Source organism: ANME-2 cluster archaeon (assembly GCA_019429385.1).
Taxonomy (GTDB): domain Archaea; phylum Halobacteriota; class Methanosarcinia; order Methanosarcinales; family Methanocomedenaceae; genus Methanocomedens_B.
Window position 1 is genome coordinate 1 of sequence record JAHYIS010000004.1, and the last position, 57,671, is coordinate 57,671.

At 44.7% G+C, this 57,671-nt stretch carries 59 protein-coding genes, 1 tRNA gene and 2 pseudogenes (1 of these 62 running past the window's edge); 32 read left to right on the forward strand and 30 right to left on the reverse strand.

All coding sequences use genetic code 11. The features are described 5' to 3' along the window. Positions 1-297: ISNCY family transposase (locus K0A89_02355; GenBank protein MBW6517330.1), on the reverse strand; the 297-nt coding region annotated here is incomplete at its 3' end. Between the two features lie 165 nt (positions 298-462). Here K0A89_02355 and K0A89_02360 point away from each other — a divergent pair. Then, a complete protein-coding gene (locus K0A89_02360) occupies positions 463-627 on the forward strand; it encodes a DUF2080 family transposase-associated protein (protein MBW6517331.1) in 165 nt (54 codons plus the stop codon). Continuing rightward, positions 617-2,140: pseudogene (locus K0A89_02365) on the forward strand (IS66 family transposase). The gene K0A89_02360 and the pseudogene K0A89_02365 overlap by 11 nt, the downstream one beginning before the upstream one ends. A gap of 153 nt (positions 2,141-2,293) precedes the next feature. Here the strand turns inward: K0A89_02365 and K0A89_02370 are convergent. From K0A89_02370 to lysA, 4 genes are all read right to left on the reverse strand, one after another. After that, on the reverse strand, positions 2,294-3,433 hold the full coding sequence (locus tag K0A89_02370) for a class II fructose-bisphosphate aldolase (GenBank protein MBW6517332.1): 1,140 nt from the start codon (positions 3,431-3,433) through the stop codon (positions 2,294-2,296). Further along, on the reverse strand, positions 3,430-4,656 hold the full coding sequence (locus K0A89_02375) for an NAD(P)/FAD-dependent oxidoreductase (GenBank protein MBW6517333.1): 1,227 nt from the start codon (positions 4,654-4,656) through the stop codon (positions 3,430-3,432). Before K0A89_02375 ends, K0A89_02370 begins: the two co-directional genes overlap by 4 nt. After that, positions 4,653-4,826 carry a 4Fe-4S binding protein gene (locus tag K0A89_02380; GenBank protein ID MBW6517334.1) on the reverse strand — a complete coding sequence of 58 codons (174 nt, stop codon included), beginning with the start codon at positions 4,824-4,826 and terminating at the stop codon, positions 4,653-4,655. Before K0A89_02380 ends, K0A89_02375 begins: the two co-directional genes overlap by 4 nt. A 137-nt stretch (positions 4,827-4,963) precedes the next feature. Beyond that, positions 4,964-6,244 carry a diaminopimelate decarboxylase gene (lysA, locus tag K0A89_02385; GenBank protein ID MBW6517335.1) on the reverse strand — a complete coding sequence of 427 codons (1,281 nt, stop codon included), beginning with the start codon at positions 6,242-6,244 and terminating at the stop codon, positions 4,964-4,966. A gap of 226 nt (positions 6,245-6,470) precedes the next feature. Between lysA and K0A89_02390 the strand changes: the two genes are divergently transcribed. After that, a complete protein-coding gene (locus tag K0A89_02390) occupies positions 6,471-7,538 on the forward strand; it encodes a branched-chain amino acid aminotransferase (protein ID MBW6517336.1) in 1,068 nt (355 codons plus the stop codon). Between the two features lie 12 nt (positions 7,539-7,550). Here K0A89_02390 and K0A89_02395 read toward each other — a convergent pair whose 3' ends face one another. Further along, the gene (locus K0A89_02395; protein ID MBW6517337.1) at positions 7,551-8,165 is read right to left on the reverse strand and encodes a phosphoribosyltransferase; all 615 of its coding nucleotides are present in this window, start codon (positions 8,163-8,165) and stop codon (positions 7,551-7,553) included. A gap of 228 nt (positions 8,166-8,393) precedes the next feature. Here K0A89_02395 and K0A89_02400 point away from each other — a divergent pair, with 228 nt between their 5' ends. Then, positions 8,394-8,843, forward strand: a complete 450-nt coding sequence (locus tag K0A89_02400) for an HNH endonuclease (protein ID MBW6517338.1) — start codon at positions 8,394-8,396, stop codon at positions 8,841-8,843. Between the two features lie 11 nt (positions 8,844-8,854). Here the strand turns inward: K0A89_02400 and K0A89_02405 are convergent, their stop codons facing one another. Beyond that, positions 8,855-9,166 carry a hypothetical protein gene (locus tag K0A89_02405; GenBank protein MBW6517339.1) on the reverse strand — a complete coding sequence of 104 codons (312 nt, stop codon included), beginning with the start codon at positions 9,164-9,166 and terminating at the stop codon, positions 8,855-8,857. Between the two features lie 93 nt (positions 9,167-9,259). Between K0A89_02405 and K0A89_02410 the strand changes: the two genes are divergently transcribed. The 3 genes from K0A89_02410 to K0A89_02420 all read left to right on the forward strand — a co-directional run bounded on the left by K0A89_02410 (position 9,260) and on the right by K0A89_02420 (position 11,285). Further along, a complete protein-coding gene (locus K0A89_02410; GenBank protein MBW6517340.1) occupies positions 9,260-10,411 on the forward strand; it encodes a site-2 protease family protein in 1,152 nt (383 codons plus the stop codon). A gap of 19 nt (positions 10,412-10,430) precedes the next feature. After that, positions 10,431-10,844 (forward strand): HIT family protein, encoded by a 414-nt coding sequence (locus tag K0A89_02415; GenBank protein MBW6517341.1) that lies wholly within the window; start codon positions 10,431-10,433, stop codon positions 10,842-10,844. Between the two features lie 219 nt (positions 10,845-11,063). Beyond that, the gene (locus K0A89_02420) at positions 11,064-11,285 is read left to right on the forward strand and encodes a sulfurtransferase TusA family protein (GenBank protein ID MBW6517342.1); all 222 of its coding nucleotides are present in this window, start codon (positions 11,064-11,066) and stop codon (positions 11,283-11,285) included. Here the strand turns inward: K0A89_02420 and tgt are convergent. From tgt to K0A89_02435, 3 genes are all read right to left on the reverse strand, one after another. Then, complete coding sequence (gene tgt / locus K0A89_02425) at positions 11,282-12,397, reverse strand: tRNA guanosine(34) transglycosylase Tgt (protein ID MBW6517343.1); 1,116 nt, start codon at positions 12,395-12,397, stop codon at positions 11,282-11,284. The genes K0A89_02420 and tgt overlap by 4 nt on opposite strands. A gap of 2 nt (positions 12,398-12,399) precedes the next feature. After that, positions 12,400-13,512, reverse strand: a complete 1,113-nt coding sequence (queA, locus tag K0A89_02430; protein MBW6517344.1) for a tRNA preQ1(34) S-adenosylmethionine ribosyltransferase-isomerase QueA — start codon at positions 13,510-13,512, stop codon at positions 12,400-12,402. A 140-nt stretch (positions 13,513-13,652) separates the two neighbouring features. Continuing rightward, on the reverse strand, positions 13,653-14,231 hold the full coding sequence (locus K0A89_02435; GenBank protein MBW6517345.1) for a hypothetical protein: 579 nt from the start codon (positions 14,229-14,231) through the stop codon (positions 13,653-13,655). A 210-nt stretch (positions 14,232-14,441) separates the two neighbouring features. Between K0A89_02435 and K0A89_02440 the strand changes: the two genes are divergently transcribed. From K0A89_02440 to K0A89_02450, 3 genes are all read left to right on the forward strand, one after another. Continuing rightward, positions 14,442-15,311 (forward strand): hypothetical protein, encoded by an 870-nt coding sequence (locus K0A89_02440; protein ID MBW6517346.1) that lies wholly within the window; start codon positions 14,442-14,444, stop codon positions 15,309-15,311. A gap of 64 nt (positions 15,312-15,375) precedes the next feature. Beyond that, positions 15,376-16,317 (forward strand): 2-hydroxyacyl-CoA dehydratase family protein, encoded by a 942-nt coding sequence (locus K0A89_02445; GenBank protein ID MBW6517347.1) that lies wholly within the window; start codon positions 15,376-15,378, stop codon positions 16,315-16,317. After that, on the forward strand, positions 16,314-17,027 hold the full coding sequence (locus K0A89_02450; GenBank protein MBW6517348.1) for a hypothetical protein: 714 nt from the start codon (positions 16,314-16,316) through the stop codon (positions 17,025-17,027). The genes K0A89_02445 and K0A89_02450 overlap by 4 nt, the downstream gene beginning before the upstream one ends. A gap of 83 nt (positions 17,028-17,110) precedes the next feature. Here the strand turns inward: K0A89_02450 and K0A89_02455 are convergent. The 3 genes and pseudogenes from K0A89_02455 to K0A89_02465 all read right to left on the reverse strand — a co-directional run bounded on the left by K0A89_02455 (position 17,111) and on the right by K0A89_02465 (position 18,291). Beyond that, positions 17,111-17,365: pseudogene (locus K0A89_02455) on the reverse strand (hypothetical protein). A gap of 65 nt (positions 17,366-17,430) precedes the next feature. After that, positions 17,431-17,829, reverse strand: a complete 399-nt coding sequence (locus K0A89_02460; protein MBW6517349.1) for a pyridoxamine 5'-phosphate oxidase family protein — start codon at positions 17,827-17,829, stop codon at positions 17,431-17,433. A 102-nt stretch (positions 17,830-17,931) separates the two neighbouring features. After that, positions 17,932-18,291, reverse strand: a complete 360-nt coding sequence (locus K0A89_02465) for a hypothetical protein (GenBank protein ID MBW6517350.1) — start codon at positions 18,289-18,291, stop codon at positions 17,932-17,934. Positions 18,292-18,573: 282 nt separating this feature from the next. On the opposite strand from K0A89_02465, the gene K0A89_02470 reads away from it, so the two are divergent. Together K0A89_02470 and K0A89_02475 are read left to right on the forward strand one after the other, a co-directional pair. Beyond that, complete coding sequence (locus K0A89_02470) at positions 18,574-20,025, forward strand: TrkH family potassium uptake protein (protein MBW6517351.1); 1,452 nt, start codon at positions 18,574-18,576, stop codon at positions 20,023-20,025. 63 nt (positions 20,026-20,088) lie between these two features. Next, positions 20,089-20,997, forward strand: a complete 909-nt coding sequence (locus K0A89_02475; protein MBW6517352.1) for a DUF475 domain-containing protein — start codon at positions 20,089-20,091, stop codon at positions 20,995-20,997. 94 nt (positions 20,998-21,091) lie between these two features. Here K0A89_02475 and K0A89_02480 read toward each other — a convergent pair whose 3' ends face one another. Continuing rightward, positions 21,092-21,445: a hypothetical protein gene (locus K0A89_02480; GenBank protein MBW6517353.1), complete on the reverse strand. Its 354-nt coding sequence runs from the start codon at positions 21,443-21,445 to the stop codon at positions 21,092-21,094. A gap of 339 nt (positions 21,446-21,784) precedes the next feature. Here K0A89_02480 and K0A89_02485 point away from each other — a divergent pair, with 339 nt between their 5' ends. After that, positions 21,785-22,354 (forward strand): TATA-box-binding protein, encoded by a 570-nt coding sequence (locus tag K0A89_02485; protein MBW6517354.1) that lies wholly within the window; start codon positions 21,785-21,787, stop codon positions 22,352-22,354. A 141-nt stretch (positions 22,355-22,495) separates the two neighbouring features. On the opposite strand, the gene K0A89_02490 is transcribed toward K0A89_02485, so the two are convergent. After that, positions 22,496-22,891, reverse strand: a complete 396-nt coding sequence (locus K0A89_02490) for a BlaI/MecI/CopY family transcriptional regulator (protein ID MBW6517355.1) — start codon at positions 22,889-22,891, stop codon at positions 22,496-22,498. A gap of 212 nt (positions 22,892-23,103) precedes the next feature. Here K0A89_02490 and K0A89_02495 point away from each other — a divergent pair, with 212 nt between their 5' ends. The 7 genes from K0A89_02495 to K0A89_02525 all read left to right on the forward strand — a co-directional run bounded on the left by K0A89_02495 (position 23,104) and on the right by K0A89_02525 (position 30,377). Then, the gene (locus K0A89_02495; GenBank protein MBW6517356.1) at positions 23,104-23,592 is read left to right on the forward strand and encodes a DUF255 domain-containing protein; all 489 of its coding nucleotides are present in this window, start codon (positions 23,104-23,106) and stop codon (positions 23,590-23,592) included. Between the two features lies 1 nt (position 23,593). Beyond that, a complete protein-coding gene (locus tag K0A89_02500) occupies positions 23,594-24,853 on the forward strand; it encodes a PCYCGC domain-containing protein (protein ID MBW6517357.1) in 1,260 nt (419 codons plus the stop codon). An 11-nt stretch (positions 24,854-24,864) separates the two neighbouring features. Beyond that, positions 24,865-25,587, forward strand: a complete 723-nt coding sequence (locus K0A89_02505; GenBank protein ID MBW6517358.1) for a cytochrome c biogenesis CcdA family protein — start codon at positions 24,865-24,867, stop codon at positions 25,585-25,587. 16 nt (positions 25,588-25,603) lie between these two features. Continuing rightward, positions 25,604-27,073, forward strand: a complete 1,470-nt coding sequence (locus tag K0A89_02510) for a 4Fe-4S binding protein (GenBank protein ID MBW6517359.1) — start codon at positions 25,604-25,606, stop codon at positions 27,071-27,073. A gap of 87 nt (positions 27,074-27,160) precedes the next feature. Next, on the forward strand, positions 27,161-27,637 hold the full coding sequence (locus K0A89_02515; protein MBW6517360.1) for a thioredoxin family protein: 477 nt from the start codon (positions 27,161-27,163) through the stop codon (positions 27,635-27,637). Then, a complete protein-coding gene (gene ccsA, locus K0A89_02520; protein ID MBW6517361.1) occupies positions 27,638-29,980 on the forward strand; it encodes a cytochrome c biogenesis protein CcsA in 2,343 nt (780 codons plus the stop codon). Positions 29,981-30,167: 187 nt separating this feature from the next. Continuing rightward, on the forward strand, positions 30,168-30,377 hold the full coding sequence (locus K0A89_02525; protein MBW6517362.1) for a hypothetical protein: 210 nt from the start codon (positions 30,168-30,170) through the stop codon (positions 30,375-30,377). Between the two features lie 39 nt (positions 30,378-30,416). On the opposite strand, the gene K0A89_02530 is transcribed toward K0A89_02525, so the two are convergent. After that, a complete protein-coding gene (locus K0A89_02530) occupies positions 30,417-30,824 on the reverse strand; it encodes a hypothetical protein (GenBank protein MBW6517363.1) in 408 nt (135 codons plus the stop codon). Between the two features lie 363 nt (positions 30,825-31,187). Here K0A89_02530 and K0A89_02535 point away from each other — a divergent pair, with 363 nt between their 5' ends. Continuing rightward, positions 31,188-31,787 carry an AsnC family transcriptional regulator gene (locus K0A89_02535; GenBank protein MBW6517364.1) on the forward strand — a complete coding sequence of 200 codons (600 nt, stop codon included), beginning with the start codon at positions 31,188-31,190 and terminating at the stop codon, positions 31,785-31,787. A 49-nt stretch (positions 31,788-31,836) separates the two neighbouring features. Here the strand turns inward: K0A89_02535 and K0A89_02540 are convergent, their stop codons facing one another. From K0A89_02540 to K0A89_02555, 4 genes are all read right to left on the reverse strand, one after another. Next, positions 31,837-32,223, reverse strand: coding sequence for a cytochrome c maturation protein CcmE (locus K0A89_02540; GenBank protein MBW6517365.1), 387 nt, complete (start codon positions 32,221-32,223; stop codon positions 31,837-31,839). Between the two features lie 342 nt (positions 32,224-32,565). Continuing rightward, entirely contained in the window at positions 32,566-33,786 is a 1,221-nt protein-coding gene (locus tag K0A89_02545) for a radical SAM protein (protein ID MBW6517366.1), read from the reverse strand. Then, positions 33,773-34,000: a hypothetical protein gene (locus K0A89_02550; protein ID MBW6517367.1), complete on the reverse strand. Its 228-nt coding sequence runs from the start codon at positions 33,998-34,000 to the stop codon at positions 33,773-33,775. The genes K0A89_02545 and K0A89_02550 overlap by 14 nt, the downstream gene beginning before the upstream one ends. A 72-nt stretch (positions 34,001-34,072) precedes the next feature. Next, positions 34,073-34,306 carry a hypothetical protein gene (locus tag K0A89_02555; GenBank protein MBW6517368.1) on the reverse strand — a complete coding sequence of 78 codons (234 nt, stop codon included), beginning with the start codon at positions 34,304-34,306 and terminating at the stop codon, positions 34,073-34,075. A gap of 87 nt (positions 34,307-34,393) precedes the next feature. Between K0A89_02555 and K0A89_02560 the strand changes: the two genes are divergently transcribed. Beyond that, a complete protein-coding gene (locus K0A89_02560; GenBank protein ID MBW6517369.1) occupies positions 34,394-35,005 on the forward strand; it encodes a methyltransferase domain-containing protein in 612 nt (203 codons plus the stop codon). 139 nt (positions 35,006-35,144) lie between these two features. Here K0A89_02560 and pyrF read toward each other — a convergent pair whose 3' ends face one another. From pyrF to K0A89_02575, 3 genes are read right to left on the reverse strand one after another with little or no spacing between them, the layout of a single operon-like run. Then, on the reverse strand, positions 35,145-35,795 hold the full coding sequence (gene pyrF, locus K0A89_02565) for an orotidine-5'-phosphate decarboxylase (GenBank protein ID MBW6517370.1): 651 nt from the start codon (positions 35,793-35,795) through the stop codon (positions 35,145-35,147). Then, positions 35,792-36,778 (reverse strand): deoxyhypusine synthase, encoded by a 987-nt coding sequence (locus K0A89_02570; GenBank protein MBW6517371.1) that lies wholly within the window; start codon positions 36,776-36,778, stop codon positions 35,792-35,794. The genes pyrF and K0A89_02570 overlap by 4 nt, the downstream gene beginning before the upstream one ends. A gap of 38 nt (positions 36,779-36,816) precedes the next feature. Then, positions 36,817-37,749: a phosphoribosyltransferase gene (locus tag K0A89_02575; protein MBW6517372.1), complete on the reverse strand. Its 933-nt coding sequence runs from the start codon at positions 37,747-37,749 to the stop codon at positions 36,817-36,819. A 501-nt stretch (positions 37,750-38,250) separates the two neighbouring features. Here K0A89_02575 and leuS point away from each other — a divergent pair. The 5 genes from leuS to K0A89_02600 all read left to right on the forward strand — a co-directional run bounded on the left by leuS (position 38,251) and on the right by K0A89_02600 (position 43,911). Beyond that, complete coding sequence (leuS, locus tag K0A89_02580) at positions 38,251-41,031, forward strand: leucine--tRNA ligase (protein ID MBW6517373.1); 2,781 nt, start codon at positions 38,251-38,253, stop codon at positions 41,029-41,031. A 65-nt stretch (positions 41,032-41,096) separates the two neighbouring features. Next, the gene (locus K0A89_02585) at positions 41,097-41,561 is read left to right on the forward strand and encodes an SRPBCC family protein (protein MBW6517374.1); all 465 of its coding nucleotides are present in this window, start codon (positions 41,097-41,099) and stop codon (positions 41,559-41,561) included. A 28-nt stretch (positions 41,562-41,589) separates the two neighbouring features. Continuing rightward, positions 41,590-42,042, forward strand: a complete 453-nt coding sequence (locus tag K0A89_02590) for an N-acetyltransferase (GenBank protein MBW6517375.1) — start codon at positions 41,590-41,592, stop codon at positions 42,040-42,042. 81 nt (positions 42,043-42,123) lie between these two features. Continuing rightward, a complete protein-coding gene (locus K0A89_02595; GenBank protein ID MBW6517376.1) occupies positions 42,124-42,903 on the forward strand; it encodes an NAD+ synthase in 780 nt (259 codons plus the stop codon). A gap of 39 nt (positions 42,904-42,942) precedes the next feature. Next, positions 42,943-43,911 carry an LPXTG cell wall anchor domain-containing protein gene (locus K0A89_02600; GenBank protein ID MBW6517377.1) on the forward strand — a complete coding sequence of 323 codons (969 nt, stop codon included), beginning with the start codon at positions 42,943-42,945 and terminating at the stop codon, positions 43,909-43,911. Positions 43,912-44,414: 503 nt separating this feature from the next. Here the strand turns inward: K0A89_02600 and K0A89_02605 are convergent. Beyond that, positions 44,415-45,458 (reverse strand): hypothetical protein, encoded by a 1,044-nt coding sequence (locus K0A89_02605; protein ID MBW6517378.1) that lies wholly within the window; start codon positions 45,456-45,458, stop codon positions 44,415-44,417. 102 nt (positions 45,459-45,560) lie between these two features. On the opposite strand from K0A89_02605, the gene K0A89_02610 reads away from it, so the two are divergent. Beyond that, a complete protein-coding gene (locus K0A89_02610) occupies positions 45,561-45,824 on the forward strand; it encodes a hypothetical protein (protein MBW6517379.1) in 264 nt (87 codons plus the stop codon). Between the two features lie 56 nt (positions 45,825-45,880). Here K0A89_02610 and K0A89_02615 read toward each other — a convergent pair whose 3' ends face one another. Both K0A89_02615 and K0A89_02620 read right to left on the reverse strand, forming a co-directional pair. After that, entirely contained in the window at positions 45,881-46,822 is a 942-nt protein-coding gene (locus K0A89_02615) for a hypothetical protein (GenBank protein ID MBW6517380.1), read from the reverse strand. Between the two features lie 58 nt (positions 46,823-46,880). Then, positions 46,881-48,062 carry a radical SAM protein gene (locus tag K0A89_02620; protein ID MBW6517381.1) on the reverse strand — a complete coding sequence of 394 codons (1,182 nt, stop codon included), beginning with the start codon at positions 48,060-48,062 and terminating at the stop codon, positions 46,881-46,883. A 278-nt stretch (positions 48,063-48,340) separates the two neighbouring features. On the opposite strand from K0A89_02620, the gene K0A89_02625 reads away from it, so the two are divergent. Further along, on the forward strand, positions 48,341-49,699 hold the full coding sequence (locus K0A89_02625; protein MBW6517382.1) for a glutamate-5-semialdehyde dehydrogenase: 1,359 nt from the start codon (positions 48,341-48,343) through the stop codon (positions 49,697-49,699). 1 nt (position 49,700) lies between these two features. Next, entirely contained in the window at positions 49,701-50,831 is a 1,131-nt protein-coding gene (proB, locus tag K0A89_02630; GenBank protein ID MBW6517383.1) for a glutamate 5-kinase, read from the forward strand. 204 nt (positions 50,832-51,035) lie between these two features. Here the strand turns inward: proB and K0A89_02635 are convergent. After that, positions 51,036-51,109 (reverse strand) — tRNA-Ile (locus K0A89_02635). Between the two features lie 512 nt (positions 51,110-51,621). Here K0A89_02635 and K0A89_02640 point away from each other — a divergent pair. After that, positions 51,622-52,983 carry a glycosyltransferase family 39 protein gene (locus K0A89_02640; GenBank protein ID MBW6517384.1) on the forward strand — a complete coding sequence of 454 codons (1,362 nt, stop codon included), beginning with the start codon at positions 51,622-51,624 and terminating at the stop codon, positions 52,981-52,983. 152 nt (positions 52,984-53,135) lie between these two features. On the opposite strand, the gene K0A89_02645 is transcribed toward K0A89_02640, so the two are convergent. The 3 genes from K0A89_02645 to K0A89_02655 all read right to left on the reverse strand — a co-directional run bounded on the left by K0A89_02645 (position 53,136) and on the right by K0A89_02655 (position 57,535). Continuing rightward, entirely contained in the window at positions 53,136-53,711 is a 576-nt protein-coding gene (locus tag K0A89_02645; GenBank protein MBW6517385.1) for a hypothetical protein, read from the reverse strand. Between the two features lie 169 nt (positions 53,712-53,880). Beyond that, positions 53,881-55,212 (reverse strand): Trk system potassium transporter TrkA, encoded by a 1,332-nt coding sequence (gene trkA, locus K0A89_02650; GenBank protein ID MBW6517386.1) that lies wholly within the window; start codon positions 55,210-55,212, stop codon positions 53,881-53,883. Between the two features lie 133 nt (positions 55,213-55,345). After that, positions 55,346-57,535 carry an ATP-dependent DNA helicase gene (locus K0A89_02655; protein MBW6517387.1) on the reverse strand — a complete coding sequence of 730 codons (2,190 nt, stop codon included), beginning with the start codon at positions 57,533-57,535 and terminating at the stop codon, positions 55,346-55,348. Between the two features lie 93 nt (positions 57,536-57,628). Here K0A89_02655 and K0A89_02660 point away from each other — a divergent pair, with 93 nt between their 5' ends. Next, positions 57,629-57,671, forward strand: partial view of an LL-diaminopimelate aminotransferase gene (locus K0A89_02660; protein MBW6517388.1) — the 5' end (the start) only. Its footprint extends 1,115 nt past the window's final position; only the first 43 of its 1,158 coding nucleotides appear in the window; its start codon is at positions 57,629-57,631; its stop codon lies off the right edge, out of view.

A 57,671-nucleotide genomic window follows, 5' to 3' on the forward strand; every position in this document is an offset into this window, starting at 1 on the left:
AATTGTTTGTTTTGGCCCTTCGAACATCTTTGCTCTATTCATTGAAGCCAGCTTAATTTGGTTGAGAATCCCTCCATCGGTCCTGAATTGTTTTTTCCGATGTGTTTTAAGGCTCGTTGAATAATAATTCTCTATAGCGTTATTTGTAGCCGGAGCACCCTCAAGATAATAAAATACGGTAAGATTTATCCAGTGCTTGTTAATCATTCTCAATCGTTTTTGAATTGCACCATCAACAGAATTGTTCTGCTTCTTCAGCTCATTGAAATTAACTTCTGCTTTTTCAAGACTATTCATTTCAAGATTTTCTGTAACAACTCATGTTTTAGAAGGAACCCAACCACTTTGAGTTTCACGATCCCAAAAATACAGGTTTAACTTTTATAATTTACCTTTATTGTCAATTCAGATAAAATACTGACCGATACTTGTTTATACTTTAAGATATCTATTAGATATCTAATGAAAAAAGTTTCTCTAACACCTGCAACAGAACTAAAAGTTAACAACATCCAAGGTTTCTACATCAGAAAAGTCAAACCATTTGGAACAAGCGCAAAAGTCGATTGCCCGAAAGAACACTTAGGAAAAACCGTTTATCTAGTAATCCTGAACAATGACGAGTGAAAATAACACCGAAAACTTGGATAAATACATCCGTGATTTAGAAAGAAAAAATGCTAACTTAGAGAAAGAGCTCGAAAAGGAGCAGAATGAGAAGATAATCATCATTCAGGAAAAGAAGAAACTCGAAAAAGAAAACAAAGAACTCAAAAAACAACTTACGCAATTACTGTCATCCTTATCGGCTCTTGCAACATCAGACAAAACCGCTGAAGCTGGTGGCGTTCCTTCTTCAAAAACGTTTTACAGACGAAATCGACAGGAAGGAATGAAAAAGGCAACAGGTGGTCAACCAGGACATACTGGCCATGGATGAAAAAAACCAACCCCAAACTTACCCCCTGTGTATGTCACATTGGACGAATGTCCAGATTGCGGTATGCCTCTGTACGAACCCTTTAAGGGTGCAGAACAAAAGCGCACTGTGACGGATATCCCACTTCCCGAACATATTGTTTATGAAGTTATTTTTCTGAGATACTGGTGCAACAATTGTAATAAATTGGTTCGCGGAGAAGTGCCATGGTTACCACCAAATCAACACTTCGGGCCTGCCGTAGCTTCTTGGATTGTTTATCAGCGAATGTTAGGACTGAGTATAGGCAATATACAATCCAGTTTGTACGAGACATATGAAATCACTATGAGTGAAGCCACTATTCTTAAGCTGGAGAAATGGGTGGCAGATACACTCAAGGAAGACTATGAAAAACTTCATGAGGAAATTGTAGAAGCAGCTGCCGTAAATGCCGATGAAACAGGATTCAGAATTGACGGTAAGAACAGTTGGTTATGGGTTTTTACCTCTACGATGGCTTCTTACTATAAAGTTGCTCCAACTCGTGGTCATACTGTGCCGGAAGAAACTCTGGAAGGATTCAATGGTGTTTTGGGCAGAGATGCATGGAAACCATATGATGTAGTAAAATGTGCGGGACATCAGCTTGACCTTCTTCACGTGAATAGGTGGTTGGAGAGAGCTGAGATCAAACACAGGATAGAACCCCGTACTCTCTTAACATCTAAACCTGCTAAATTAACGAAACCGGGAAGACCTCCTGAAAAGTTTCTTGAATTCGTTGACGGAATTCGATCAATTCTGAAAAGAGCAATTGAGTACACAGAGAACGATCCACCTCCATCTTTGGAAGAACGTAAAAATGCTTGCAAAGAATTCCAGAATGAGATGAAGGTATTACTTGACAGGGAATGGACTGATAAGGATACCATACGAATATCAAAGGAGCTTCGAAAGCGACATGATATGCTATTTACGTTCATGGAGTTCGAGGATGTGGCGTGGCACAATAATGACGCAGAGCGTGCAATACGTCAAGGTGTACTTCACCGTAAAATTAGTGGTGGTAGGAGAACTTGGAAAGGTGCTGAAGTCTTTGAAGTGATTTTAAGTGTTTATGAAACATCAAAGAAAAGAGGAGAGAGATTTATGGGATTGGTCAAGAAAAGGTTTGAGCAGTCTTTAGAAAGCGAAATTCAAAATCTTACTGCTTCCTAAAGGTGAGTAGTTACATTAGAATGAGCTAATCCCTATTTCAGCGGAGTTAAGGTTTAAAATAATCGCAGTTTCTGGTAACGAAACAGCAAGTACAGAGTTTAATTATTTGATGTACGTCCAATCTTCGGATTCTATCAATCCCACAACAAACCTCTATTTCATCGCATTCCTGACGATCTGAGCCGAGCCACCGGCATTGAATGCTTTTAAGAACACCAGCGTTTCAGCATAAGCCATGGCATCAATAGCCATTTTCGTCTCTTTGCCAACAGAATAGATCCTGTCATAGAACTGTTTGATGGCAAACTTGCTGAACTTGCCAAACACTTCATTGTCAGCCTTCCCTTTTGCCTTCTCCCTGTAGGTATCAATTGTCCAGTTCCAGATATCGTTATACAGTTCAGGTTCGTACACCTTGAACAAATCCCACACCATATCCTGGTAGAACGTTGCCACATTGCCCTTGATAATATCCCCACGCGGGAAATGATTGTGTATCAGGTCCCTGGGTGTACCCGTAATACCGTGCTGGGCAATCCTCACATCCAGGTTATTGTCCCTCAATGCTCTTGCAACAGACACGGTCTGGGGAATGTCGATGGATACCTGCTCAATAATATTGCCCAGGGCATCATAGGTATTTCCGTGTGCGCTGCCGTTGGCAATAGCAAGAACATGTGGCCTTATACCGTTCTCGTTCAATGCCCTGATGAATGTAACTGCTTCCTCAGGTCTGGTAAGCACCCTGCCCGATTCGTCCTCCCGTCCTATCTCTCCAACCTCTACTTCAAGGCCGTACTCCCTGCCTGCCATCCTTTCTTCGATGTGCTTTGCCACTTCAGTTGTGGCATTGATATTACCTGCCAGTTCCTCTCGCAGGTCTCCACCATGGAAATTGAACAGGTGGGATGCATCAATAGCAAATGAAGTAAAACCCGCATCTATCTGTGCACTCACCAGTTCCTTGGTGCCCTCAATGTCCTCAGGTGTTCCTTTCTTTATCCCAATATGGTCTGCATGTAACGCCCAAATGTCAAATCCCACATCTTGTGCAGCTTCTTTGGCCATTCGTGCAAAATCGGAAGGTTTCTGACCTGAATACCCGCCGTCCAGGTCACTTTCAGACCTGGCAAGCTCAACAATAAGCGCTGCATCCATATCCTTAGCTGCCTGGAAGATCCCCCTGTTCACCAGTGCGATCCTGAGATTGGCTGCCAGGATAATCGTATCCTTATCTTTCAGGCAGCCAAATAAAAGTGAACCCGCTTTTGGCCCAAAATCAACCTTGCTCATGAATATACCTCCCTTTTGACCTCATTCTCAATATCCTTGATACCTATGAATATACTCCTCAAATCCCATAATAGTTTCTTATTGGCCTTGAACAAAGCCCACACCAGTCCGATAAGAGTAGTACTACCCAGGTCAACTCCTTCAAGGGAATGTGCCAACGTGTTCAGTTCATAGTCTGTCATTCTGGTGAACCGTTCCTTGACCACCAGGCTCATATCCAGGTCACGCCCCAGTTCAGCTCGCCATGCCTTCTCATACTCCTGCAAAGATTCAGCAGACACATCTGAGCGCCTGATAGCATTAGCCGCCACTTTCCCAGCTATATCCCCGGCCCACATAGCATTAAATATCCCGCCACCTGTCACCGGGTCTGATTGGCGGGCAGCATCTCCAACGAGCATAAGGCCGTTGGCAACTGTCCTATCAATTGTACCGCTTACGGGTACGCCTCCTACTACCAGCTCAATCTTCCTGCAATCAGGAAAACGTTTAACAATGAACTCATCAAGCAGTTCCAATGCCTTTCCTTTACCTGACATATGACCGGTTATGCCAATTCCAACATTAGCCATATTGTTCCCTTTCGGGAATACCCAGATATAACCCACGGGAGCAATTTTATTCCCCAGGAAGAACTCGCAAAAATCCGGGTCAATAGTAAAGTCTGTAATAAGATACTGGGCACAGGTACACATATCCTTTGGCTTTAACGTAGTATCAATTCCGGCCCAGCGTCCCACTCTGGACTCAACACCATCTGCCCCTATCACGATATCTGCTTTTATCGTATACTTCTTACCCATATGTTCAGCTTTTATGCCTTTAACAAAACCACCTTCCATCAATAATCCAGTGGCTCTGGTCTTGACCATCACTTCGGCCCCTGCCAGTGCAGCCTCCCTTGCCAGTGCCCGGTCGAACACTTTACGTTCCAGCACATATCCTACTTCAGCACCGGATAGTTCCTCACTCATCTCGACAAGAGTGCCATCTGGTGAGTATATCTTTGAACCCTTGACCTCAGCAGATATCCAGGCAGGGTCAGGTTCGATATATTCCTTGAGGTATTCCTTATTCACACCCTCAGCGCACCGCACAGGGTCCCCTATCTGCTGTCGCTTTTCGATAAGCAGTACATCAAGTCCTTTAAGGGCTGCAGTCCTTGCAGTTTGTGAACCACCAGGACCTGCTCCCACCACAATAACATCATATCGGTCCTTCATTTGGATACCTCCAGTGCGCCCACTGGACATATTTTAACACATATCCTGCAATTATTGCAGGAATTATCGACTTCTATCCAGGTTTCCATCAATTCAAGGGCACCAGTAGGGCATACACTGACACATGCACCACAATATCCGCATTTAAATCTATCTACTATTACTGCCAAATATTTTCTCTCCAATACATGTGAATTTATTATAAACCCTGAAATGTGCGAACCACTATTGCTTTTTACACATTTAAATTTGTCGTAATCTTACCCCTTCAGGAAAAAGACCACAAAACAAACCACCTGCCCTACTCTTAAAGGAATCGAGCAGGAACAAGCTGGTTAACCAACAGGTCGTCATAGGTCTCAGCCTTCCTTATTACATCCACCTGACCATCATTGACCAGCACCTCGGCACATCTGGGTCGTCCATTATATTGACTGCTCATGCTGAACCCGTAGGCACCTGCATCAAGAAGAGCTATGATATCATTCTTCTCAACCTGAGGCAATTCCCTGTTATGGGCAAGAATATCTCCTGTCTCGCATATGGGGCCAACAACAGTGTAAAGACTTGAAACCGGGACATCCACCTTATTTGCGACCACTACATGATGATAACTATCGTACATAGCAGGTCTTATCAGCAGGTTGAATCCGGCGTCTACACCCACGAACTTCTTCGCGGCATGCTTCATGGTATTGACAGAGGTCAATAATATCGTCGTATCCCCCACAATATACCTTCCTGGTTCGATTATTAGTTTCAGGTTAACACCAATAGCCTTTGAACGCTTCTCAAAGATGGGGAGCACAACATCTGCCAGGTCCTGTGGTGTGGGTGCTGGTTCGCCCTTCTTGTAGGGTATTCCCAGCCCCGAACCAATATCCAGGAACTCCAGCTCCACGCCAAGCCTTTTCACCTGTTCGACCAGGTCCATCATACGGTTTATTGCCTCGCCAAAAGGTGACGTATCCAGTATCTGGCTGCCTATATGGCAGTGCATGCCTGTGGGATTCACACCTTCCAGTTCAATTGCTTCCTTGTATGCAGCCACAACTTCCTGATGTGGTATCCCGAACTTGGACGTTTTAAGTCCAGTACTTATCTTAGGATGGGTGTCAGGAGATACATCCGGATTGACCCTGAAGGCAATATTCATAATCCTTTTCTGCGATTTTGCTATCCGGCTTAAGGTATTCAGTTCGTCGAGGGAATCCACTGAGACCCTGACCCCGGTCTTCACAGCCATTTCCAGTTCCCTGTCAGTCTTTGAGTTACCATTGAAGAGTATCTTCTCCCTCGGGATACCTGCAAGGAGTGCCATGTAAAGCTCGCCATCACCAAACACGTCGGCTCCAGCACCTTCCTGTGCCAGGATGCGCATGATAGTGAAGTTTCCATTGGCTTTGGCGGCATAGTACATGTCTGCACCAGGAAATGCCTTACGGTACCTTCGGAAGTTGTCTCTGACACGCTGTTCGTTTGTCACATACAACGGCGTGCCGTACTCTTCAACAAGGTCCACAGTGTCAACCCCTCCTATGGTAAGGTGACCGTCACGCTTTTCCAGATGGTTCTTTATGGTAAACATGTAATTCCCTCAATAATCGTGCACATTTTACTTGTCGGCTCTATTGATATAATATAATAAAAGGCTTTTCTGCTAATATGATTCTCATGTCAGTTCAATTGGCAATTGCACCTTATTTGCCAAACTGGCACTCCTCGTTTTGCCACACAATCCCATCCATTATCTTTATTACTGGTAATCGGTAATAGGGTATCGGTAACTTTCAACATTATTAGGGGCTGAAATCATGTCAGACATCAAGATCACAAGGACCAAAAACAGCCATATATCTGAAGTTAACTTTGATACGCTTGGCTTTGGTGATGTTTTTACAGACCATATGTTCAGTATGGATTACGAGAATGGTAAATGGGTAAATCCCAGAATAGAACCGTATGGTAAGATAGAATTCGAACCTGCTATGTGCACCCTGCACTATGCCCAGGCGGTATTTGAAGGCCTCAAGGCTTTCCATGCCAAAGACGGTAGCATCAACATATTCCGCCCTGAGAAAAACCTGGAACGTATGAACCGTTCGAACGTGAGGATGTGCATCCCTGAGATTGATGTGGATATGTTCATGGAGGCCATGACCGAACTGATTAAACTGGACAGGGACTGGATACCCACCTCAAAAGGATACTCCCTGTATATCCGACCTTTTGTCTTTGGCACTGAATGTTTCCTCGGTGTCCATCCATCCAGTACCTACCGCTTCATGATAATCCTCTCTCCGGTTGGTGCATACTACAAGGAAGGTTTCAATCCAGTCAGTCTGCTGGTTCCCGATGAATATGTCAGGGCGGTAAAGGGTGGTGTAGGTGAGGCAAAAACTTCTGGCAACTATGCAGCCAGTCTGCTTCCTGCAAAGATAGCCCAGGAAAAGGGATTTACCCAGGTGCTGTGGCTGGATGGTGAGCATCACAGGTACATTGATGAAGTGGGCACTATGAACATCTTCTTTGTAATAGATGATGTGGTGATTACTCCGCCCCTGGAAGGGTCTATCCTGCCCGGTATTACCAGGGACACTGCACTTAGGCTAACGAAATCGTGGGGCATGACCGTACAGGAAAAGCGCATCTCGATAGACGAGGTCATAGAAGCTTCAAAACAGGGTCATCTCCGGGAGGTATTCGGTACTGGTACGGCAGCTGTCATATCCCCTGTGGGGGAAATACAGTATAAGGACATCACTATCAATATCAATGATGGTAAGATAGGTCCTATTGCAAACCGGTTGTTCGATGAGATTACGCGTATCCAGTACGGGGAGTTACCTGACAACAATGGCTGGATATATAAAATTCCTTAAGAGAGGGCAGTATTAATCTGCCTTCCTGTAGACTATTCTTCCTTTCCTGTTCGTACTCTCGATCATTCCATGCATTTCCATATCTACGAAGATACGTCCCAGTTTGCCGAGCCCTATTGAAAGCTTGAAATCATGGAACAGGCGTTGTTGTATCTCCTGTGGTGTCTTCCATTCTTCACCTGTTATCCTGCCAATGAACCCTGACAGGTCTTCGAACATGGCCCAGGGATAGATGACCCAGCGCCATTTCACTATCCTGTGTGCATAGTAGTCAGGCACATAGGATGAGCAGGTCTTGTGCTGCAGTACGGCCGTCCGAACTTCAGACGGCTGGCAGTCCATGATGTAATGAAGTGCTTCCAGCAGCGTATCACCAGTATCGGTGACATCGTCCACCAGCAGTACCCGCATATTGGATATGTCAGTGGAAAGTCCGAACCGTATATGGGCCATGTCATCAATGGTAGCTGCTACGCCCCAGTGCTCCATCTTTATCGAGGTCAGATCGCGGAATAACAGGTAATCACATACCACCCGCGCAGGTACATATCCTCCTCTGCCGATGGCTACAATAATCTCTGGTTTAAATTTGGAAATATGTACCATGCGCGCGAGGTCACGAGACATCCGTTCCACCTCACCCCAGGATATCAAATGGCAGCGGAATTGGTTTTTTTTTGTATAATCTAACCCTGTAGAGTTCCCCATAATGAAGAAATATTGATAGTATTTAATTAACCTTTCCTAAATTGGCATAATTGAGGAAAACATTTTTATGTTACTACTTATAGTATGACATTATGTCATCGGGTTAAACCGAACCTAGCGAGGATATTCTCGTTAGCTCAACCTGTTATGTCTCGAATAAAAGATATCGACCTGAAAAAAAATATGAAATACCACTCGAGGATACAACATCTCACGAAGTTGTTCCTGAGCAAGAAAGCAGAACTTGCCACCCGTTACCAGGGGTATCAGGAACTGCTGGGGTTCATTGACCAATGCCAGTACTGGGGTATCACTGACCGCGGAGAGGAGAAAGCTCTGGATAAATGGATTGATGTGCTCGAGCGCTGGCCCTTTGATGGTGGAGCACCCACTGGCCCGCTGCCGCACGTGCAAAGGCAGAGGACCATGACACGGGATGGATTTGTCTGTACCATGTGCGGACGCCCTTCTGATGAAGTGCACCATAAAACATCGAGGTCAAAGGGAGGCAGGAACCAAGCTGTAAATCTTACTTCATTGTGTATGAAATGTCACGACAAAGTGCATGGAGTAAGGTCTGGTTCAGATAGAAATTGATATTAATGTTATCATTTTTCAGACTCTGCATACTCAATATACTTGGTGTCCCCAATAAAACCTGCATGCTCAACATACCTGGTGTCCCCAGTAAAGCCTGCATACTCAACATACCTGGTGTCCCCAGTAAAGCCTGCATACTCAACATACCTGGTGTCACCAGTAAAGCCTGCATACTCAACATACCTGGTGTCCCCAGTAAAGCCGGTATACTCAACATACCTGGTGTCCCCAGTAAAGCCGGTATACTCAACATACCTGGTGTCCCCAGTAAAGCCGGTATACTCAACCTGCCTGGTGTCCCCTGAAAACTCTTTGGTCACTAAATGATCATAACAGTTGATCATGGATGCGAATCATAAATTATTATATATAGTTTAAGTAAGATTATTGTCTTACAATAACCGGGTGCAATTATGAAATGGTCTTTACAGATTGGAAAAGTTATCGGGATTCCGATACGGCTGCATGTAACCTTTCTTTTTATACTTATATTATTCATCTATTATTTTGCTATAATTGATTTCCAGATAGGCACATTGGTACTGGGATTCAACGGCATGAACATATCATTGATGGAAAAACTGATTTTCAGTACTATTGCCTCTATCCTGTTCTTCTCCACTATCCTGTTGCATGAATTGAGCCATTCATTCGTTGCCAAAAGAAGTGGCCTGAACATCCAGAGTATAACTCTCTTTGTGTTCGGGGGTGTGGCCCAGATGGAAGAGATACCCCGTAACCCAAAACTTGAATTGAAAATGGCTGCAGCAGGCCCTGCCCTGAGCCTGGCCATAGGCTTGATGACCTATGCATTGTATGTATATTTCGGCCCCGTTGAAGTTGATGGAATTGGCATGACCGCCAAAAACGCAGTGCTGATAACTGCAGGGATCATCTCGGTGTATAATCTGGTCCTTGGTATATTCAACCTCTTGCCCGCTTTTCCTATGGACGGCGGCCGTGTGCTCAGGGCATTTCTGGCAATGTGGCTTCCGTACATGGATGCTACCCGAATGGCGGTCTCAATAGGCAAAACCTTTGCGCTTTTGATGGGAATATTCGGTCTTCTCACAGTTAACATAATGCTCATATTGATAGCGGTATTTGTGTTCTATGGAGCACAGGGGGAAGAAAGAGAAACATTCTTTGCCATCAGTCTTGAAGGTATAAAAGTAAAAGATGTCATGACCCCGGTCCAGGATCTGATATTTGTCCCCCCTGGCTGGACCATATCCCAGCTTGTCGAAGCTATGTTCAGGTTCAAACACATGGGATACCCGGTGCAGGATGGGCTGGACAGACCACCCCTGGGAATTGTGACATTTGAAGATGTGCAAAAAGTTCCCAAACAGCAACATGATACTGTTCAGGTAAAGGATATCATGACTGGGAATATCATTTCAGTGACCCCTGAAACTGAAGCATACCAGGCACTTCAGACCATAGCAAAACATAATATTGGCAGGCTTCTTGTCATCAAGGATGGCAGGCTTAATGGTATCATAACAATGAAAGATATAATGAGAAACATGCAGTTCAAGCACATGTATCCTTCCCCTGAGTGAACAAATGTGGTGATGCAGGATGGAAGACTGTATATTTTGCAAAATAGTCAAAGGTGATATCCCGAGCGTTACTGTTTACCAGGACAACGATACTCTGGCATTTCTGGATATTAACCCGAATACCCGAGGGCACACACTGGTAATCCCAAAAAAACATGCTGATAACATAACGGACATGGAGGATAAGGATATAGCGTCAGTGTTCAGAACTGTTCGCAAAGTGGTCAGTGGTTTACAGGCGGCGATCGATCCTGACGGATTCAACCTGGTGGTCAATCACGGTGAAGTGGCAGGGCAGGTCATACATCACTTCCATTGCCACGTTGTACCACGAAATATCGGGGATGGTGTCGAATACACATTCGAGGGGTCAACACTTCATCCACAAGAGTTTAAGGAACTTGCTGTACAAGTGGCTGAGAACATACATTAAAACCTGTATCAAAAACGTGCTCTATTCTGAATGTCCTTTTTTTTTAGTTTTAGATGTATAATTGCCTATTTGTATAATTGTAATGGTAAATTCAGACAATTGGGCCACTATTTGTGCATATACGGAAACAATTAAATATGCGTTTTTCATTCCAAATAATTGTAATTATTATTCACCAATTTGGCAACGAATAATTATTGAAAGAAAAGTGATATGACAATGAATATCCAGTTCCTCGATACTATGGGAAAAACCTGCCCTATCCCGCTATTCCTGACAAATTCAAAGTTACAGCAGATGTCTCGCGGTGAAAGACTGGAAGTGGTTTCGGATTGTGCTTCCCTGCTGCCTGACCTTATGTCCATATTCCATAAACGATGCAGGGTATTGAACTGGGCAAATGAGAACACTATTTTCAGGATAACTCTCCAGAAGACCTAGGTTCTATTGGCCTGACCTGAATATTCGCGCTTGAACTGTTCCCTGAACTCATGGAACCTATCCTCTAAGATGGAATTCCGTGCCTCTCCCATCAACTCTTGCAGGAAGTGGACATTGTGTATGGATGCCAGGCGCAGGGCCAGGAGTTCCGATTCCTTGAAAAGGTGGTACAGGTATGCCCTGGAAAAGTGTTGACAGGTGTGGCACTTACAATCTTCATCAATAGGCCTGAAGTCCCTTGCATGGGATGAACGGCGCACGTCCATCTGACCGTACCTGGTCATTACAGTCTGGTGCCTTGCATTGCGGGTGGGGAATGCGCTGTCAAAGATATCGACCCCCAGTGATATCGATTCCAGCAGTTCAACTGGCGATCCCACACCCATAAGGTATCTGGGCTTATCAGGTGGTATCTGGGTCAGGTTCAACCTGATAATCTCATGCATAACCTCTTTGGGCTCACCGATGCTCAAACCCCCGATACCATAACCGTCAAAACCCATTTCGACCAGTTTTCGGGCGCAGGTTTCCCGCATCTCAGGGTATGTCCCTCCCTGCAAAATAGCAAAGACCAGCTGGTTGTCATTACAACGCGCCTCAAGACTGCGCTGCCCCCAGTTCAATGTCCGGCATACCGATTCCCTTACCTCGTCACGGGTACTGCCCCAGGGCGGGCAGTCATCCAGTACCATTGCCACGTCAGAACCCAGTGCACCCTGTATCTCCATACACATTTCAGGCGTGTACATATACCGCTTACCATCCCTGGAATTGAAGTAACTGATACCCTGGTTGTTCAGTTTGAACCTGAACTCCTTGCGCAATATCTGGAATCCGCCACTGTCCGTGAAAATAGCTCCATCCCAATCCATGAACGTATGCAGCCCCCCTGCCTCATGTATCAAATCATGGCCCGGGCTCAGGTACAGGTGGAAAGCATTACTGATGATGGCCTGGGTTCCCATTTCCCGTATTTCCTGGGATGTAAGCGATTTGACCGTAGCCTTGGTCGCCACTGGCATAAATGCAGGTGTATCCACGACCTGGTGATGCGTGATCAGTTTTCCTACCCTGGCATGAGATGAATGTTCCTGATGGACTATTTCAAACATGCTCAGCCCCCCCTGTTGTCCCCTGCCATTTTTGTATTGTCTGCCCTCATGTTTCTCACGGTATCATCTATCAACCCTTTATCCCCTGATTTCTTATTGTCCAGTATGAACATTGCATCTCCAAAACTGTAGAACCTGTATCCATTATCTATGGCCACTTTATATGCTGCCAGCACCGCGTCCTTCCCGGCATAAGCACTGATAAGCATTAACAGTGTGGATTTGGGAAGATGGAAATTGGTGATAATCCCGCTCATAGGTGTCCTGAACTGGTATGGCGGGTGAATGAATATCTCGCTCCAGCCCCGTGACGGTACTATCCTGCCATCCAGCCATTGTGCACTTTCCAGCGCCCTGACCGTAGTCGTGCCAACCACGATTATTCTGCCGTCAATTTCAATTGTATCATTAATTGCACGTGTCGTATCCTCGTCAATGATAAAGTATTCACTCTCCATAGTATGCTCTTCAACATCTTCGGCACGGACTGGCATGAACGTGCCCACCCCTACATGGAGTGTCACAAATGCCAGTTTTACGCCCATCCGTTCAATCGTATCAATCAATTGCGGTGTAAAATGCAGTCCGGCAGTTGGCGCTGCAATGGAGCCTTCGCACCTGGAATATATGGTCTGGTATCGCTCCCCGTCTTCCAGTTCTTCTTTAATGTATGGCGGCACTGGCATGACCCCCACTTCGAGCAAGCAGGTCATAAAGTCCCCCTCGCATTGAAACCTGATATGGTATCGGTATCCTGTAGGGGAGTCCACACGGCCCTCCAATGTTCCTGATATGTTCGTGAAATTGATTTTAGCACCCACGTTGACCTTACCCCTGACCAGGCATTCATAATACTTATCGTCCAACCGCTTAACAAGCAGCACTTCGAGCCTGCCTCCGGTCTCTTTTATGCCGAACAGCCTGGCAGGTATCACCCTGCTGTTGTTCAATACCAGCAGGTCACCGGGGCGAAGGAACCGGGGCAGGTCAAGAAAAGCGTGGTGATGCCATTCGTTTCTATCCAGCACCATCAACTTTGAAGAATCCCTGGGGTCGGCGGGTTTCTGGGCGATCATGTCCTGGGGCAGGTGGTAATCAAAATCCGATAGTCTCATATCGGTTCCCCTTAAGACTTATATGATTAAATCTTTATGTTCGGTGTGTACTACCCTTAAAACCGGTTACCCTTCATAAGATGCTCATGCAAAATTAAATCAGATTTTTTAAAAAAAGAAAAGAAAAGCAGGCATTATGCCTACTTCTCCATATACATAGATACTGATTTGAATTTAATCAGTTCGCTAAAATCACTGGTCCCAAGATCCTCGTCATTTATGGATGCGGTGACTGTAGCTTCTCTGTACATTGAATTATCGCTGTACTTCGACATGAAGTCATCGTACTTGGAAATAGACTTTGAGCTGCTCTTCATGACATCACCTTCACCTGTCCATTGGGCAGCGAGGGTTATGGTTTCCACAGTATCCGTATTCCAATCATAGAGCTCGATGTTAACAGGAGAAAGAATAGCTGACCCCAGTTTTTTATCCATAGTAAAAACATCATCCCGGGTGAACATATAACCTGACCTGCCAGACCATTCACCGGTCTTTTCGTCATATGTCCAGATATAAACAGAGATATCGGTTCCATCATCAGTCTCTAGTACCTGAATGAATTTATCCGTATATACGCCATTGGCATATTCAGACCAACTTGCATAAGCAGCCATCCCATCGTCTCGATAGATTACTTTAGATTCGAATGCCTCAGCACTTATGGTCAGCGAAAGCAAAACCATAAACACCAACACACCTGCAAACACTTTCTTCATATTTTATCCTCCTTGTCTACTATACCCCTCATCGAAAGTGTGATACATAATTTCTAAGCATTCTGTTTATTGTTCGAATTCCTTTATCCTCATCACTGAGGAGAATAAAGATAGTCAAATAATAACTATGCCGACTGAAAGGATTATCAATGTTTTTCATTTCTAACCCTCCCCTCTCCGTCACACACACCGGGTATATGAAATATCACTATGAGAAATCAAATTATAGAGAACAAGGTTGCCAGTCTTATCCCGATACCACTGGTCAAATGGCTGGTTAGAAGAAGCCTGGGGGTACCTCCTCTGGGTACTTTCAGGGGTATATTGGAAAAATATCCAAGAATACTGGGAATAAGCGGGTTAACTCTTGAAGAATATGTCAAAGCTATCAATACCCATAAAGATATATTTGGATACCAGATCACACAGCAAACTGAAATAAGTCAGGACAATAAAAATATCCGCATCTCGTTCGAGACAGAAGACCCTGAACACTTAAAAGGAATTGTTGTCAGTTATTCATGCCTGCTGGCCCATCATCCCCTTAATTTGAAGACAAAAAAGGTTATGGAATCCCCTGGTCTTATCATAATAGACTATGAACAATGCAACAGCGAAGAAGAAGCATACAGTTCGGTCATGGAACACTTTGGATATTACCAGTTATTGATGGATGAGCTATTAAATAATATCGAATTCTGGAGGATAATCGTAAATATCCTGAAAGCTGACAATTATCAGGATATTATTATCAGCAGGGATATCTTCCTTCAACTCATTAAATCAAATGATTTTTCTGATGACCTTTGCAGCCTCATAACTATGATATATGGCGTATCGATTGAAGATGAAGATTGCATTAATGTCGCAAAATACATCTCAGAGATATGTGAGACGAACGGGCTGATCATGAGGATTGAAAATATTGATAATGAAATTAAAATATATCACCGATTCAATGAAATGAACATTATCAATCTGGTCAATGACACGATAATCAGGACCCTGGAAATCTCGGGCAACCACTTCATGATCAAAAAAAGTGGAAAGGTTACCATGTTAAGCAGGAAAACAAAATAACTTGAAAATGGTATCGTACCTGTTGGGGGTAAGAGATAATATAGAACAAACCTATTCTCAGCCAATGAACGATACCGTCGGAATAACAGCCCTGATACCCCCTGAACTCATGTATGCGTGCGGTAAGAGGCCACTTGATGTGAACAACATAGTGCCAGGAACAACATCGAGCCCTCGCAATAAACTGTGCGCCTGGACCGCTATCTGGAGAGATATGATACTGAACGGCAAACTGGATATCGATTCTTTGGTCGTGGTTGCCGGAGGTGACTGCCATAACGCGCTGGTGGACGGGCAAAAAGCAGAATTAAGCGGCATGCCCACACATTATTTTTTTTATCCCTTTGACAGGGATGCAGATTACCTGAGGTCACAGCTTGAGAAACTGGTCCGGTTCCTTGGCGGTATACAGGACGAGAAGATGTTTTCCCTTATCAGCAACCTGAAGTCAAAAGGCAGGGAACTGGACGAACTGAGAGTGAACAACCATGCACTGGCAAGTGATGTGTTCTCTGTCCTGATATCGTTCAGTGACCTGGCAGGAGACCCGAAGGCATTTGAAAAAACGCTGGACAGTGTACCCGAAACAGATGTGCACTATTCCAGCCGGGTTGCACTCATTGGCGTGCCTCCAATATATCCTGATTTCCATATGGTTGCTGAGGGTTTCGGGCTCCATGTGGTGTACGATGAACTTCCTTTCGAGTTCCTGCGCCTGGGCGGCTATGACCTTGATTCCCTTGCCAGCAGTTACAGGAATTATTCTTTTGCAGGCCCCCTTAAGGACAGAGTAAGGCTCATACAGGAAGAACTGCGCCGCCGCCACGTGGATGGCGTAATACACTATACCCAGTTTGCCTGCCACCATACCCTCGAAGATGAGATATTCAGGGAGCATCTCGACTATCCAATTCTCACCGTGCAGGGTGACCTGCCACGCATGTCCCCGGAACAGCTCAAGCTCAGGCTGGAAGCTTTTGCTGAGATGCTGGAGGTGATAACGTGAATATCGGGCTTGATGTGGGCAGTACCACGGCCAAGGTTGTGCATATGGAGAATGGAGAAGTTATTTTTTCTCAGGTAGTGCCGAGCCAGAGATGGATGGAATTAATTGATGAGGGACAGGATGAGCGGAACATCGTATCTACCGGCTATTTCAGGAAAAAAGTGCCCCATTGCGCTGCAATAACCGAGATTACAACAGCATCACTGGGTGCCAGGTACTACGACCCCAAGATCCAGGTCATTATTGACATAGGTGGCCAGGATACCAAAGTCATTGACCTGCGCAATAATACCTTTTTGATAAATGATAAGTGCAGTGCAGGGACAGGAGCATTTTTAGAGCTGGCAGCACACTATTTTGACATTCCTGTAGGATCCCTGGGTGAACTGCATAGCAGGGTAACAAAAGGAGCAATGATAAACAACACCTGTGGTGTGTTCGCCATATCTGAGATGATATCCCAGCTGGTTGGAGGATATAGCATGGAAGAAGTGATATACGGATTGCACCAGGCTTTTGCACTTCGCATCGCACAGTTAGTGCCACCTGCTGATACCGTGATGCTTATCGGTGGTACGGTGCAAAATTCCGGTATTGTTGATGCAATAACCAATGTGCTGGATTCAAAAATAACAGTACCGGGCGCACCTCAGCTGGTCAATGCCCTGGGTGCGGCCCTTTACAGGGAAAGATTAGATGATGTCAGGTAAGTTCAATCCTTTACCCACGGACTTTTAAATCCACCAGTACTGATCTCGCGCATCCGCTTGACCATGTAATCATGGGCCATATTAACCGTTTCCAGGTCCCCTCGCAGTACCAGTATTTCGCGGGGGTCGATTTCCACGATCTGAACATTGGCCAGTCTGGTCACCGGTTCCAGGTCAAACTCCTCCACCAGTTCCACGATTAATGATTCGGGTACGCCGGGTGGTATCATAAGGTCATACAAACCTTCAAGCTCGTTAACTTCCGGTTTTCCTTCCAGCTCATCTTCTTCAGTAAATTCGTCACCAATATAGACGTTCTTTTTATCCTTATTTTTCATTGCTGTTTCTGTCAATTGATCACCATTATATTTGTATCGATAAACCCATCATTCTAATACCTGTGTCATGAGATTTTCGTACCAGCGTTTGGTCCATAGACCGAGTCATAAACCTCTTCTACATGGAATATAAGAACAGCTTTACCAGGCAATTTCTTGGATGAAGCCATTGCTTGAGCTTCATCATACATAGCCCCCTTTTCAAGATAGTCAACTGAACCTTTGACCTGATAGGATTTTTTGGATTCAGCATCATAAGCAACCAGGGATAATTTCGGATTGGCTTTAAGGTTATCCGCGGTTTTCTTGAGGAAGTTGTCAACTATCATTATTGTCTCATCATCAATGAATTTCCACATGCCGACAAAAATAACATTGGGTTTGCCGGTTTTGTCTGCCGTTGCAATTGGCAGAGGTTTCTGTTTTTGGATAACTTCTTTCACTTCAGTGGATAATTTGACCATATTGTTCACCATTGATTGTTGTAGTTATTGAGGTTCATAAAGGTTTGGATATATGAACTGTCCTGATACTTTGGCTGGTTAAAACAGAATAATTATATTTTTTTAAGCATGGGACTGTATGATCTTGTACCACTGATATGCCATTGTTACAAGTATGAAAATGACTACAAAACCGAGAAAATCAAATACTACCTCACCTGGCCCCATATATACAAACTTGTATTGATAGAGAACGGCAAGCCTGTACATTCTCCTGAATATAATTATTCCACCAACTATTACCAGGTACAGCCAATTTCGTTCCAGGAATCTCTTATCAAGGAACGCCCTGGCTTTAATGATATCCACACTGGTTTTTTGCCATACGATCCAATTTTTTACAACAAAGACTAATCCCAACAATCCCAAAATAATGGATAATATATTAAAAGTCAGAGATAATAAATGATAGGTTTCCAACATTAATCACCTTATTTAAGGTTTAAACGTTAACCTATATAAAGTATATATCTACTTTTTTATTTTAATCAAATATTAAATTGTCCAACCATGGTATGGTGATTTATTCAAGAACAATAAAGGCATTCTTAAATCCGGGAAAAAATAATAAAAAAATAAGCCTGAAATGACACACGGTGTTGAAGACAACAAAAAAATAATAAAGAAAACCAGTTATCCCAGGTCATTCAAGTTCGTACTATAAATAGTATTATCCAGAATACATTAATTACGGGGGTCATTGATTTGAAATTCAATAATCTTAAGATCATAGCCAGAGAAATTGGAAATCTTTTGCTGATAGTCTGTGTATTATCATTCCTGTCAATATCTATTTCTTTCATATTCAATGAATATCATGCAGCTTTTGGATTGCTCGTTACGTCTCTTCTCTCGGGAATTGCCGGACTTGCATTAAAATATTCGTGCAAGGGTGCGAGTGACCTCCAATTGAAACATGCAATGGCCATCTCATCCATAGCATGGCTTGTTATACCTCTGTTCAGTGCTCTCCCCTATATTCTAGTAGAAAGGATGTCGCCGTTAAATTCGTTCTTTGAAGCAGTCTCAGGATGGACCGGTACCGGACTGAGCATGATAGTTGCCCCTTCACAACTCACCCATACCATTCAGTTCTGGCGCTCCCTCACTCAATGGATAGGTGGTGTCGGAGTTATTGTCCTGATGTTAAGCATAATAACCCGGCCAGGTACCATCATGTTCTATTTATATCGTGCCGAGGGACGGGAAGAAAAAATATTTCCGCATATCATGGATACTGTGCGAATGATATGGTGGATATACTTCTTTCTTACTTTTATTTCAATACTTCTTCTCCTGGCAGTGGGAATGCCGTTGTGGGATTCAATAAATCATGCCATGGTCGCGGTAGGAACAGGTGGTTTTTCAATAAAAGATGCAAGTATAGCCTCATATGACAATCCATTTATTGAACTGGCTCTCATTCCGATAATGGTAATAGGTGCAGTTTCATTCCTTGTCCACTATAAAATATTGAAGGGCAATCCAGGTGAATTCCTGAGGGATCTGCAGTGTCGTACTTTACTGATTGTGATCATAGTGGCCGCATTCGGTCTTACACTTGAGAATTATCTCCATTTCAGTGATTGGATACTGTCATCCCGGTATTCAATATTCCAGGTTGTTTCAGCCCTGACATGCACCGGTCTGCAAACAGGAATAATCCATGAATGGACTTCCACTGCCCATATCGTACTCATCCTGGTAATGTTGCTGGGAGGTGCTGCAGGTTCAACAGCAGGCGGAATTAAACTTATTCGTGGTGTTGCCCTGTATTCGGGAATTGACTGGTGGTTCAAAAAGATCTCACTGCCGGAAAATGCAGTTGTTGTTCATAAGTTTGGCGAAAAGGTGCTTTCAAGTGATAATATGTACGCCCTTCTCAGCGAAGCCGCACTTATTTCATTTCTGTGGTTTATTTTTCTTATCATTGGAATATTTGTCATGCTTCAGATCACTCCGTTATCTTATGATCTGGACGACGTCATATTTGAAGTGGTATCAGCACAGAGCAATGTAGGTCTATCCACCGGAATCACGACTCCGGACATGAACTGGGCCGGAAAGATCATGTTGATAATCAATATGTGGATAGGCAGGTTAGAGATCATTCCGATTATTGTGATGTTCAAGCTAATATTCCGGGGATTTGAATAGCAAAAAAGAAAAAAGATTTTTACATTACAGTTCAATTAAAACCGGGTAATCCGGACATTGACAATGGATGCATTTTCAATTATTTTAATTATTGTGGGTCTTGCTCTCTTTGAGACAGTGACCAGCATCGACAATGCGGTAATCAATGCAGAAGTGCTCTCGACCATGTCCATGAAGGCAAGACGGTGGTTCCTGACATGGGGAATTTTCATTGCAGTCTTTGCCGTCAGAGGCGCATTACCCTGGCTGATTGTCTGGTCATCCCATCCATCCCTGGGTCCTGTTGATGCTTTTACAGCCATGTTCAGCAATGACCACGAGATAGCAATGGCCATCGAAGAATCATCACCGGTATTGCTGGTATCAGGCGGCGTTTTCCTGATATTCCTGTTCTTTCACTGGCTGTTCATCGAGACCAAGAACTACGGTCTCAGGGGCGAGAGATTCTTTTACCGGCACGGGGTATGGTTCTTTGCAGTAGTGTCCATTATTCTAACTTTAATAACGTGGTTTTCCATTCAGCAGAACCCATTTATGGCATTCGGTGCGGTGCTGGGTTCAACGGCATTTTTTATTGTTCACGGTTTCAGGCAGAATGCAGAACAGAGGGAGAAAGAACTTATAGGTAATACTCATCTGACCGACTGGAGTAAGATCATGTATCTGGAAGTTATCGATGCAACATTTTCTATTGATGGTGTGGTAGGTGCATTCGCATTTACTCTTTCAGTCCCGTTGATCCTGGTCGGGAACGGTATCGGTGCCATAATGGTGCGCAATCTCACAATGAGCAACATTGACAGGATAAAAAAATATCTATATCTGAAAAATGGAGCGATGTATTCAATTTTTTTCCTGGGAATGATCATGGTGCTGGACAGTTTTCAATTCCATATTCCACCCTGGCTGTCACCAGTGATAACATTTTTAATAATCAGTTATTTCTTTTTAAAGTCACGAAGGTTCCTATGAATCATTGATAGTATCCAAGGGAAATATGAATTATTTACTCAATTATTTTCATAGTGACGGATTACCGATTAATTATAATTGATAGTTATCACAGTTACTTGCCCGTGTTACTCTTTTTTACCTGTTCGATAACTGTTCTGCCACCGTTGACATTAAAAACCGTGTTGTGTATTATCAGATTTTCACCAGTAGAATAGTAAATTATAGCTGCGGCAACTATCGCAAAGGGACAGGTATGTTTTTTCTCAGATAAAATCATATGTGAATTCTTTTTGGCAAATTCACATTGTTTCACTTCAAAGACATGCGTTCCATTTACCTGTTCGATAGTTACCTCATTGAAGTATTTTGATGAATTAAGATTATCAATATAAACTTGCAGGTTCTCCTGCATACTTTTTGACTTACTTATATAACCGATATCACCTAATTCAAATGTAGTCTTCAATTCTTTTATAAGTTCCTGGAGAATTGCTTTGCTGGTGGTTCCAACTAAATTTTCATGTGCTCGTTCATAACTAAAAATAACATGGTGTAAAAGAATGGTTATTTTTTAAAAATCATCAATAGTTGATTCGGTTTGCTTGTTACTCTCTAAAATTAATGATTTGTAAAGTATATAATATTTGTCATTATGTTTTTTACCGGTTATCCCGAAACATTGAATTTATCGCCTTGACATCTACGCAAAATAAGACCGTGTAATGTGGGTATATCCCGTAAGAACATTCGCGACCACAATGCCACAATCCAAATAGATATCAATAATTGAATGATTCTTATACCGATGTCAGTCGTGGACAGGGTAAAAGCCACCCTGAAAATAGAGAACATGGTAGCCTCCACATCAGTAGGCGATTATGTCGACCTGGTACACGCGGCAGAATTGTTCGAGGGGGCAGAGTATGACCCTGAACATTTTTCAGGTGTTATTGTCAGGTTGAAAGAACCCTCAAGTACAGTCCTGGTATTCAGGAGCGGTAAAATGGTTTCAACTGGCGCCAAGGGCTACGAGATTGTTGAGGATGGCATTGGCAGGGTAGTGGAAGCATTGTACGGTGCAGGACTCATTCCGGAGATAGTTCCCTACATCCAGTATAAGAACATCGTATTCTCGGCAAACCTTGGTGTACAGCTGAACATGAATAAAGTAGCACTGGGTCTTGGTCTTGAGAATGTGGAATATGAACCGGATACATTCCCTGGCATGGTGTACCGTTTATTCGTACCAAAGGTAGTCATATTGATATTCAGTACAGGCAGACTGGTCATAACTGGTTGTAAAGAATATGATGATGCATTGGAAGCATTAGATATAATTGTCCGGGACCTGGAAGAAATGGGTATTCTGGAATAGAATTACTCTTTTTTTATACACGCGTGAAGTATTGTACTATGAGAATATTCTACCAGATACAGGATCTCATGAAAAGGATCCATTCATGTTACATGGATGAGAAGTACCTGGATATCCAGGAAGTGCTTGTGATACAGGATCTCATGAAAAGGATCCATTCATGTTACTGGAATCACTATACGTCTGTATGAATTCATAAAAGTCGCTTCCATAAGCCTCTTCCAGATGTTCCATTATTCCATGCGATATCAATTCCGCCATCTCTTTCTCCCCTGCAACGGGTGAATATACATAACGCAGTTTTGAACCTGACTGGATGGTCTCCCTGGTCACATATCCCGCATCTTCAAGCCTGGAAAGGAGACCTGATACCGTAGCAATTTTCAATACCCTGTTATTCTTTGATAGATATTGCTGTATCTGCGTACTGTTCAGAGTTCTTTTTTCCCACAGTATCTGGAGTATTTCGACCTCGTAAGGACTCATGAATTTCACCAGTCCTTTTTTTTCCAGATTTATGTGATGTATTCTGACCACGAGTTTTACAGTAGGTGTAAAGTATATAAATGTTTGCACCAGAATTGAAAATAACGCTTAGGACTGACGTTTTTAAAATCGTATGGTGAAATTTGAATGTTATTTTAAGCGAAAGGATAATAAACACGCAGTTTACAATAGGTGTAAATACTATACAGTAAGTGTAAACACACGGACGTAAGCAATAGAATAGTAAATTTGGACGGTAAGAGATGTTCAATAAAAGACCGATAATTCTGGCAATCCTGGCAGGCATTGTGATAATTTCAGCTTCAGTTTATCTCTTAAATCAAAACGACAACGCAACAGCACTTCCTGATGAAGTGAACACTACAACCCTGAATCTGGGCCAGCTCACGTTCCAGACCTCGATTGGCGATGCAATGCACCGCGCGCAGTCAGAGAACAAAATGATATTTATTTACGGCAGGTCGCTATCCTGCGGCTGGTGCAAGAAATTCGAAGCCGAGTCGTTCAATGATGAACGAATCACGAGTTTACTCAACGAGAATTTTGTTCTTCTGTCCATCGATACAGTCGAACAGAGGGATATTGCCATCAATCTTGGCATAAGAGCCACCCCCACTTCCATTTTTACCACACCGGACGGCCAGGAAATAATTGGCACAAGAATTCCCGGATATATGGACCAGGACTCCTTCTATGAACACCTGAATGAAGTAATCAACAACGAGGTATAACATGGCAGCAAAGAAGAAACTAAACAGAGCCGCAAATCAATCACAGGGGGCAGTCGCCCCTTCAAAAAACCGCAGGAAAAAAGAGCACAATAAATTATTAATATACGCCGTCGCCGGAGTCGTAATACTTGCCGGTGCATATTTCATAATGAGCAATAACACCCAGGCTGATAATTATGATGACCTGAACCTTCCAAGCTACGCATATAATAACCCGGTAACCCTGAAGGCTTATGGATACACCCTGAAAAATCCTGAAGTAGTTGAGAAGATACCCTGTTATTGCGGGTGCGGCGGAATGGGCCATAAGAGCCTGAAAAACTGCTTCATCTCTGACGAGGGAGTGTATTCCAGCCATGCTTCCAACTGTGACATCTGTGTTGGCGAGGTCATCAGGATAAAGAACCTGTTCGACTCGGGCATGTATATATCAGAAATAAAGGATGTCATCGATGGTGAATACAGCAGGTACGGACCCAACAACGGAGGAGTTCCAATCTCGCAGGACTTCAATATCAACACGATAAGTGCAATAAGCAGCGCCCCATCACCCAGACAGGCCCCTGATGTGGATTACAGCAAACTTGAAATGAAATACGGTTTCAGGAGCCTTGCTAACGGTCTTAACATGACCCCGAAAGGAGTGATATGGGGCCAGTTCGTCAATATGAAACTGGTTGATGGTACCCCTCTCAAAGAATATGGCGTGACAAGGATACAGCCTCCCGGATTCTATGGAGTGCCGCTCGTTAGCATGTTCAGTGCCGATTACAGCCAGGACTCATGGATAGAGCTTCATGATATAGGATATACCGACACTGGCATATTACCGGTGAATGAGCCGGGCATGAGCAATATTGTAACGACCAGGCCTTTTATCTTCGGGCATACTTACAATGTGCAGCAGACCAGCCTGCTTATTACCGGCACATCGAATCTGGAAAATTCTTATGGTGACTACAAGATACTGCTTGATGAGGTCGACGGTGAAAATACAGCCATAGGCATGGTAGGAATTCCCAGGACCCGTTACTCTGATACATTCTACAGCGGTTTGAATGATGCCGGGAACGGACTGGTTCAGCACGAACTGGTATATCACCTGGTACAGAATGGCGAGATACTGGTCTCAGAGTACAGGACAAGGGCATCCAACAGTCTTGCATCAGGATTTACCCGGTATGATGTTGAGCAGACCGGCGATCTGTTGACGGTGACCATCGTGGGCACCCTGGATAATGTACTGGCCGAAACCCAATAAGGAGTACAGGCATGGAAGTCCAGGCACCGTCCCTTGTATTGGCATTCGCGGCAGGGTTATTGACCATCCTGACACCCTGCATCCTGCCTATCCTGCCAGCTGTACTGGCGGGTTCACAGGGAAGCAGGTTTCGCCCGGTATCAATAGTCCTGGGCATGTCTCTCTCGTTCACCCTGATGGGGGGTGTGATATCTGCTGTTGGCTCTTCGATATTTGAATTAGGAGAATACCTCAGGTGGTTTGCCATTTTCTTTATCACCGGTATGGGTGCCGTGATGTTTGACGAAGATATTAACAACATCTATGTCGGCTTATCCAGCAGGGTACTGGAAGCGGTCCGGTCCGTGTTGAAGCCCCTGACCAGCAGGGGACCGGATATCCAGGGACAGGGTATGCTGGGCGGCTTTGCACTGGGTTCATCCCTCGGTTTCATGTGGATACCCTGTGTCGGCCCCATCCTTGGCTCCATACTCCTGTTCGCCAGCCTGAAAGGAAATACCGAGTACGGCATGTTGATGCTCATGGTATATTCTATCGGAGTAGGTATTCCCATGCTGATAATCGCATATTCGGGAAAATATGCAGCTGCGAACTTCAGATGGTTGATGCCATACACTCCCTGGTTCAAGAAACTCTCAGGCCTGGTGCTGATACTGGTTGGATTGATGATACTGTTCGGTATCGACAAGATGATACAAGCGGCTCTGCTGCCCTTTATTCCGCCAATAATATAGGAGGACGGACACTGCCATGAAAAAAACCGGTATAAAAAAAGTTGTATCTGCTACCATGACCACACCTGCATATCCGGATGAACGGGGCCGGAACATCGTTAGACAGAAAAGGACCCTTAAACAGGAACCTGACCTGTTTGAACATACGCCTGGTAATTATCTTGAATCCGGTATTATCTCCCGCATCCTGAGGTGGCCGCAATACCAGACGGCTGTCCATATCCTCACTACTGCCGTATTCCTGCTAATAATCTACTCAGGGCTTACCGGCGGCAACGACCAGAAGATGGTCGAAGGCAGCGTGTTCGCAACAGCTTTTGTGTGGGATATATGGCACCCGCTCCTGGCCTTTTCCATCCTTATCATCGGACGTTTCTGGTGTTCGGTCTGCCCGTTGGGCGCCATTCATTCCTGGGTAAGCCGTACTTTTAGCCTGAACCGCAAATATCCTGAAAAGTTCAGGAATGTGTGGATTGCCATTGCACTGTTCATATTTGTCACTGCTGCCGAGCGACACCTGTTCAGGTTCACCCGCAACCCTGAGGCTACTGCATTCCTGCTGTTGACCTTCCTTGGCATTGCGATAGTAATGGGCATGGTATACGAGAAGCGCACCTTTTGCAAATTCGTCTGTCCGACCGGACTGGTGCTGGGAGTGTTCAGCATGATATCCGGCAGTGAATTGCGCTGCTCATCGAAGGATGTATGCAAGGCGCATAAGGATAAGGAATGCCTCACCGGTAATGAGCACGGTCACGGCTGCCCCATGTACGAGTTCCCCCAGACCATGGAACGCAATAACTCCTGCATTTATTGCACCCAATGCATCAAAACCTGCTCAAAAAACAACATCCGCGTGAGTACCCGCCCCCTGGGAATGGACGTGCTTAAATCAAAAAAGGTGTACCCTGACGAGGCCTTCTTCGTGCATTCAATCACTGTCATAATGTTCTTCCTTATGGGTATGGAACACACGCCGTTCCGTAACAGGATTATCGAACTGGTGCACTGGCTGGGTATCGACCGAAACATCATGGCGGTGGTCATCCTGACCGGTATCAGTATATCTGCAGTTCTGTTGATGTACCTGGCAATGCGCGGTACACACGACCAGCAACATGCCCGGAACCGGTTCGTATCCTATTCCTACGCGTTCATACCTCTGGGACTGGCCGCATACATGGCATGGAACCTGTTCAAACTGATTCGGGGCATCTTCTTTGGGATGTATGAAGTCACTCACTGGGCCGGGTTGAACATCATCAACGGCAATCCATCCCTGGACTACGGGACCATTAACCTGTTACAGATACTGATATTGATTGCCGGGTTTGTATTTTCCCTCTGGTTAGGATATGGGCTGTCCCGGAGCCAGAACGGCAACAGACTGGCAGGTTCAGGAATTGCAGGTGCGTTTGCGGTCATGACTTTGTACACAGCCATAGGTCTGTGGATACTTACCCTGCCTGTGCTGGACATGACCTGATGAATGAAATATTGCATTGACAATAATAATCAGAATAATAAACCGACCAAAATACAATGATATAAAAACAGCAGCGGAAGTAATGAAATGAGAACCAAGAAAGCAATAACCCTCGTAGTATTGGTACTGGTGATAGGCTTCCTGTACCTCACAATGAACAACTCGGTGGTGCTCAGTGATGAGAACTACGCGTACCTGTCAGATTTCCAGTGGCATAAGAACCTGGATGAAGGTATGGCCATTTCCAGGGAAGAGAACAAACCTGTATTTGTCTATTTCTGGGCCGTTTGGTGCCAGTATTGTGAGAAATTCGAGACCCAGACCCTGACCGACCCCCGGATACGGCAGATGCTGGAAGAAGATTTCGTGATGGTGGCCATCGACCTGGACGAGGATAACGTGGTTCCCGCACGGTACGGTGTCAGTTACCCGCCCCATGAACTGTTCGTGGACGGTAACGGGAAAGTGATCGACAGGGTGGGGGGTTATGTCGATGCCGATTATTTCTACCAATTACTGAAGTCGGTCAAGGCAAATTACGATTCTACTCATGGAGGACAATAAATGGAGACTGGAGACTCTTTACTATTCCTGGCCATAGTGACAAATGTCATTATACTGGCCGGTTTGCTACTCAAGGAACTGAAGAATGACGAAACGTTCATGCCCTGGATGACATGGTTATTGAGGGGCGCAACTGCGCTGCTTACCATTGACCTGCTATTGTTGACCAGCTACTTCGTGAACTCGAATTTCAGGTATATATATGTCTGGCAGTACAGCAGCCTGGACCTTTCCCTGTTCTATAAGATATCTGCAGTGCTGGCAGGACAGTCGGGCACGTTGCTCTTCTGGGTGTGGGTCATAGTTGTCTCTGCGTTCTGGCTCAGTGAAAAACACGGCTGGGACACACCGCTCATTCGCAGGACCCAGCTGGTTACCCTGCTGGTTGGGCTGTATCTGATGATAATGACCTTCAAGATATCTCCCTTCGAGACTATCTTTGTCTCAAACCCATCTCTCCCTCCGAATTTCATGCCTGATGACGGTTCCGGGCTGAACACCCTGCTCATCACTCCCTGGATGGCGATCCATCCTCCAACCCTGTTCATAGGGTATGGCCTGATGACCATCCCCTTCGCTGCTGCAATGGTCTATCTGTTCACCGGCGAGAAGGGCTGGGAACCCATTGCACGGCAATGGGGCAGGCTCACCTGGTTGTTCCTTACCTGGGGTATTGCGCTGGGTGGATTGTGGGCATACCTTATACTGGGATGGGGCGGCTTCTGGGCATGGGACCCGGTCGAGACATCCTCCTTCATACCCTGGCTGGTACTGACAGGCTTTTTACATGCCATCTCGCAGCACAGGAAGAATGAAATGAATTTCCAGTTGGCTGCACCCTTATTTGCAGCATTTTCCTTTGCAACTATCATATATGCGGCACTGGTGACACGCAGCGGACTGTTCAATTCGGTACATGCTTTCGGTGAGTCTGATACCGGCACATACCTGCTGGTGCTGACCCTGATTTCAGTGGTGGTTCCTACGGTCGCAGTAGTGTTGAAATACCTCAAAACAGATCAGCAGGAGCCGCACGGCCCTGATATGAGCTTTAAGGAGATCGTGCTGGATGTGTTCGAGAAGCAGAACCTGTTCCTTATCACATTGATATTGTTCGGGTTATTGACCCTGGTATCTGTGTGGGGTATCACGTTCCCGGTCATACAGCAACTCCTGGCAAGCGAAAAGGTAGCAATGGCGCCCCAGGCTGTGGATTTCTTTAATGTGAATTCCTATCCAGCAGTGATAGTGATGCTCCTGGTGGCAGGGTATTGCCTGCAGTACACCAAAGGCAAAAAGACCGAGTCATTGAAAACACTGGGCGTTGTCGTGGTATTGACGGTTCTGGTTTCGTTCTATAAAATGAAGAATTTCCATGTACTGGACCATACCACACCGTTCTACCAGTCCCAGCCGCCGCTGTATCGGTTCCTGGGCGAGATATCAGTATTGTCCATAATCCCACCCCTGGGATACATGCTCTATGCGATTTTGCAGACGTTCTCTGACGATGTAAAGAAGTACCATGACAAGAGAAGGATATTGATACGCCGTTCAGGTATGCTGCTCATCCATCTGGGCGTGGTGTTCATTCTGTTCGGCACGCCTATCAGCGTGTCTTTTGGAAGTACTGCCAGCCCTACCCTCAGTCAAAACCAGCTGGGTTCACAGGTAGATGTGGGGAACGGGTACAGCCTGATGCTTAATGATGTAAAGACTGCGGCTCCTGTGGGTTCGTATCCCGGGACTCCTATCCGGAGCATACTGGCAAACCCGCAATCCTATTCAGGCACAACTGTGGAGGTCAGCGGCAAGGTGGTGGAAAAATATGACAGCGGCAGGTATTCTTATCTCACGATCGATGACGACACCGGACAGATGCAGATTGCCACGGACCCGGTGGAGATAAACAATGGTGAAGAGATAACTGCCACAGGTCTGATGATGGTCGACTTTGTAAGCCAGTCTACAGGTGAGGTATACCCTGCAATCCTGTTCTCCAATGATGCCCGCTACCTGACCGTCTCAGGAGGTCTTAACACCCAGCAGGTCTACCTGACTGTTTTCAAGAACGGAAGGGAAGTAGGTGACGGATATGCCGAGTACGTGACCGGTCCCAAGGGCAGTGCCACGCATCCAATGGTTGTGCGAAAGCTGACAAAGGATATTTACATCCTGTTCCAGGGGAAGAGTGAATCCGGTAGTATTCCCCTTACGTTCAAGCTGATACCTATGGTCAATGAGGTATGGCTGGGGATTGTGTTCTTCTCGGTCGGGATCAGCATGATAATGGTCTATAATCCCAATCCCGGAACAAGGAAAAAGGGACACAAAAAGGTTTGAGGGGGATGTCCCCCTCTGGTATTTTAATCCCCTGGTCCTTGTTGAGATTACGTGGGGGTAAGCTGGTGAATTATTGAAATTGATATTTTGAGACGGATGTGGTTATTATAATTATTAATCATATCAATTCGGAATGTATATGTATGATTAATAGCTATACATTCTATGCGTAGTGGGGAGATATCAGATGGAAGAACTTGAAGGCAATACAATTTCAATCGGCGATAGGGTAAAAGTGCTCTGGAACTTTGATAACAGGATGCACATGGGTAAAATTATTGGCATTAAGAATAATGTTGTCACTATCGCATCAAATGAGGTGCCTGAGGAGGGGTTTCTTGTACCTCCCAAGATAACCATAAGTGACCATTCAAAAATATTTAAATTGCCTGAATAACTGGATACAATTTTCGAAAACGAATTCGTGGACTATGAATCAATCGACACGCAGCAACCTCAATCCATACAACAAAAACCCTGGGATGAATAAAATACTACAAAAGATATAAATATCAATTCCAGACAAAATGCCATTATTAAGAAAAGGATTGAGATCAGATGGATAAAAAGGCTTGATATCAGAATATAACGTAGAATCAAATAGTATATGCAGATATATTCCAAAAAAAGATGCAAACAGGATGCTTCTTAATGATAGATCCTGCGAAACTTTGAAGGTTCGAGCCGGAACCTGGACAAATCTATTTAATTTGATCATACAAAATGCAAGACCAATGGCAACAAGAGAACCACCGGCAAAAGAATGGAAAAAACCATGAAGCGGATAGTTAAGACCCAGTAACAGGATGAAAAAAGGTTCCGGGTCAACAACGATGTTTGCCATTATGAACGTGGGGAAGTGAATATACCTGATCAACAATAAACCGAAAAAAAGCGCCGGGGCAAGATGGAAGGGTGTAAGTGGCATAATCCTGTCTTTATACGTCCCATCATGACATTAATTTTCCGTACTTGCTCAATAAAGCCGCCATGCTCACTATCTTCGTGCCCGGTTTTTTGCCAGGAAAAAACATAGCCCTATTCTAACCATCCCATTGACCGCTACAACAGACACCTCCTATCCCAATCCCCATCAGTTAAACTAATGAGGATAAAACCCCTATAAAGATACAAGTAAAACCACACCAAAGCGTGGTCAATTACCAATATCAACTGAGTTACCAACACTACTATTACAGGGAAGACCATGGCAGAACTTGACGAACTGGACATAAAAATACTCACTCTTCTCCAGGAGGAGGGAAGGCAGTCTTTCAGGGAGGTCGCCAAAAAAACCCACACCAGTGTACCCACCATTGGCAGCCGCGTCGAGCGCATGCAGCAGCTGGGCATCATCAGGAGATTCACTATTGATATCGACCAGGAAAAGATCGAAGGGTATCAAAGCGCAGTGCTGATCATTGATGTCAAGCCATCAGAGTCACAGGCTATCGTTTCCAGGTTATCCGAAATGGATGAGGTCGTGGAGATTTCCGTATCGTCTGACTCGGATTTCGGCATCATAGCAAAGGTCGTGGGAAGCGCTGACGATGTGATGCGCATCCAGAACTCACTTACCGAACCCGGCATCAATAAAGCGCGGGCCATACTTATCAGGGATGTCATTAAAAAAGATGCCACGAACATGGCAGCTTCATTGATCAAGATGTCCTGTTCCTACTGCAGCAAGGAGATGGCAGAAGGGGCTGTAAAGAGCAAGATCGATGACAAGAACTATTATTTCTGCTGTAACACCTGTAAATCCGCGTTTATGGATAAATACCAGGGGTTCAAGAAAAAATCCTGATTTCGGATATGTTGAATGTGCTGTAATGGTACATTCAAAATCCATGTATTCATTCTTCTATTTCTGCTTCATATTTTGACGGGCATTTTACCAGGATGTTGCGGGCATTGAAAATCCCTTCAACATATTGTCCCTGTACCACGATGGGAAATTCACTGTTAAAACTGTTCGGCAGGCTTCCTATATAATATACATCAAAAGTGCCGGTGTCATCCGTCATTTTGAACATGAGTTCAGTAGTTTCAGGGACCCAGGATACCGTATTATTTACAACGCTTCCATTCACGCTGATCAACTGTCCTTCATAATTCCCATTTTTTACATCGGCTATCTTCATATAACTGGAAATGGAATTTCCCAATCCGGTTATCGTAAGATATCCGATCAGGAGTATAACGGCAGTACCGGCCATAATGGTCTTATTTTTCCTGTTCATTATAGATATACATTAGGTGTAAAGTATATTATCTTTACGCTTGATGTAAAACGCCCTGTTGTAGGAAAATACGTCTGAATAACAACCTGGCACCTACGTATGAAAAAAGAATGACAATAAATAAAAGCAGAGGATTGGAAATCCCCGCTTAACCCTGAATTTTCAAAAATGTTCACAATTATTGAATGGAAACAAGCTTATGCACATGAAACGTGGCACTTGCAGGTTCCCTTATTGGCTTTCTTCACTTTTCGAATCACCATTAATAATCACCACTATAGTTTAGGGAATATTCATTTAAGCATTTTACGGTTTACTAAATGTAAAGTCATTTTTTAATCATCATGCCTGTATGTACTTGTCCGGGTCCACTCCATTGGCCAGGCACATCAGCGGGTCGGGCGATACCATGCTGCCGCCCCACATTTTTGCCCGGTACCTGCACCCTCCCCGGCAGTCCCTGATACTGGCACATCCGGCACAGTCCAGTTCATCCAGGTCCCATAATTGTTCATCACACAGCCGTTCCCAGGCAGGTAACAACCCCTGTGATATATTGCCCGCAGGTTCACCGGCAAAGAACCCGCACTTCGCTATATCCCCGTCCGGCATCACCGTACACAGGTGCGACCCGCAGGTATAGTGTCCGGTGCTCTCATGGGCTCCTTCCCCGAACCCGTATAATGAAAAGATACTGGCTGCCCTGGAGATGTCGGCCATCCATGTTGGATTTTCTGACAGATATCCTGCGTCGCAGGGGAGGTCCACTGACCACTGGAGCATATCAAGTGCATTGATGGTCTTTTCAATTTCATCGAACTCATCGAGATTACGGGCATGTATCATGGTAGCTGCCGATACATCTATGCCCTCGGCTTTCAGGTATCGTACTGCATCCCGGGTCTTCCCGAAGGTCCCCTCGCCCCGCAGCGCATCATGGGACACCGCAGTCCCGTCAATGCTTACCTGTACTTCATGCACCAGTCCCTGAAGGCGCAGTGCCGTTCCATGGTCAATAAGGGTGCCGTTGCTCAACATCACAATCCTGAGGCCGGATGCTTTCAGGTATTCCAGGAACTCCCATATGTGGGGATGCAGCAGAGGCTCACCACCCGAGAGCATTATCTTAAGCCCGCCCATTGCTATGAACTCATCCACCATCTGCCTGAAAATATTCATCGTCATATCCTCTCCTCTCATTGCTCCCAGGTAGCAATGTTTGCATTTCAGGTTGCAGCGGGTGGTGGTGTGCACCAGCAGGTAGCGCAGGGAAGGTATGGGCGATTGTCTGACCTGGAGGTGGCGTGGGGTAGGTCGGTCCCGGAGAACAAAGAGACCTTCTTGTTCCAGGTAATCGAGGAGTTCCAATACCTCTGGCCTGTTATTTTTTTCCAGGATATCATTCATAGAAGTTGTGCCATCAAATTGCAGCAGGAATTCCAATGCCTCCTGGTCGACCTCATATAGCTGGTCACGTGCAGCATCGAAAATGGAGGGTACTTCAAGCAGTTTCAGACTGCAATCTGCTAAAAGTATCGGATATTCGCTGTTACCTGAGTGCATCCAGTACCTCTTGCGGGCTGACAACTCTTTTTCTCAACAGGTTCTTAACGATCTTGAATGCAAAGCATTCCAGTATCTTTTCATCGGGTTTGAAGAAATCACAATCATGGCAAATGAATTTCACCAGTTTGCCATCATCATTGTAGAATTCACTATCGTCAAGGAACTGCTTTTCATGAGCCATTATTTTCAATTGTTCGGTCTTTTCAGCCATACAGTCTAAAATCAGATACTCTATTATATTGATTTTGCCTTACACTCGTAAAATATTCCTATCAAGGAACGATCAGGAGCCACTTTTATTGAAAATAGATATAACTCCAATAATTATCAGTAACAGCCCCAACATCTTAATGATCGTCTGTGCCTTGAACATGAAAAAAGAAGCATCCCTGCTCATTACACCATACATGAACAGTGAAGAGATGAGATTGAAGTAGAAAAACACCACCAGTATGCCAAGCATCGTCATTAGCATTCCGGCGTAGCTTATTAACTGCTGTTTTTTCTGTTTATCCATGGTTGTTTCGTTCCTTCCTTTTATTCAGTGTCTTTGATTCTATGGGCATAACTATAATGGACCGGATAGATATATTCTTTGAGGAAAATGTCAGTAATCACAAAATACAACCGGATTTCATATGTGTATGACCTGATGGAATCCATGGTCGAATTCCTGAAATTTAGAAAATGGCGGCGTATGGTGCTGTCTGATATCGGCGGCAGGGTACTTGATATGGGAGTGGGTACGGGAAAGAACCTCAACTATTATCCCGGGAACAGCACGGTGATCGGAGTGGATATTAGTCCGGGTATGCTCGAGCATGCAAAGAAAAAGGCAAAGGATATGGATAATGTCTCGCTTCTGGTGATGGATGGGGAACACCTGGCATTCAAGGATGATAGTTTCGATAACGTGGTCACTACTTTTGTCTTGTGCTCGGTTCCGGAACCGGTAAATGCTTTACAAGAGTTGCGGCGGGTGTGCAAATTCCAGGGCACCATTACAAACCTGGAGCATATGCGAAGCGAACATGTTTTTATTGCATTTCTGGAGGATGTGTTCAATCCTGTTTTCACATTTATCATGGGTGTCAATATCAATCGCAGGACTGTGGAGAATATCAAAAAAGCCGGGTTGAAGGTTATTGAGGAGCGCAACCTGGGATTGGGGGATGTGTTCAGGCTGGTACGGTCGAAACCAAAAAAACAGGTTTAAACCTAATAGTATCAAATATCAACAGACCACGTGTCTCAGTACTCATAGGGTTCTTCATCAGTTCAGTAAGGTTTTATCATCATTGACACATGGTTCTGCAGAATACTTGTTAAACGCTTTTTTAACACTTATAGAATGCTTACAGCACAGATACTATCTCATCTGCGATTTGCCTTGCGGCCACCTCCGGATCATCGGACTGGTAAATGCTCCTGCCCACTATCACATAATCGGCCCCTGCCCTGATAGTATCACCGGCACTGCCGCCCTGCGCACCGACACCCGGCGATATGATAGTAAGGTTGCCCACGATATCTCGTATCTGCTTCACCCGTTCAGGCCGCGTGGCAGGTGCCACCACACCCGTGACACCGCAATCAACAGCCATACGTGCCATATCCCCGGCAGGAGCAGTCATGAAATCAGCCGCACCCGGATGGCTCATCTCTGTTACCACAAACAGGCCCCTGTTCCATTTTCCGGCCTCGGACACGCATGCCTCAAGACTATCCCGGCCGGTAAAAGCGTGAACTATCACAGCTGCAGCCCCTGCCCGATATGCCTGCTGCAATATCAGGCGGTCGGTATTGGGAATGTCAGCCACCTTGAAGTCGGCAATTACCGGAGCGAACCGGGCCAGGTCACTGATGATATCCACGCCTGCTGCCAAGACCAGCGGGTACCCCACCTTCACTGCATCCAGGCAGGCGGCGGTTTTTTCTGTAATGGCAATAGCGGCATCCCTGTCAGTCACATCCATAGCAAGTATCAGTCGTGTATCTTTTTTCATGGAATACCCCTTCCTTTTTCTCCAAGCCTGCTCCTGGCAGCGGCCACCATAATGGGCAGAGTAATAGTGGCATCGCCGTACACGGTCATGGCTTTTGCATTCTCTCCAACTTTGCCCCAGGACTGCGCCTCGTCCAGGGTGGCACCGCTCAGTCCCCCGGGGTCAGGCCGGTCCGTGGTCAGCTGGATAGCATAATCAAAATCCCTGGGAGTGACCAGCATGCTTTGCAGGATATAGTTCTTAGGCACGCCGCCACCTATCAGCAATGCACCGGCCCGCTTTGCATTATAGCATATATCTATGAACTCACGCATATCTGCAAAGGCGTCTACCACCAGTTTTCCGGTCTGCCTGAACAGCCAGGCCTGCAGACCCACGATAGAGTCCTGGATGGCCGGACAATAGATGGGAATTTCAGCGTTGCAGGCGCATTTCAAGAGGGAATTTTTATCTTCCAGCTTGCTCCCTATGTGGGTAAGAAGTTCCCTTATCGAAATGGTCTGCCCTTCCAGTTCTGAGTATGTTGTCTGCAGGAACTCCTCAACATTCGTGAAATGCTCCTCCGGCAGGAACACGTCATATATCCTGTTCACCCGGTCATGTTTCAACTGGATATCATCCACAAGGTCTGACCCCTTGAAGTGGTGGAGTCCCAGGCTTTCGATAATGTCATGCACCAGGTTTGCACCGGTGGTCACCAGCACGTCGATATGACCATCCCTTATCAGGCTGCTGACGATAGTGCGCATACCTGCGGGTACCATGGCCCCGGCAAGGCCGAAGAATTTCGTGCATTCATTATCCTCAAGCATAACCGTGTAGATATCCACTGCTCCTGCCAGCCGGCCCGCACCGAAGGCGCAGCCGCTCAGCTGGTTGACCAGTTCATCCACGGACATGTCAGATGTTATATATGCGTGATTGATGGGGTGTTCAAGCCTGCTGTTGTGGATTGGAACGCTGAGTTTTTCTTCATGTTTCATAATTGTTAAAAAAATTAAACACTATTTTATAATTTATTTTAAATATGTCTTCGAACTGCATTTATAATCAGGTCTTTGTCATTTCTTATCCCGTTGACCAATATCATTTTATGAAGAATTCCATAATTATCATCCTCGACTTTCCCAATAAGTTCAAACCCTATTTGTTTGTACATATTAATTAATCCTGGTCGGTCAAAAGCATATGCATAGATGAAATCAAATTCATGGTGAAACATATACATACATATTAATTTTAATAAAGTACTTGCGTATTTGTTACCTTTTTTTGTATTTGACGTTGCGATTATATCAAGAAAAAGGCCAGTATGACTATTAATGCCTTTTTCATAGAATTGGATAATAGAACAGATATCGGCTTTATCTTCTACAAGGTAAATCTTTGCATCAGTATGCTGCTGGTTCTTGAAAAAATCAGATAAGGAAATCTTATCAATACGGAAATCTCCACATTTGAATGACTTACTGCAATCTTCGTACAGTATTTTTCTTACAATACCTCGGGGGTAGGTCCTGATTGGATAATCGCTCCAGGGGAAATATACTCTGGTATCTTCTTCTGTCTCAAAAACGAAAATATTCGGAACAATCATTGAATTTTGTCTCATCAGTAATGATAATATCTTTATCTCAGCTGCACCAAGGCTAAGCAGTTTATTTACCACTTTTAAGACAGTTTTTCCGGAAATCACCGTGTCTTCACATATTAGTATATTCTTATCTCGAATGTCAGATAAGTTAGAATCAGGTATCGATACAGAACCGTTATTAATACTACAAGAAATTATTTTTTCAAATGTACCAATATTGTTGATTCTTTCAGCAACATGCATTCCACCAGTGTTTATTCCTAAAAGAATGTATGAATCAAAACCCTCTTTTTTTATTTTTTTATAAGCCTGCTGCAAGCTATTTTCTACATTGTTTTCATCAAAAAAAATCTCTCTCACTTAATTCACACCAAAAGCTCAGTCACAATGCCGGATATCGTGAGAAATATAAAGCAGGGAAGGACTTGCCATGGGTGATTCTTCAACGAGGTTTCCCCATTCATCTGCAAAACAATCTATACACATTTCACTTAACTGTGGATGTTCTTCACCAAGGGGCATATGACACATTTTGCATTCTGAAACCATTTATTACAACCTTCAATGTAGTATGACATTTCTGTTTACGAACTATTGAATTATCGTTTGTAATAATATATATGATTTATCATCATGAATTCCCTGTTTTCATGTATCAGGTATAATCTGATATTTTCTGGTAAATATGACGAAGGGAGGATTTTTCGAACACAGTATATGCGCAAATCAGCCATTAATCGAAAATGGTTTCGTTGCTTAACTTTTATATAATTTCGCCACACTATGTGTCGTTACGCATCAGGAAATGCAGCAAACACAAATAAATCAGATCATTATTTTTCATCTATGGGGCAAAAATCTATGAATCACAATTACAATCCCAAAAAAATCGAGTCGAAATGGCAAAAACGCTGGGAAGAATCAGGGATATTCACCGTCACCGAGGACACCTCAAAACCAAAGTACTACTGCCTTGAGATGTACCCGTACCCATCAGCAGCACTGCATATGGGTCACCTGCGCAACTATGCCATCGGGGACAGCATAGCCAGGTTTAAACGGATGCAGGGATTCAACGTGCTCTATCCCATGGGGTATGATGCCTTCGGGCTGCCGGCAGAAAATGCTGCCATCAAACAGAAAATCGACCCAGAGACCTGGACCCGCAGCAACATAAAAAACATAAAACGCCAGCAACAGGAGATGGGCCTGTCCTACGACTGGTCGCGTCAGATACAGAGCCTGGATGAGGATTATTATAAGTGGAACCAGTGGATATTCCTGAAATTATTTGAAAAAGGGCTAACGTACCGGGAGAACGCGCTGATAAACTGGTGTCCCGACTGCCGTACCGTGCTTGCTAACGAACAGGTCATTAATAACAGGTGCTGGCGCTGTTCAACCGTGGTGGAGCAGAAGGAATTGAAACAGTGGTTCTTCAAGATACGGGACTATGCGGATGAACTGCTGGATGGCCTGGAAGACCTGGACTGGCCAGAATCTGTCAAAATGATGCAGCGCAACTGGATAGGGCGCAGTGAAGGTACCATAATCAGGTTCACCATAGCCGATACAGGCGAGACCATCCCCATTTTCACTACGCGACCTGATACCGTATTCGGTGTTACCTTCATGGTATTCGCACCCGAGCACCCGAAGATAAAGGAATGGGTCGAGGGTACAAAATACCAGGCCGACTTTGAAGCATTCCTGGCCGAGGTCGCGCAGGAAGACAAGTTCCTGAGGATGTCTGCTGATAAGGATAAGAAAGGAATGTTCATCGGCAAGTACGCTATAAACCCGCTGACGGGGGATGAAATTCCTGTGTATGTCGGCAATTTCGTGATCTATGAATACGGTGCGGGAGCAGTAATGGCAGTACCAGCCCACGACCAGCGCGATTTCGAGTTTGCAAAGGTGCACGATATACCCATAAAGATAGTCATCCAGCCTCCTGACAGGGAACTCAACACCGATGAGATGGAAGAAGCCTATATTGACGACGGAGTACTGGTGAACAGCGGAGAATTTGACGGCACTGGCAACCGGGATGCCATCATCAGGATAAGTGAGAAATTACAGAGCCAGGGGTTGGGCGAGCGCACGGTCAATTACAAGCTCAGGAACTGGCTTATATCAAGGCAGCGCTACTGGGGTACTCCCATCCCCATCATCTACTGCAACGAATGCGGTACCGTACCTGTACCCATTGAAGACCTGCCTGTCAGGTTGCCTAAAGATGTAGAATTTACCGGTAGCGGCAACCCGCTGGAAACCTCAAGGAGTTTTTCCGTTGTTACCTGTCCCGGTTGTGGCGGGCCTGCCCGAAGGGAGACCGATACCATGGACACTTTTGTGGACTCATCCTGGTATTTCTTCAAATACTGCAGTCCTTGTACTGAAACCATGCCGTTTGAAAAGGAGGCAGCTTCCTACTGGATGCCGGTAGACCAGTATATCGGTGGTATAGAACATGCTATCCTGCACCTGTTATACGCCAGGTTCTTTACCAGGGCCATGCGGGATATCGGGCTGACTGAAGTAGACGAACCCTTTGCCAGGTTGCTATGCCAGGGTATGGTGAATAAAGAAACGCCCTACTGTGAGGTGTGCGGCAGGTTCCTGCCTCCCGGCGAATTCGAGGAACATTCATGCTGTACCTGCGGTAGCAAATACGCTATGAAGAGCGCAAAGATGTCAAAGAGCCTGGGCAACGTTGTTGACCCCCAGATATTAATGGACAAATACGGGGCTGATTCATCACGTTTTTTCATACTTTTCGGTTCAAATCCCGAACGAGAACTGGAATGGTCAGATTCGGGGATCGAGAGTGTGTATAAGTTCCTTGATAAGACATATCGCCTGCTGGTAGAACCGCCTTTTTCCCTGAAAAATGGCATTGATGCCAGGGACAGCTATATCCGATTCCTGACTCACATGACCATTAAGGAAGCAAACGAGGCCTTTGAGGAGCTCAAACTCAAGGATGTCCTCACAAATATACAGGCACTGGTTGACGGGATATCTGATTACAATCAGTCTGCGGTCAATGGTGAGATAGTTAACAATGCCAGAAGGGCTATTATGTTACTGTTAAGCCCGATAACGCCTCATCTTTGTGAGGAAGCCTGGGAATCTACCGGGAATGAAGGCCTCATCTGCCAGGCCAGATGGCCGAAATGTGATTATGCCGTGGTCAATGAATCAGAATCCTATAAGTGGAATATGCTTGCCGACCTGGGTGATGACGTAAAGGAGATACTCAAGGTGGCACATATCATATCTCCAGAAAAGATACAGATAATTGTTGCAGCCGGATGGAAGTTCGAGCTTGCAGCCCTTTTCAGGCAGGAGTTCGCCAGGACAAAGGACAGGGGGCAAATAATGAAAGCCCTGATGTCCACAGACCTGAAACGGTATGGGAAACAGGTCAATGTGATACTGGGTAAATACCTGGATGACCCTGCCCTGGCTCCATCTGTTGAAGTGGATGCACGGGTGGAATATGATTTCCTGAGAAGCGCCGCTTCTATCTTAACATCTCAGTTCAGTTGCGCAATCGAAATTTCCCGGGAAGAGGACTCAAAAGAGAAGAAAGCTGTAAGTGCTCTCCCGGGGAGACAATCTATTATAGTGGATTGAATATTTGTATGATTGCCATAAGTAGTTGGAAAAAAGCAGATAGAAATTGTTAGTTGTGTAATTACATGCCGGAATCACAAATCGAGTTTGAAGTTAAAGCGCCTATTGAATCAGTATGGAGTTTGATGGCTGACCCGGAAATGTCCACACACTGTATCCCAGGATTGCTGGAATGCGAGGTCACCGGCCCCAATACAAATCTCTGGATAATGGAATTCCAGATAGGACCATTGATAAAACGGGTCGAGATGAACAGTACGACCATAGAAGTTGACCCGCCGTACCGGGGAAAATGGGAAGGAAATGCCAAAGGTATTAAAATGAGCGGGGAAATTGAACTCAAGGAGAATACCAATTCCAGTACCATTGTTTTTTACAAATTAAGACTGGAACCTCAAAGCCTGTTCTTGCTGTCCATGATATCCTTTATTGAGCAAAAACTGGACAATGATGTGCGCCAGTATGCCGAGAATGTCAAGTACCATGTAGAAAAGGACAATTCGTTTGAGAAGAATACTGGTAATGTATAATTATATTAGATAGGTGGTTTGAACAATTTTGCTCAGAAAAGCCAGGGTTGGGGATGTTGCCCAGATCCGTCAGCTGATCAATGTTTATGCGCACCAGGAGGTCATGCTGCCTCGTGCCATCGGAGAGTTATATGAAAATATCCGGGACTTTTTTGTAATTGAAAAAGAAGACCTTATCGTCGCCTGTGGTGCGCTGCACGTGACCTGGGAAGAGTACGGTGAGATATTGTCACTGGCAGTGTCCACTACAGAGAAAAGAAAAGGACATGGTTCCAGGATACTTGAGGCATGTTTGAAGGAAGCTCAGGAACTCGGTATCAAGCATCTGGTCACATTGACGTATGCACAGGAGTTTTTTGAGCATCACGGGTTCAAGGTTGTGGATAAGTCTACACTTCCCCATAAATTATGGAGCATGTGTGTGAAATGTCCCCGTTTTCCTGAATGTGATGAAATTGCAATGATAAAAGAACTGGACTGAGTTCACTGGTATCCTTATCTCACCGGTATTCTTTGCAGTAACTATTATGTTCATTGCTGTTCATTGTGTTTTATGGACACTATGCCAGATTTTAACCCGGAAGATGCTGCAAAGAAGATCACCAATTTCATCAAAGCGTATGTGAAAAAATCCGGCACAAAGGGTGCTGTTATCGGACTTAGCGGAGGTATAGATTCTGCTGTTACCACGTACCTGGCTGTAAAAGCACTGGGCAGGCAAAATGTGCTTGCACTAATCATGCCTGAAAGAAGCCTGACACCTCCTGAAGATGTACTTGATGCCACTGATGTGGCAAATATCCTGAACATCGAATTTTCAGTAATGGATATATCTGAAACACTTAATTCATTCATCATCTCAATACCTGAATTTGTGGAGGATGACAGGATGTCAGCGGGTAACCTGAAAGCCAGAATCAGGATGTGTACCCTGTATTACTATGCAAACATGATGAACCGCATTGTGATAGGTACAGGCAACAGGACAGAACTGCTCCTGGGGTATTTTACTAAATACGGAGACGGTGGAGTGGATATTGAACCGATTGGAAACCTGTTCAAGTCGCAGGTCAGGAAACTGGCAGTTTACCTGGATGTACCCAAACACATCATAGACAAACCGCCTACTGCGGGACTGTGGCCCGGGCAGACAGATGAGAAGGATTTGGGCCTGACCTATGAAGAGATTGATAATGTACTGGTTGCACTGCTGGACCAAAAAGAATCTTTTGAATTCGTGGTGAACCGGTATGGAATAGATGAAAAGGTAATTTCAGGGATGCTTGCGCGGATCGAGCGAAATATTCACAAACGCCGGGTTGCTCCCACACCACCGAAATAGAAAAGATAATAAATAATGGGTGGCATAATCATCATCATTATGTCTGGAAAAACGCCGTTGTGGATATATTCAATTGTATTTTTATTACTGCTGTTCTTGTTACCTGTTTGTGCAGCTGAAATGACATACACGTTTGATGTTAACAAGGACGGTGGAGCATGGTATGTAATAGAATATCGTACGCTTCTGGATTCACAGGCAAGGGTGGATGAGTTCAACAGTTTCAAAGGTATGGTCGAAGGCAACACAACGTTTAAAACTGAATTTGAATCAAATATGCGCAATATTGTCTCACAGGCAGGGGTTGCCACATCAAGACCTATGACTGCAAGTGATTTTGATGTTTTGGTAAGTGTTCAGAACACGGCTACCGGTAATTACGGCATTGTGCGTTCTTCTTTTAAGTGGAGCCATCTGGCAGAGGTTTCCGGTTCTTCAATTAAACTGGGTGATGTGTTCTTTGGCGGGCAGTATATTTCCAATGACGATACTTTTATTGTGAAAATACCTGATGGGTATAAGCTCTCAGGGGCTACTCCTGAACCTGATGTCAGGCGTAAGGATGAACTGATATGGAACGGACCACGGACATTTAATTCGGGTGAACCCACGGTTACTTTTGCGAAAGGGACATCCTGGCTGGTTATAGCAGGGATTCTGGTCATACTAGGCGCCGGAGCATTTTTCATCTTAAAAAAAAAAGATTACACCGGTAGTAGCAATGCCAAACGGCCCGGTAAAGTGAGTAAAGCCGAACCATCCGGAACCACACAGTCTGAGCGCCCGGGGTCGTCCGGAAGTACGGGCATGGTTCCAGGTCTTGAATCCGATGAGGATATTATTATATCCATGCTCAAGGAACGTGGTGGTGCTATGATGCAGTCCAGTATTGTGAATAATAGTGGTTTTTCTAAATCAAAAACCAGTTCCCTGTTGAATAAGATGGCTGAGGATGGATTGATACAGCGGGTCAGGAAGGGAAGGGAGAATCTGGTCCGACTCGTCTGAATTATTGTATTTCATAGACAAAACTGTTCTGGCTGTGATAGTGTCTGGATTTTAGAATTTAATGGATGTATACAGCTTTTCTATTGGGAGTGATACATCAACTGTGGGGCAGTATGAATACAACAGAAGATTTGATCAGTATCATCAAAGAATCTTATCGAAGTAATAGTACTCATTTTAAAAATAATTTCGTCCCGTCTATTGAGGAAGGGATTCATGAAGGGGTCACAAAGGGAATTGAGAACGGGTAAAAGAAGGAATTCTGGATGGTCTCGATGAATGTTTTGATATGGGATTTTTAACAATCAAGCGTAAAGCTCCCAAGGAATTAACCGAGATACTATCCATGGTCGGTATTTCAAAATGAAAATACCGGAAATATTGATTTTGAATAAAAGTAAACAGCCGGACCTGCACCGGATTTATCCCCTCAGACTAAATTATTGGCAGTCCGGCTGGCTTCATTGTGGTTGGATTTAATTGTTCACGTTAACCTTTGAGTCCTATGAATTATCATCTGACGAATCGTCATCTTTTTCTTCATGGTCTTCTTTTGTGTCGTCACTGTAGTTTTTGTCATCGTTTTTGTATTCATCTTCATCACCTTCATCATCACTGTCATCGGATTCGTCTTCATCGTCTGATTCATCCTTATCGTCAGATTGATAGTGGTCAGATTCTTTTAGGTCATCCTTCAGCTCATCTACCAGGTCATCAGCCTGTTCTGCCAGTTCTTTTGCATTCTCATATTCACCGGCATCAAAAGCTGTTTGGGCTTGCGCAAGCAGATCTTTAATCTCATTCACTGTGCTGTTAACCGGAGTGACATTCATAGCGTTATACTTTTTTAGAGTTTTGTTCAGGTCGTTTTTCGTATCTCGTATTTCTTCGAGTGCCTTCTTTCGCTGTTTCTCTGTTATGCCCAGTCCATCCTTGATTTTGTCCTCGACCTCGTCACCGTCTTTTCCAGACTCTGTTTTGATCTTTATCTTGGTCTTACTCTTTTCGTTCTCAATCTCTATCTTGACTTCTCCGGTCTGGCCTTCAAGGCTTGCAAGAATGGAATTTATCATTTCCTGCTGTTGAGCAGTGATATTCCCTTTAACCTTGATATCGATTTTTAATCCGTCCTTTACTACCTTTATCTTATTACTGTGCTCATCGACCTTTTGCTTGACTTTGATCTCTTTTTCCAGCTTTTTCTCGGAATCGCCGTTCTCAATATTTTTCACATCTGTTTTGAGTTTGCGGAGAATTTCACCATGTCTGTCAGCAGCTTTTTTCATAGCTTTGACATCACCCTTCTCAGCCATTGCTTTTGCTTCAGCAAGGCGTTCCTCGGCAATCTCCAGTTGTTTTTCAATCTTGTCATCATGGTTCAGGGTCATGGCGAGTGCCAGGTTGTCGGTTGCAACATCCAGGAAATATAATACACTATCCGGTGTCGTACCCGGGTCAGTCAATGGGGTTTCATTCTCTTCTGCCATTGCCGGTACTGACAATAACATCAGCACCATGGCGATTATACTTACAATCCGTAATTTCATTATTAGTTCCTCCAAGGATTTTACTTGTATTGTTATTGGGTCATTTGTACCCGGATTTATTTAGTACTTTCATGTAACAGAGGGAAACCAGCCTGAAACAAGGTGAAACAAACAATAGCTGATACAAAACCGAAACAAAGTGCAGTAAGACAGAACAAGGGAAAACAACTAAAAGGAGATACAAATCCGGAGCGAGGTGAGGTAAGACACAACATGATGAAACAAACAAAAGGAGATACAAACCTGAAGCGAGGTGAGGTAAGACACAACATGATGAAACAAACAAAAGGAGATACAAACCTGAAGCGAGGTGAGGTAAGACACAACATGATGAAACAAACAAAACGGGATGCAAACCTTGAGTGAAGTAAGGTAAAGTAAAGTAAAGTAAATGAAGGAAAAAACGAATCGGGTTCTATTTGTTATTTATCAGCCAGATTCAAATCTTCCTGTTCTGTAACAAGGTGTATCTTGTTGGTATTACCCCATGCTTCCTTCCTGATAACGCCCCGCTTTTCCAGACTCTGTAACACCCTGCTCACTTTGACCTTGGAAAAACCGCTTCCCACCTGTATCTGCTTCTGCCACATTACATGGCCGTCAGCCTTTTCCAGCAGGTCAACGACCACCTTTTCATGTTCCACCAGTGCCGGGTAGCTCACTGTTACGGCCGTATCTTCCCGTCCCCTCTTTTTATAATAATTTCGATACCCTGCACCGAACAGGATCAACAATGACAGTGTTCCAATAAGCAACGGGATAGCAGAACCCGAGGCACTGGTGGGTTCCATCATGACAGATATCTCAAAAACACTGTCCACATTCCTCTGTTCCCAAAGCAGGATTATCCGTTGCCCGTCAGAATAGATAGATCCTGGTTCCGGGTGGATAAAAAAAGATACCTCTTTTTCATCAGGAATAATGTATCCAACAGGCAGTTTTAGAATATAGTTGAATTTTGAAGTATTGTATGATGGAATGAATTCTGAATTGTACATTACCTTGTCCTGAAGTTCAAAAATCGGGTAGTCAGTATGGTACGTTATAGTAATGAAATGTTTTTTTAAAGAGTTATCCGGAAGCTTGATTGTCAGCATTGAATATCCCTTCTTTTCATCCAGTACGTAGTTGCTCCTGTTCTCATCAATGAACACCTGAAGTCTTTCAGTTCTTGGAGGTAAGTTCAGGATAATTTCCTCTACAGTTCCCGACATGCTCAACAGGGCATTGATCTCATGGAATGAATCTTCCGGGTCCATCACAACGGTATGGGTATAGGTGTCAAAAATAACGTCCCCGGAAGCATGAACCGGGCCTGTAAGAAGTACAATAAGCGCGAAATAAAATAAGATATTGTATCTCATATAACTTGATTCATTATCATATGGGATACAATATAATGTTTCTGGCCATAATTACCTGTTATTTCAAAATGTCCCTGTACGGGTATTTTGACCTGGACCCTTCCGGGATATGGTCCAGGTTGATGAGGAACTGTGGATCCTGCATCATGCACAGATTCCTGCGTTCCTTGAAATCCTTCAGTGACCGAACCGTTTTCCATGCGCCTGACAGTCCATTTTCATCCAATATATTCCCGAACTCAAAGGGCATGTAAGGACATGCTTTTACTCCCCCATCCACGCAAACATGTGCCCAGCGCCTTCCTGCCATGCAGCCCAGCATCTCACCTTCAAAGAAGGAGTTTGCGAATACCCTGGGACCGGGGGCAGGCTGGTTGAGAGTACGGTGCATATCCAGTATCGTTTGCCTGTCCTCTTCTGATATCACCGGGTCACCGGGGCGTTTGGCCACGCTTTCCCAGATACTGAACTCGTGCACGCCCAGCTCTTTTGCCAGTTCGTACAGACCCGGGAGTTCATGCATGCGGTCCGGTGAGATGTGGGTGGTCATGGTAACCAGCAGTCCGGCATCCAGGCCCATCTTGATGGCATCAATGGCCCACGTATATGCACCTTCCAGCCGCCTGGTCCGGTCATGTTTGGCCGGATCCGTGCTGTAAATACTTATGAGCAGGTTATGAAGTCCTGCATCCCTGAGACGGGCTGCTTTTTCCGGCGTCATCTCTGTGCCCGGTGTGAATATATTGACGATGGCCTTATCCTTGTCCACATACTCAACCAGTTCGAAGATATCATCCCGCAACATAGGGTCACCTTCGGTGAAGGTGATAATAAATGCGCCCATGTCCAGTGCCTGGTCGATGATACCTTTTATCTGGTCAGTGGTCATCTCGCCAGTTCCCTCGCTGACCGTGCAGTGCTCACAGTTGCACTTGCACTCCCTGGTTATCTCGATAGATACGGTTTCAGGTACGTACTTTCCCAGTGCGCAGCTCACTTCAGCCCGTATCAGCCTGTTGAACACCTTACCCGGTATGGGCGGGAGCCAGGTGGATGCGATGAGCGAATCTTCATCGACCCGGGCAGGTTTCTCTTCCCGCAGCCGTTCATTGATGCGGTTCAGGGCGGGGCCGCAGGCTATGCTCAAAGGTCCTGTGGCCGTGAGCCGCATACCTCCGGCAGTTTCCATGTCTACGCTCAGGCCGGGTATTGTGAGTACATTGATATTTTCATGTTCCATGTTGTTGAACTAATATGTTGAAGGAACAATAATCTTTGTGTCTTCATGTTGTCTAAAATTTTCCAGGTCTGGAGATGGAAAAGAGATTTGTATCAGCATTGCCAATAAATCCATTCTGTCTGATTGACTCGATCATAAAAAGGTATCATGTATGTACTACGAAAATATCCTCCCTTCGGCCCGATTAGCTCGAGTATACAAAGTTATACTTTATGTACTATGAAAAAACTGATGTAGGATGTTTATAAATGCATACGAAATAGTGCTGGTGGATTATCATGACCACAGATATTAAAACAAAAGTCGCAATTGCAAAAAGTGCTTCAATTCCTCTTGCCGGCCTGCCAGGGCATGTGAAGGACATGGCTCTAAAAGCAATGGCATCGTCATTAGATTTGAACCGGGATAGTATAATCGCTGCCAACAAACAGGACGTGGAAGCTGCTGAAAAACTTGCCGGGGAAGGAAAGCTCTCACAGGCTCTTGTGAACAGGCTTAAAGTTGATTCTATCAAAATACAGGAAATGATAAACGGCATCAATGATGTAATTACTTTCGCGGACCCTGTCGGGAAAACACTGTCTGCTCTTGAACTGGATAAAGGTCTTGAACTATTTCAGGTAAGCTGTCCAATCGGCCTGATAGGGGTTATCTTTGAATCGCGCCCCGATGTCATCCCACAGATAATGTCGCTGTGCCTCAAAAGCGGAAATGCCACCATTTTCAAAGGCGGAAGCGAAGCAGCCCGTTCCAATAGAACGATATTTGACGTGCTGGTGAAGGCTATTGAAAGCATCGAAGAGATGCCCAAAGGAGCATTTGCCCTTATGGAAACAAGGGAAGAGGTACATCAGATCCTGAAACTTGACGGTTACCTGAGCCTTCTCATTCCCAGAGGCTCCAACGAGTTCGTGAAGTATATCCAGGACAATACACGGATCCCGGTACTGGGTCATGCTGATGGTATCTGCCATGTATATGTGGACAACGAAGCAGACATCTCAAAAGCGTATGATGTATGTTATGATTCAAAGGTACAGTACCCTGCAGTCTGCAATGCTATGGAAACCCTTCTTGTGCACAGGGATATCGCACAGGTATTCCTGCCTGAAATGGCGAGGAGATTCAATGATGCCGGAGTTGAACTTCGCTGTTGTGACCGTTCATTCGAACTCCTGAAGGGGTTGGGATTTTTCAAAGCTGTGCTGCATGCTACTGAAACGGACTGGAGCACTGAGTATAATGACCTGGTCCTTTCTATCAAAGTCGTGGATTCACTGGATGATGCCATCCACCATATTAACAGGTACGGGTCACACCACACTGATGCAATAATAACTGAGAAGGGCAAGAATGCTGAAACATTCATGGAACGCGTGGATTCATCAAGCGTAATGTGGAATGCTTCCACCCGTTTTGCAGATGGTTTCAGGTACGGGAAAGGTGCAGAGGTGGGTATCAGTACGAACAAGATACATGCGCGAGGACCGGTAGGAATGGAAGGATTGTTGATCTATAAATATATCCTTATAGGGAACGGGGACAGGGTAGCGGACTATACCGGGAAGAATGCCAGGAAGTTCACCCACCAAAAATTGAATACCGGTCTTGCTGATACAATGAAGGGAAAGAGATGATATGACATCTATTGACAGAGCGGACCTTTTCAGGGACATTAACAGGATAGTTATTAAGATAGGCACTTCATCCCTGTCCAATGAGGACGGCAGTTTCAATACACAGTTGACCGAGAACATTGCATCGCAGGTGGCAAAACTCCAGGAACAGGGAAAAACCGTTATCATTGTAAGTTCCGGAGCCATCGGGATAGGGGTTGACCTGCTTAAATTGAAAACGCGTCCGCGGGAAATTCCCATTCGGCAGGCAGCCGCCGCAGTCGGGCAAAATGTCCTTATGCGGGAATGGCGCACAGCGTTTGAAAAATTCGGTATTAATGTTGCCCAGATGCTCCTGACCTATGAAAATTTCTCGAACAGGTTGACCTACCTGAACCTCCGCAACAGTATTAACGAACTCCTGGAGTTTGGCGTGGTCCCCATCATAAATGAGAATGACCCTGTCTGTGTCCACGAGATAGAAGCAACGTTCGGTGACAATGACAAACTGTCTGCAATGGTGGCAAGCAAGGTTGAAGCGGGACTTTTGATAATGCTGTCGGATATTGATGGGCTGTATGATAAGAATCCCAAAAAGAACGGGAATGCAAAACTCATCAGTACCATTGAAAAGATAACTCCTGAAATTGAGAAATGTGCCGGTAGTCCTACAAGCATGAAAGGCGTCGGCGGGATGAGGACCAAGATCGAAGCTGCCAGGATTGCCTGCATGGCTGGCTGTCATATGGTGATAGCGAACAGTAATGAGGAAAATGCTATCCAGAGAATTATAGCTGGTGGGGAGATAGGGACCTTGTTCCTTGCCCCGAACGGCAAATACCGGAACAGGACGCGCTGGATCATCCTGTCAAGAGCGGCTGGAAAGCTCATTGTGGATACAGGCGCACAAAATGCCATTCAACAGAAAAGAGGGTTGTTACCATCTGGTATCCTTGAGGTGTCCGGGATTTTTGACAGGGGTGATATCATCGAGATCGAATGCGATGGGACGGTATTTGCAAAGGGTATTACTGATTATACCTCCCAGGAGCTTGGCAGGATAAAGGGAAAGCATTCTGGTGCCATCGAGGAAGTGCTTGGATACAAGAATTATGATGAGGTAATTCGAAAAACGAATCTGGGATTATTATAAGCCACATACCTTAATGACTTTCGTTTTTTCTTGATTAGTTATCGTACTTTACTCTCGTTTCTCTTTTCTTGAATAGTTAGAGCCCTGACGCTGGAGTGTCCTTAAGCCATCCGGACACCAACAAATATTTGCCTGTCCACGTATTCAGCCCGACGGGCTGTATACGTTTGCGGCTCGCTACTGGCCTGAGTAGGAGTAATAGCATGGGCCCACGGCGATTTGAACGCCGGACCTCACGGTTATCAGCCGTGCGCACCACCTGGCTATGCTATGGGCCCTTGGTAAAATTGGTTGCTGCGTGGTGCTTGCAACGACTTTTCTGATGTCCGGCTTTGTATTTTAATGTTTTGATTGAAGAGGAACAATAAATTATTTACCCTCGATGGCAACCCGCAGTACTGCTGCAGTATTCTCTTGTCAAGTATCAGGTATGGATCATATATTGTGTATATGGCGTAATTTGGATTTTTACACAGATATATACATTTATATTTCATTACGGTAATGCTTTGTCCTATCAAAGTGATGACCAAAGATGGCATAGTATCTGCCAAAATGGTATACAATCATGGAAATTTGTAATGAGGAGATATGTTTGGGTTCTAAAATGAAACAACAGAAATCAAAACGATCGAAAGCAGAAGCGCAGAAGGTTCGATCAAATTCCTTTTTTAGCAACAATGAAATGTTACTTTTTATAAGGAAGAATTCAGGTTCCATCTCATTCTCATTGATACTTCTGCTAGCAATTATCCTACGATTGTATCATCTCGGTCATGAATCAATTTGGATGGATGAAGCCTTTAGTATCAATATGGCCTCCAATAGCATATCTCACATCATAGAAACGTACGGGAACGATGTCCATCCTCCCTTTTATTATGTACTATTGCATTTCGTAATGCTGTTTGGCAATTCAGAATTCATGGTCAGGATGCCATCTGCCATATTCGGTATACTTACTATTCCTTTACTATATATAACGGGTAAAAAATTCTTTACCTTTAGAGAAGGATTGATAAGTGCATTCCTCCTGTCGATTTCATATTATCATATTTATTATTCCCAGGAAGCGCGAATGTATACACTACTTACATTTTCTTTTCTAGCTTCATTTTATTGTTTCTATCGGGCATGTGAGCATAAAAATAATCTTATCTTTTTTATTGGTTATATTTTATTTACATTAATGAGCATTTATACCCATTATTTTGGTTTTTTTATTCTGCCTATCACGATATTGTACATTCTCACATCAAAGGTTTTATTTAAAAAAATTACCCTTGATATAAAAAGCCTGCACAGAATGTTACTCAGTTGTATCGTTATCACGGTATCAGTAATCCCTCTTGTTCTTATTTTTTTTAATCAGATCAACAATAAAGTAGGAGGGGAAGTGGCCTGGGGTACCAGTCCGGCTAATCTGTTCATAAAATTATTAGTACGTTTCAGTACCCTTGCCCCCTCTACCTCCCTCTTGTTTTCATTATTATTTGTTCTTGGTGCCTTGATATCTTTGAAAAATAACAAGAACCAATTCATCCTCATGGGAATATGGTTCGCACTTCCTATTGTAGTAAGTTATTATCTGGCCTCCATAATGCCTTTTGAGACCAGATATCTGATCATCTTATTACCTGCTTTCCTTCTCTTTATTGCAAGGGGGATTACTGGTACGACAGAATATCTGTTCCCTATAAGGCAGGAAAAAAGAATAAAGTCCACTACAGGGAACGTAGAGAACAATCGAAATGTCTTTATTATTCTTATCCTGCTTTTGTTTAGCTTGGTAAGCTATGGCCCCCTCCATGAATACTATTCCGACAACCTGAAACCTGACTGGAGAGATGCAGCATCGTTCCTTGAACACAACACAAATGATGGAGATGTTGTAATTCCACTTCCGGGTTCTGAAACTGGTGCCATGGCATATTATTATGACAATTCTTCGTATGGGACATATATTGAGGTCATACCAGGCACCATTGATGCACTGGAAGATATCATCGCAACCAACAGGACCTATACGGTATGGATTGTCATGTCAACAGATATCCAGGTAGTCGACCCTGGAGGTGAAGTAGTGAGATGGCTCGTGAATAATGCAAATCTGGAAAAAACCGATCCTATGATCTTGATATTCTCTGCATAAGGTAATGATTTAAAGAGAAAGGTCGAAAACCACAGAATATTTCACAATAATTTGAAGTGTTTAAAAACGAACTACAGAAAATAGTATAAGCTGCGGTCTATACCGCAGCCCTGATATATTTCCAGAAAAATTACGAACCCTGTTTATTGAGTTTATTGTTTTCCTTCGATGGCAGTCAGCAGCACCGCAGCGGCAATACCAAGTCTTCTGTCAAGCAAGTTGCCGGTATCAGGGGAAAAATCCAGGTTGATCTTCATCACAAATGGATTAAAATTCTGCTTGAATGTACACACCAGTGAATCCCCCATATATCCATGATATGTTTGGGGGATGATGCTTGTTATAAACCGCCTGAACAGGGCAAAGAATGTGCTGTCTTCCTTTATACGGCCAATCTCCTGGTCACTGGCATCCATGAGAATCCACTCGTCTTTCATTATGGATTTGAAACCTTTCCGCTTTAATACACCCACTTTCTCATTTGTCGTGGGGTCCGACACATCGTATGCTGCTGAAAAATCCAGGATCTTCCTGGCCTGGATGACCAGGACCTCTTCCTGCATGTCTTCACCGGTATACACACGAATATCTTCCTTCATCTTGAAGGCTTTCAACTTTGAATAGAAAACAACATTTCCGGCAGGGTCATAGATATGAAATGCTGCACCGAATAGTTTCAGTATTTTCCGGCGGACGAGGTATGTTGAGTGTTCAAATCGTTCTGTCATTTTTCATCACCTATTATTTTTCAGAATGAAGTCTCCTGACAATATCTGAAAATGGATCGTAGCAGGAACATAGTGTATAATGTTCCTCTTCTAAAATAAATATATTTCTGTTGAATGTGATAGTTATAAAGTCCAGCACGTGTTGATCTAATATATGCTCTAACATGCCCTACTTGAACAGTGCTTCAACTTCAGAAACAATTTCCAATCTTGTGAAGACAATTACCATATCCCCCGGATGAATATGGGTATCACCATCAGGAACAATAATAGTATCCCCGTGTACCACCGTGCTTACGATAGCGCCTTTCGGGAATTTGACATTTTTCAGTGGTGTCTTAACGATCTTTGAACCTTCTTTGGCAGTCAGTTCAAGTATTTCTGCTTTTTCACCTTCAATTGAGGTTATGGATTGAATACCCGTTTTGCGCAGTGTGGTCTTGAGCACCTCATTGACCGTAGCTTCCCTGGAACTCATTGCCACATCCACACCTACCATCTCGAACAACTGGGTATATTCTGTCCTTTCAACACGGGCCATTACCTTTTTCGCACCCAATTGCCTGGCAAGCAGGGAGCACAGCAAGTTCTTTTCATCGCTATTCGTAACTGATACCACTGCATCCATACCCGGAACATTTACTTCGCTCAGAATATTTATATTAGTACCGTCACCGTTTATGACCGTGGTATTGGGAAGTGATTCAGCGACCATCTCACATCGTTTCAGGTCCTTCTCCACCAGCGTAATATTAAAGTTCTTTTTCCGCATGAGTTCAATCAGGTAAAAACCAACAGTACCGCCCCCCACTATCAGTACCTTATTGCTCTGGTTACTGACCTCGAACCATTTCCTGATATCCTGGATGGCTTCTTCCCTGCCAATTATCACCACCCTGTCACCAGAGTGGATGATGTCGTTCCCGCCCGGAATGATAACATCAGTATCCCTGAAAATTGCGGATATCATGCTGCACTGCGGAAATTCAATGTCTTTGAGCGCCTTATCCACCAGTACGTTCCCATTTTCCACTTTGAACTCGATCATCTTGACAAGTCCGCTGACAAAGTCCTGGACATCAACAGCAGAAGGTACTGACAATATCTGGTACATTTCATAAGCAAGGGAAAGTTCAGGACATATCATGATGTTCATGCCGACATTTTCACGCATTGTCACAGGTTCATCGATATAATCAGGGTTACTTACCATAGCAATGGTCTTGGTCCCGTTTCTGGTCAGCAGTTTGGCAGCCATGCAAGCCACGATATTGAGTTCGTCGTGACCGGTCACTGCTACTACCAGGTCTGATGTTTCAATCTTTGCTTTTTTTAATACCTTTACATTGGCACCATTACCCTGGATGACCTGTACATCAAGGTCCTGTGCCTGCTGCATGGCCTCCTCTTCCTTTTCGATAATAACTACTTCATGGTCATGATAAAGTGCTTTCGCAAGATGATAACCAACATCACCGGCACCAATGATTATTATATGCAAATAGGTCACCTAAACGTATCGTGGAATAATCAGTAAATTAATAAGAAGCCTAAAATACTCATACTATGTTAAAAGCTTATCCATTTCGAAATTCTCAATGGTATTCCCAAATGAATGGTGATACCCCCAAATTCTATTGAAAATGGAGGATATTCTGCTGTCCTGTACCTTTTTCTTCCGGTTGGTCCATAGTATCCGGCTTCTGTTCAACATGAATCCCAAGCTGCCTGAGGGTATTTTTGGCAATCTTGGGACCCAGTATTTTTTCCAGTTTATCGAACCCTGCATTGCGAATGGCATCCAGGTCATGATATCCCGCATTGAACAGTTTCCTTGCCCGAACGCGCCCGATATCCCTGAGCTTGATAATGGGCAGCAGTTCCTTTGCAGCCCCATACGAAATACGCTCTACCAGTTCCTGCGCAAGCCCGGTATATTCGCTGCCAAGGTAACCAGCTATGCGCGCTAACGAGTGCATCAGCCACCGGGCAGTATCGGCCTGAGCCCTGATATCGCCGGGACCGATATTGAACCTTGATGTGATATCATCCTCCCCTGTTTCAGATATCCAGTCCCGTAATACCAGTGCAGTTTTCACATCTGACAGGAACCATTCATAATCCCTGCTCTCCTGCCCTGCCAGTTGCACGAACTCATCACAGTGTTCTGATACTTTATCGTTCAGCCATCCATAATCCCCTGACCTGAGGAATAGTGAATGCATATCAGGTGTGCTGGATATAAGGTGCAGCATGGTAAGGTCAGTGGTTCTTACAGCAGCAAGACGCCCGAGCCCATCCAGCATGATACTTGCAGATAGCGGGTCGATATACAGTTTCGAGACCAGTTCTCCCAGTTCGGTAGGGAACAGCTCCTCGTTATCCAGCAGCATCCTGTTCTCATCGAGAAAACCTATAACCTCATCCACCACTGCAGCAAGTTTCCAGGTCTCCTGCTGATGGGCATAGAATGTAAGGCCCAGGAAATCCATCAGTTCATCCCTGCTGCCCACAAGCCTGGTGGATACGGCCGAGAGTATGTGGGTGCGCAGGGCATTTTCCGAACCCAGTTTCGACCATATGTCCTCTGCATCACTGAGGATATACTGGTCCTTGAGTTCCTGCAGTTCTTCAAATGACTTTGCTATCAGTACCGATTCCCCGTACGGGTCCAGTTGTGGTCTTCCTGCCCGTCCTGCCATCTGCTTGTATTCCAGCACAGGTATCGGTACCATCCCGTAGTTGGGGTCATACCGTCTGTATCCCCGGATTATTACCCGCCTGGCAGGCAGGTTCAGTCCTGCTGCAAGGGTGGGGGTACTGGATAGGACTTTTATCAAATTGTTCCTGAAACCCGCCTCGACAAGTTTCCTCTGCTCAGATGTCAGTCCTGCATGATGGAATGCCGCCCCGCCTCTGATACACCTGTTCAGTCTGGTTGCTGTTTCGGTTTCGCCGGTACCTGATACACTCTCAGCCAGGTCGTTCAGTTCAGAAAGAGTTTTAGCATCATGTTTTTTTGCCAGCACCTGCCCCAACCGCCTGGCACTTGCTTCAGCATTGCGGCGGCTGCTCTCAAAGACAAGACATTGCCCGCCTTCCTGCAAGGTATCTGATACCAGGTCCACCAACTCGTCCCCATACGGTGACTCCACAGCACGCTGGCCTTGTATGAAATTGATAGCACTGCCGAAGAATACACCTTCCCGCAGATCTACCGGACGCCAGTCACTCTCCACCAGCTCTGCATCCAGCCACTCAGCCATATCCTTTGAATTGCCAACCGTGGCTGACAACCCTATGACCTGGGCATCCGGGTTCGTCTGCATTAGTCTTGCTATTGTCACTTCAAGCGTGGGCCCCCTGTCAACAGAATCCAGCAGATGTATCTCGTCAACCACAATTACCGTGAGCTCCTTAATCCAGGATGCACCGTTGCGTATCAGTGAATCGGTCTTCTCGGAGGTTGCTACGATGATATCCTTTTTCCCTAACCATTCGTCCCTGGAATCCAGGTCACCTGATGATATTCCTGCTTCCACGCCCAGAACATGGAATTCCCTGAACCGTTCATATTTCTCTGACGCCAGGGCTCGCAGGGGGACGATATACAGGCATTTACCCCCTTTCATGACCGAGGTCAGCATTGCCAGCTCTGCAAGCATGGTCTTACCCGAAGCTGTGGGTACGGCAGCCAGGATGTTCTTCCCGTCCAGCAGTCCCGCTTCGATGGCAGCAACCTGGGGAGGATAGAGTTCGGTTATTCCTGAGTCGATATAGAATGATGATAATGTACCGGGAATGTTCATTTCAGAGATTTTCATGGACAGTGCATCTTAAAAGTTTAAATAGGTATAAAGACATTTTGCAGTCCGACAATAACAATCTGGTTTTTACTATTATTAAAGGTGATACTAATGTACTCGGAACGAATCAATAACCTGCCCCCCTATCTTTTTG

What these genes read in the sequence shown, in the direction of transcription:
- K0A89_02375 (MBW6517333.1), bottom strand. Translation starts at nt 4,656, where the DNA reads ATGAAGGACCGATATGATGTTATTGTGGTGGGAGCAGGTCCTGGTGGT.
- K0A89_02395 (MBW6517337.1), bottom strand. Translation starts at nt 8,165, where the DNA reads ATGTCTCGTGACCTCGCGCGCATGGTACATATTTCCAAATTTAAACCA.
- K0A89_02475 (MBW6517352.1), top strand. Translation starts at nt 20,089, where the DNA reads ATGGATGCATTTTCAATTATTTTAATTATTGTGGGTCTTGCTCTCTTT.
- K0A89_02540 (MBW6517365.1), bottom strand. Translation starts at nt 32,223, where the DNA reads ATGAACAGGAAAAATAAGACCATTATGGCCGGTACTGCCGTTATACTC.
- K0A89_02550 (MBW6517367.1), bottom strand. Translation starts at nt 34,000, where the DNA reads ATGGCTGAAAAGACCGAACAATTGAAAATAATGGCTCATGAAAAGCAG.
- K0A89_02465 (MBW6517350.1), bottom strand. Translation starts at nt 18,291, where the DNA reads ATGTTGGAAACCTATCATTTATTATCTCTGACTTTTAATATATTATCC.
- K0A89_02585 (MBW6517374.1), top strand. Translation starts at nt 41,097, where the DNA reads ATGCCGGAATCACAAATCGAGTTTGAAGTTAAAGCGCCTATTGAATCA.
- proB (MBW6517383.1), top strand. Translation starts at nt 49,701, where the DNA reads ATGACATCTATTGACAGAGCGGACCTTTTCAGGGACATTAACAGGATA.
- K0A89_02440 (MBW6517346.1), top strand. Translation starts at nt 14,442, where the DNA reads ATGAGAAATCAAATTATAGAGAACAAGGTTGCCAGTCTTATCCCGATA.
- K0A89_02500 (MBW6517357.1), top strand. Translation starts at nt 23,594, where the DNA reads ATGGCAGCAAAGAAGAAACTAAACAGAGCCGCAAATCAATCACAGGGG.
- leuS (MBW6517373.1), top strand. Translation starts at nt 38,251, where the DNA reads ATGAATCACAATTACAATCCCAAAAAAATCGAGTCGAAATGGCAAAAA.
- K0A89_02625 (MBW6517382.1), top strand. Translation starts at nt 48,341, where the DNA reads ATGACCACAGATATTAAAACAAAAGTCGCAATTGCAAAAAGTGCTTCA.
- K0A89_02545 (MBW6517366.1), bottom strand. Translation starts at nt 33,786, where the DNA reads ATGCACTCAGGTAACAGCGAATATCCGATACTTTTAGCAGATTGCAGT.
- K0A89_02460 (MBW6517349.1), bottom strand. Translation starts at nt 17,829, where the DNA reads ATGGTCAAATTATCCACTGAAGTGAAAGAAGTTATCCAAAAACAGAAA.
- queA (MBW6517344.1), bottom strand. Translation starts at nt 13,512, where the DNA reads ATGAGACTATCGGATTTTGATTACCACCTGCCCCAGGACATGATCGCC.
- K0A89_02640 (MBW6517384.1), top strand. Translation starts at nt 51,622, where the DNA reads ATGGATGAAGCCTTTAGTATCAATATGGCCTCCAATAGCATATCTCAC.
- K0A89_02390 (MBW6517336.1), top strand. Translation starts at nt 6,471, where the DNA reads ATGTCAGACATCAAGATCACAAGGACCAAAAACAGCCATATATCTGAA.
- K0A89_02570 (MBW6517371.1), bottom strand. Translation starts at nt 36,778, where the DNA reads ATGAAACATGAAGAAAAACTCAGCGTTCCAATCCACAACAGCAGGCTT.
- K0A89_02605 (MBW6517378.1), bottom strand. Translation starts at nt 45,458, where the DNA reads ATGAAATTACGGATTGTAAGTATAATCGCCATGGTGCTGATGTTATTG.
- K0A89_02485 (MBW6517354.1), top strand. Translation starts at nt 21,785, where the DNA reads ATGTCAGTCGTGGACAGGGTAAAAGCCACCCTGAAAATAGAGAACATG.
- K0A89_02555 (MBW6517368.1), bottom strand. Translation starts at nt 34,306, where the DNA reads ATGGATAAACAGAAAAAACAGCAGTTAATAAGCTACGCCGGAATGCTA.
- tgt (MBW6517343.1), bottom strand. Translation starts at nt 12,397, where the DNA reads ATGTTTGAAATAGTCCATCAGGAACATTCATCTCATGCCAGGGTAGGA.
- K0A89_02510 (MBW6517359.1), top strand. Translation starts at nt 25,604, where the DNA reads ATGAAAAAAACCGGTATAAAAAAAGTTGTATCTGCTACCATGACCACA.
- K0A89_02515 (MBW6517360.1), top strand. Translation starts at nt 27,161, where the DNA reads ATGAGAACCAAGAAAGCAATAACCCTCGTAGTATTGGTACTGGTGATA.
- K0A89_02525 (MBW6517362.1), top strand. Translation starts at nt 30,168, where the DNA reads ATGGAAGAACTTGAAGGCAATACAATTTCAATCGGCGATAGGGTAAAA.
- K0A89_02360 (MBW6517331.1), top strand. Translation starts at nt 463, where the DNA reads ATGAAAAAAGTTTCTCTAACACCTGCAACAGAACTAAAAGTTAACAAC.
- K0A89_02415 (MBW6517341.1), top strand. Translation starts at nt 10,431, where the DNA reads ATGGAAGACTGTATATTTTGCAAAATAGTCAAAGGTGATATCCCGAGC.
- K0A89_02645 (MBW6517385.1), bottom strand. Translation starts at nt 53,711, where the DNA reads ATGACAGAACGATTTGAACACTCAACATACCTCGTCCGCCGGAAAATA.
- K0A89_02620 (MBW6517381.1), bottom strand. Translation starts at nt 48,062, where the DNA reads ATGGAACATGAAAATATCAATGTACTCACAATACCCGGCCTGAGCGTA.
- K0A89_02595 (MBW6517376.1), top strand. Translation starts at nt 42,124, where the DNA reads ATGCCAGATTTTAACCCGGAAGATGCTGCAAAGAAGATCACCAATTTC.
- K0A89_02370 (MBW6517332.1), bottom strand. Translation starts at nt 3,433, where the DNA reads ATGAGCAAGGTTGATTTTGGGCCAAAAGCGGGTTCACTTTTATTTGGC.
- K0A89_02530 (MBW6517363.1), bottom strand. Translation starts at nt 30,824, where the DNA reads ATGGCAAACATCGTTGTTGACCCGGAACCTTTTTTCATCCTGTTACTG.
- K0A89_02435 (MBW6517345.1), bottom strand. Translation starts at nt 14,231, where the DNA reads ATGAAGAAAGTGTTTGCAGGTGTGTTGGTGTTTATGGTTTTGCTTTCG.
- K0A89_02615 (MBW6517380.1), bottom strand. Translation starts at nt 46,822, where the DNA reads ATGAGATACAATATCTTATTTTATTTCGCGCTTATTGTACTTCTTACA.
- K0A89_02655 (MBW6517387.1), bottom strand. Translation starts at nt 57,535, where the DNA reads ATGAAAATCTCTGAAATGAACATTCCCGGTACATTATCATCATTCTAT.
- K0A89_02410 (MBW6517340.1), top strand. Translation starts at nt 9,260, where the DNA reads ATGAAATGGTCTTTACAGATTGGAAAAGTTATCGGGATTCCGATACGG.
- K0A89_02445 (MBW6517347.1), top strand. Translation starts at nt 15,376, where the DNA reads ATGAACGATACCGTCGGAATAACAGCCCTGATACCCCCTGAACTCATG.
- ccsA (MBW6517361.1), top strand. Translation starts at nt 27,638, where the DNA reads ATGGAGACTGGAGACTCTTTACTATTCCTGGCCATAGTGACAAATGTC.
- K0A89_02560 (MBW6517369.1), top strand. Translation starts at nt 34,394, where the DNA reads ATGTCAGTAATCACAAAATACAACCGGATTTCATATGTGTATGACCTG.
- K0A89_02600 (MBW6517377.1), top strand. Translation starts at nt 42,943, where the DNA reads ATGTCTGGAAAAACGCCGTTGTGGATATATTCAATTGTATTTTTATTA.
- K0A89_02535 (MBW6517364.1), top strand. Translation starts at nt 31,188, where the DNA reads ATGGCAGAACTTGACGAACTGGACATAAAAATACTCACTCTTCTCCAG.
- K0A89_02505 (MBW6517358.1), top strand. Translation starts at nt 24,865, where the DNA reads ATGGAAGTCCAGGCACCGTCCCTTGTATTGGCATTCGCGGCAGGGTTA.
- K0A89_02400 (MBW6517338.1), top strand. Translation starts at nt 8,394, where the DNA reads ATGTCTCGAATAAAAGATATCGACCTGAAAAAAAATATGAAATACCAC.
- lysA (MBW6517335.1), bottom strand. Translation starts at nt 6,244, where the DNA reads ATGTTTACCATAAAGAACCATCTGGAAAAGCGTGACGGTCACCTTACC.
- K0A89_02495 (MBW6517356.1), top strand. Translation starts at nt 23,104, where the DNA reads ATGTTCAATAAAAGACCGATAATTCTGGCAATCCTGGCAGGCATTGTG.
- pyrF (MBW6517370.1), bottom strand. Translation starts at nt 35,795, where the DNA reads ATGAAAAAAGATACACGACTGATACTTGCTATGGATGTGACTGACAGG.
- K0A89_02420 (MBW6517342.1), top strand. Translation starts at nt 11,064, where the DNA reads ATGAATATCCAGTTCCTCGATACTATGGGAAAAACCTGCCCTATCCCG.